Raw genomic sequence first — 57,671 nt, 5'->3', positions numbered from 1 at the left:
TTAACTTTACGTACAGCATTTTGAATTCGTGCACAACCGACGTATCATGTGATGCGCCGTCAGTTAAAACGGCAGATCTTTCATTGGGTTCCCTCACCCCATATTCCAAAAAGGTACAATATGTTTTTATCAACTACAATTACACAACAGCGCGCTACCGCTTTAATTTGGCTTTCGCTATTTCACATTCTGATTATTATTTCCAGTAATTATCTGGTGCAACTACCCGTTTCTATTTTCGGTTTTCATACCACCTGGGGAGCCTTTACTTTCCCATTTATTTTTCTTGCAACAGATTTGACGGTTCGTATCTACGGCGCACCACTGGCAAGGCGGATCATTACCACCGTTATGATCCCCGCATTGCTGATCTCTTATATAATTTCTGCCCTATTTTTCCAAGGAGAATGGCAAGAGTTTACCACGCTACTTGAATTCAATCTCTTTGTTGCCCGTATTGCCTGTGCCAGCTTTATGGCTTACTTCCTTGGGCAGATATTGGATGTATACGTCTTCAATCGTCTGCGCCGGAGACGCAATTGGTGGGTCGCTCCCGCAGCGGCGATGTTCTTCGGTAACTTACTTGATACCCTTGCCTTTTTCTCTATCGCATTCTATCGCAGTACCGATGCTTTTATGGCTGCTAACTGGATCGAGATTGGGTTAGTCGATTACTGTTTTAAACTATTAATCTGCTTACTCTTTTTCCTACCCGCTTACGGCATTTTGTTGAATCTAATTTTAAAGTACTTCTTTGCCTATCAAACTAACAATACCCACATTCAAGTTCGCTGATTTTTATACGCCAGACAAATACCAATCTCTTAATCAGATCGCCTGATTAAGAGATTGGGCAGAGCGATAGTCTTCCATTTTATTTTTCTATGCCAATGCACTTATTAACGTTAACAACTACACCTAATAATTCGATATCATATCATTGATATTACTACAATTTTCTATCTTAATTTCGCTTTTTCGGTTAATTTTACTCTTATCAATTAGCAAGATTGATTGCAATGATCGTTTTATAAGAATTTCTTTAAATTGTGCATTATCAACATTCGAATCCCATAAATCGCCATTTGCATCAATGCCGTCACAGGAAAAAATAAATAGATCGATCTCTAAATTTTTTAATTGTGCAATAAGTGATGAATTAATATAACAAGCATATTTACGATGTAAAACTCCCCCTGAACTGATTAATTGAATATTTTTTTCTTTGATAATTGATGACAAATACGAATGCTATTGGTAAAAATAGTAATATTAAATACATTATCTCGTGAAATTATTCATACATGCTTAGAAATGACTCGATTAGGATTAAATCAAGGCACTGCGGGTAATGTCAGTGTCTGTTATAATAATGGAATGTTAATTACGCCGACAGGAATCCCTTATGAACAATTGACTGAAACACATATTGTTTATGTAGATGAAAATGGTCAACCTGAGGATAATAAAATCCCCTCAAGTGAATGGCGTTTTCATCAGGCAGTCTATCATGCCAGACCCGATGCCAATGCCGTTGTCCATAATCATGCAATTCATTGCACAGCAGTTTCTATTTTAAATAAGCCAATCCCGGCCATTCATTACATGATTGCCGCAGCGGGAGGAGATTCAATTCCCTGTGTACCTTACGCAACATTTGGCACCAAACAACTCTCTGACTATGTATTTAATGGTTTTAAAAACAGAAAAGCTATTCTATTACAGCATCATGAGATGATTGTTTGCGAAGTTAATCTACAAAAAGCACTATGGCTCGTACATGAAGTTGAAGTGCTCGCTCATCTATATTTACAGACTCTAGCGATCCAAAATCCAGTTTCTATTCTGAGCCCAGAGGAAATAGCAATTGTACTTGAGAAATTTAAGACATATGGTTTAAAAATTGAAAAAATAGGATCACTTTGCCAAGCGGCCATTATATTAATGAAACAAGTTGGTTTGAACAAGGTGCAATTAATGAATTATTCCTCGCGTCAAAAGAAAAGAGTTGTCTCGTAGTCAGAACTGCTAATTAAGAGATTGGTAAAGCAATAGCCTGCCACTCTGTCCGCTTTTTACCTGTCCAACCCACTAGCTTCCCCAAACGCAGCTATGAAGAAAAAGGGCCTGTTCCAGTGCAGAGATCCGGGCATAGATCAAAAAAACACACATTTCCCACGACAAAATGGGCATAACAACTTTATTTATCCATAACCAACCATTAATTTTTATAGATGGTGTTAGTCTGTGAAGTAATTTAAGTACTTTTTTCATCCGAAAATAGTTTACCAGTCTGTCACATTTTGCTCCCTGTTTGTTAAAAAATTTATGCAGCAAACAGATACTGAGTTTCCACAAAAGGAATATTCTTATGCTGAAAATTATTCAATCCCCATCCAAATATATTCAAGGACCTGATGCTCTGCTCCATATTGGTAAATACACAAAAACCATCGCCGATCACGTTTTAGTTATCATCGGTAATTCAGCGATGAAATTAGTGGGAGATACCGTTCATAACAGTCTGGAACAGTATGAAATCACCCGCCATTTTGAAGTGTTTGGCGGCGAATGTAGTCGGAATGAGATTAGACGCCTGTCTGACATTCTTAAAAAACATGAATGCCAAGCCGTTATTGGTATCGGTGGTGGCAAAGTACAAGATACAGCAAAAGCAGTCGCTTACGAATCCAGATTACCTGTTCTGATTGCTCCCACTATCGCTTCCACTAATGCGCCAACCAGTGCTCTCTCTGTTATTTACAGCGATGATGGCAAATATGAAGACTATCTGTTTCTCCCAACAAACCCAGACATTGTCCTAATCGATACCAGCATTATCGCTAAAGCCCCAACCCGTTTTCTGATTGCCGGAATTGGCGATGCGCTGGCAACTTACTTCGAAACCCGCATTTGTGGAGCCGGCCATAAACCTCGAATGACAGATGGCGGGATATCCCGTACCGCAATAGCCCTCGCTCATCTCTGTTACGAAACTTTGTTAGAAGAAGGCTATAAAGCAAAATTGGCTGTTGAAACAGACGTCAGTACACCTGCGGTGGAAAATGTCATCGAAGCTATTACTTACTTAAGCGGCCTGGGCTTTGAAAATACGGGGGTAGCCGCCGCTCATTCCGTACACAATGGCTTTACCGTATTGGAAGAATGCCACCACATGTACCACGGCGAAAAAGTCGCCTTCGGGGTATTAGTTCAACTAATACTGGAAAATAGCCCAAATGAAGAATTAGATACTTTCCTTGATTTCTGTGTACAGATGGGACTACCGGTTACTCTGGATCAACTTGGAGTAAAAGATGGTGAAAAACTGAAAGAAAAAGTGATGGCAGTGGCGAAAGCGAGTTGTGCCGAGGATGAAACCATTCACAACATGCCTTTTGAAGTGACACCTGAAAAAGTGTACGCCGCTATTATGGCTGCTGACCGGATGGGACGCGACTGGCTGTATTAAGTTTGACAAGAGCGGGCAAATTGTCCGCTCAACTTGTTGACAAAGCACTGATTTTTTATCCAATCATTTGTTTTAATTTAATGAAGTCTCGTTCATCAAACAGAACCTGCCGCCATATTAAGAACTACGCCCCCCCAAATTTTTCTTCCTGGAAAGATCTCACTTAGTACTAGCAGGTTAACTCAAAATATAAATTTACTATTCTGATTTTTTCAATTTAATAACATCACTCCAATTATTAATAAGAAATGTGCATTCATGACACCCAATTTGGCTTCCTTTATTAAAATACTCTTTTGCCTTATTAAAATCTCGATTTACACCGATCCCATTTAAATAATTCGTTCCAATCGTGCGATAGCCTTCAAAATATCCACTTTTTCCAGCCAATTCGAAAAGTGCTCTCGCATCTGAGTATTTATTTTCATCTTCCAAAATAAACCCCAAATTAACCATAGATCTTAATTTATATTTATCATTTCTTGATATAGATAACTTATATCTTTCACTGGCTTCTTGACGATAACCTTCTGTTTGTTGTATTACAGCGAGCATCCAGTTTGCATCTACATTCCCATTATTTGCCCTCTTTATTAACTCGTAATATTCATTTTCATTTTTAGGCATTGGAATAGAAAATTCTGATAAAAAATCATCTGAATGATTGAAAACAATCGATGGGGTATCTTGTATGTTCATATCTGAACTCTGAGCAATAAAAGAAAAAAAGAACACTGAATAGAGAAAATATTTCTTATTTTTTACAAAAAATCACTCATAAAATAATCTCGCTAAAAGTATCATTTACCCCTATTATGTCAATATTTGAATTTAGTGACGCCATCTGCATGTTTTGATCCACAGTAAAAAACACATCCACTATCTTAGTCGTATTCCCATTATTCCAGAGCACTGAGCTTTCCAATCCATGAATGTTACCATTGATATCCTTAAATCCATTTTCTTTATATGTAAGATTTATAGCAGAGATTCCTGACTCACTTAATTTATACAACTCTCCGTCATCAGTTATACCATCTTTATTGGCATCAATCCATAACTCTAATGAATTCCATAGACTATCATTTTGATCAAAAATACCATCACAATTATCGTCAAGATCTGCTAATGCGACAAACCCATTTTCTGATTTGTTTCCATTTTTTAATATAAAATTATTCCCGAACAACTCATTTCCATTATTTATTTTTCCATCTCCATTTTTATCCCATACCAGAAATGCATTATTGGCTTCTATCCATCCTGAACTTTCAACAATACCATCATTATCATGATCAAAATATATAGAACCATTTTCCGCGATGGTAATAATACCATCGCCAGTTAAATCAATAATAAGTGGTGTTTCTGTATTTTTCTGATCTTCAACAACTTCTTCAAGATTATCTAATACGGCATTTGGACTCATTCCTCGTAATTCCTGAATGAAATCTATACCATTCTTATCATTATCATAATGTGAAACTCGAAGAATTGAATTTACAAAATCTATACAGTTATTGGTAAGGAGATTGTAATTCGGTTTAAAATCATAGAAATTTCCATTTTTTAAGTCAGAGATGTAACTTTTCATATTATTAACCACACTCTCTGAATATATTGGATATGTAACACTGGAAATTTTTGATTTATCGTATGCTATTGAGTCTCTAAAAGAGATGTTCTCAACTCCTCCTACTTGCTTATTATCACCTAAGCATCCGATTGATTCACCCTGAAATTCAACCCATACATGTCCAAAAGTAGATTTACTAACGTCTCCTGTCGCATTAGTATATTTAGTACCTGAAGGTGCTATTTTTACTGTTATTGTTTCTACATGCATTTCTTTAAAATTTTCGTTAAAAATTTTATCAACTAACCCATAGTCTTTACTTGGCATAGTTATTTCCTTATTGAAAATTTCCATGATTTTCTTTGACAAATTAAAGGAAATACAATTTACTGCAAATAGAAATAATTATCAATATCACTACTGAAATTTTATAAATCTATATCAAAAAATCAAATTAATAGTTTACTAATATTTTATCTTATTATTACTTCATTATTATATTCTTCGATAAGAAATTAGAACTGTTGGCATTTTGCATCGCTATTTTGGATCCTACCGTTGTCTTGAATATAGCCACAGCGATGACAATGAATTTTTCTATAATCATTAATACTACAAAGGTCATGAAAATTAAAAAGGATAATCTTGGCTAACCCAATGAATATCCACCGAAAAGCAAATAATTTCTGTTAATACTGCTTGCAGTGAAGTGAAAATCGATCAACCGAGAAAACGCACTGTTCAAAATCAGTGCGTTAGGAAACAAATTTATCGAGCCTATTCAGGCCAAAAATTTTCATCCATTATTTGCTCAAATATCCAAGGACAAGTTTCAGGAAATACACTACGCCTAATATTAGTTTCCCTCTCTGCTGCAATAATGGCATCACCATAAGCATCAGAGGAAATTTCGCTAAGTTCTGACTTTAAGCTGGGATTTTTTTTAAGACGACGGGCTATTTTTCTTCTCTGTTCTTCAATCGTAAGCTCCCAGCTCCGACCTTGCCGTTCAGATTGGAATTGCCATTTTAGGAGATGAAGAAACAGTACCTCAAGACGAGATTCCAGCTCGTTTCTTTGGCTATTTCCCATACTTTCTATTTCCTCCGAAAGGTTTTCCCTGTCCAATTGATTCAGATTGCCGGAACGAAGCAAACCTGCCTGCTCCTGCGTCCAACCATAAAAATCGCTGTCATAACGTGTCGTCATGGGTCCTCCACTGGGTATATCAGCTATACAACTGTATAAATTATGAGTCTGGCAGATTATTGGCATACCGTCAAAACAGTATGTTTATCATCAAAATCGATTAGCAGCCCATTCACCATAAATTGAGAAGATCCCTTCGTTTAGTAAGGATACATATAAAATAACAAATAGAAGATGTATGAAAACTGTGGTTTTTGTTTGATAAAGAACAAAAACGAACCAAAAACGCTCACCAACAATTAAGTAAAGCTCGTTATTGTGACAATAGTCACAATTTCATTGGTAAAGCACATTTCAAAAAGTTAACAAATCACTCAGAATTACCGCTAGGGCAAAACAACTTTAACAACTGAGTGTTGTTTCACAGACGAGGTTGAGTGATTTCGACTATCATAATTTTCGTTATGGAAAATAACCACTTACAAAACCTTTCATTTTCCCATCCGGTGGCATTAGTCAACCGGCAAGCTGTTTATAAAACCAAAAATGCCATCGGAGGCAAAATATGTTAAGTATTTTCAAGCCGGCACCTCATAGGTCCCGACTGTCAACAGAACAGATAGATCCAGTCTATCGTCGCTTACGTTGGCAAATTTTTATGGGGATCTTCTTTGGTTACGCGGCTTACTATCTGGTAAGGAAAAACTTTGCACTTGCAATGCCTTATCTGGTTGAGCAAGGTTTTTCCAAAGGTGAGCTCGGTTTCGCACTATCAGGGATCTCTATCGCATACGGCATCTCCAAATTCATCATGGGCTCCGTATCCGACCGTTCTAACCCACGATTCTTCTTACCTGCGGGTCTGATCCTCGCGGCTGTTGTTATGCTGTTTATGGGTTTCGTACCTTGGGCAACTTCCAGTATTACCATTATGTTTGTACTACTGTTCCTGTGCGGCTGGTTTCAAGGCATGGGTTGGCCTCCTTGTGGTCGTACTATGGTGCACTGGTGGTCACAGAAAGAACGTGGCGGTATCGTTTCTATCTGGAACTGCTCACATAATGTTGGCGGCGGCTTACCACCATTGCTATTCCTGTTAGGTATGGCGTGGTTCAATGACTGGAAAGCCGCACTTTATATGCCAGCTTTCGCCGCGATTCTCGTTGCATTGATTGCGTTCGCGCTGATGCGTGATACACCACAATCTTGTGGCTTGCCACCAATCGAAGAGTACAAAAACGACTATCCTTCTGATTACACAGAGAAAGATGAAAAAGAGTTAACAGCTAAACAGATTTTCATGCTGTACGTGTTACCTAACAAACTGCTGTGGATGGTTGCTATGGCTAACGTATTTGTTTATCTGCTACGTTACGGTGTTCTTGACTGGTCGCCAACCTATCTACGTGAAGCCAAGCATTTCGCACTGGATAAATCTTCATGGGCTTATTTCCTGTACGAATATGCCGGTATCCCAGGCACGCTACTCTGTGGTTGGATGTCAGACAAAGTATTTAAAGGCAACCGTGGTGCAACTGGGGTGTTCTTTATGACACTGGTTACTATCGCCACTATCGTATTCTGGTTGAACCCACCAGGTAATCCTACTGTAGATATGGCTTGCATGTTGATTATTGGCTTCCTTATCTACGGCCCAGTGATGCTGACGGGTCTACATGCCCTTGAGCTGGCGCCAAAAAAAGCCGCCGGTACAGCCGCTGGCTTCACCGGCTTATTTGGTTACTTAGGTGGCTCTGTTGCTGCAAGTGCTATCATCGGCTATACCGTTGAGTTTTTCGGTTGGGATAGCGGCTTTATGGTGATGATTGGTGGTAGTATCTTGTCCGTTATTCTATTGCTAATCGTCACGATTACCGAAAAAAAACATAAACAGGAAATAGCCCAACAATATGGCTAACCTCTGTCATTAAACTGTGATATATCGCTGATAATATTAATTAAGCCGCAGCATTATATATGCTGCGGCTTTTTTCAACCTCTAAACTAAGAGATTATGTCAGTGAGTATTATTAACACAGACAAACACACAGTTTAATGAGATAGATTTCATCTCATTGCTAAAACGGAGAAACACACATGCAAACTCCAATCAAAACAATAATAACAGGTATTATTTTAGCCTCATCGATGTCAGGCATCACACAAGCGGCAGATAAGATTGTTATCGCCCATCGAGGCGCAAGTGGATATCTGCCTGAACACACTCTACCAGCCAAAGCAATGGCTTATGCCGAAGGTGCTGATTATCTGGAACAAGATCTGGTCATGACTAAAGATGATGAACTGATAGTCTTACATGACCACTACCTTGATCGTGTCACTGACGTTGCCAATAAATTCCCTAGCCGTGCTCGCCAAGATGGACGCTACTATGCCATTGACTTTACCTTGTCCGAAATCAAGTCACTAAAATTCACGGAAAGCTTCGATATTAAAAATAATCAACAGATACAAAGCTACACCAATCGTTTCCCGATGTGGAAATCTGATTTCCGAATCCACACTTTTCAGGAAGAGATTGAATTTGTTCAAGGATTAAACAAATCTACCGGCAAAAACATCGGTATTTATCCTGAAATCAAAGCACCGTGGTTCCACCAACAAGAGGGAAAAGATATTTCTACTAAGGTACTAGCCGTGTTAAAAGCGTATGGTTACACCAAGAAAAGCGACAAAATTTATCTGCAATGTTTTGATACCAACGAACTCAAACGCATCAAAAACGAATTGGAACCTAAGTTAGGCATGGATCTGAAACTGATTCAACTTATCGCCTACACCGATTGGAATGAAACTTATGAAAAACAATCAGACGGCAAATGGACAAATTACAGCTATGACTGGATGTTCAAACCAGGTGCGATGAGAGAAGTGGCACAATACGCTGATGGCATCGGCCCTGATTATCATATGATTGTAGCGGAGTATTCCACACCAACCAATATTAAGCTAACTAGTCTGGTAAAAGAGGCTCACACCAACAATCTGGAAGTCCATCCATACACGATTCGAGTTGATCAACTGCCTAAATACGCCACCAGCGGCGATCAACTTTTCGATATCATGTATAACCAAGCGGGTGTAGACGGTGTATTCACCGATTTTCCTGACTTAGGTGTGAAATTCCTGCAAAAACAGTATCAATATAAATAAGATGCAAACAGGGCGCCTCAACCAGCGCCCTGTCACTTAATAATTACGCCTTACTTATCGAAAAGGCCATAACATCACTGAGCTTTTCAGCCCCCAAAGCCAACATCACCAAACGATCGACACCAATCGCCACACCTGCACACTCAGGCATTCCTTGTTTCAGGGCGCCAATCAGGTTTTCATCAATTGGTCGAACAGGTAAACCCAACGCTGCACGTTTACGGTTATCCCGTTCAAAACGCTGGCACTGCTCATTGCCATCAGTCAGCTCACGGAAGCCATTTGCCAATTCAACGCCTTTAAAATAGACTTCAAAACGCTCTGCAACTCGATGATCTTCTTTGCTAATTTCCGCCAAAGAAGCCTGAGAAGCCGGAAAATGGTAGATAAAAGTTGGTTTTTCAGTACCAATGTGCGGTTCAACACCAACAGCAAACAAAAGTTGTAATAAAGTATCCCGATCCTCTTCTATATCAGCAATATTACTCAGATCCAGCTTGGCGGCGATTTCACGCAGCTTTTCTTTCTCTGCTGATAGCGGATCAATACCCAGATAACGCAGGAAAGCTTGTTGATAAGAGAGTGATTCTGCACTTTCACAGTCAAGGATTTGTTGAAGTAAATCATCAACTTCATTCATCAAACGATACATATCATAGTGAGGCCGATACCATTCCAGCATGGTAAATTCAGGATTATGATAACGACCCGCCTCTTCATTACGGAAACAGCGACCGAGCTGATAAATAGGGCCACTTCCTGCTGCCAGTAAGCGTTTCATGTGATATTCCGGACTTGTCATCAGATAAAGAGTCATACCATCTGCGGCGCCTGGACCAACAAACTCCGTCTGAAAAGAAAACAATTGGATATCAGTCACTGTAAACTGACCTATCGCAGGTGTTTCAACTTCCAATACCCCACGATCTGCGAAAAAGCGCCGTATTCCTGCTAAAATAGTCGCTCGTTTCAACAAGTTGGCGATAGGTGCGCTTGGCTGCCAGTTTGCTGTTTCGCTCATGTAAATGACTCCAAAATAAAACAAAACGTGCAGTCTACCTGCATCACACATATCAGACAAATTATTACCGCCTGATCATCCCGGAACAACTTAGTTTGTCTTGTATCACAACAAAGCCAATACCAGACAAAATCACTATTTACTCTAACAGAGTTATCAATCTAAAGTGGCAAAATCCGTCCATATTGGTTTTATCAGGCTTAATATAATTAATACCTTTTATACTAAGCCTAGTCAGATATTTTCCATTATCTGCCTTTAGCGCTATCACATTATCGTCGACATCTTCTACAGTAAACGTAGAAGAAGTATCAACATCCAATGTTGCCGCTTCAATATAATTACCACCAGGCCGAGCAACCCGACTCAAATAAAGTCCATTATCTGCCATCAATGCGATAGTATGCTCTGATAATGCCATCATACCCTCCGTTTAAATATAATTAATTATAGAATACCATTTAATCCTCATATCGACTCTCTATGCCCATAGAAATAAAACTCCCTTGTTGAATATATACTACTACCGTTAAACAATAAAACGTATTATCACTTTATTATGGATGACATTACCAATTATCACTTATAATTATTAAATGACCAGAAGCAATTATCATATTTAGATTAAAAGTAAGATATTATAAAGAAACTGAAAAATAATTTAAGATGATAATTATAATATGACCAGTATAAAATTATTAACTGCAACATTACCAAAGTAAAATAAAACTTTTAAATCTCGTTGCATTTAAATAATTTCTAATATCGACAAAAAAATACCAAGCAAGCCAAATTCATATTGTATGGCCTTGATAATCAGCTCCACAAGTGATTCCCCTCTAGGTAATAACTCTGTCGGTCAATGATAAATTAAAGTCACTAATTCCTGTCTTAGATCAAGTTTTAGTGTTCAAATCCGACAAAATACCCTTTCATATCAAATTTATCTCACTTAGAACCCGTTATACTTAATTCAATACAAACAGTAATAAACAGCTTCCCTTGATCGTTAAAACACCGGATTTTACCTACAGAATGTTGCATATGAAAAATAACAACATTTAGGAAAGTTACGACGATTTTGCTTACTAATTAATTTCACTTAAACAATGGAGAAGCACAGTGCAAATCTTTAATGCCGATCTCGCGATTATCGGAGCCGGAGGCGCAGGCCTACGAGCCGCAATTGCCGCCGCTGAGGCTAATCCTCAGATGAAGATTGCTCTGATCTCAAAAGTTTACCCAATGCGTAGCCACACTGTGGCAGCGGAAGGTGGATCAGCAGCAGTCACCCAAGCTCACGACTCCTACGACTTCCATTTCAACGATACCGTATCCGGTGGTGACTGGTTATGCGAGCAAGATGTTGTTGAATATTTCGTCGAACATTGCCCGACAGAAATGATCCAACTAGAACAGTGGGGTTGTCCGTGGAGCCGTAAAGAAGATGGTTCCGTCAACGTGCGTCGTTTTGGTGGTATGAAGATAGAGCGCACCTGGTTCGCTGCGGATAAAACTGGCTTCCACATGTTACATACGCTATTCCAAACCTCCCTTAAGTATCCTCAAATTCAACGCTTTGATGAGCATTTTGTCCTCGATATTCTGGTAGATGAAGGGCAAGTGCGTGGCCTAATTGCGCTGAATATGATGGAAGGTACCAAAATTCAGATCAGGGCTAATGCCGTTATTATGGCAACCGGTGGCGCAGGCCGTGTATACCGTTACAATACCAACGGCGGTATCGTGACCGGTGATGGCATGGGTATAGCATTCCGTCACGGAGTACCACTGCGTGATATGGAATTTGTTCAGTACCATCCAACCGGCCTGCCGGGTTCCGGTATCCTAATGACAGAAGGTTGTCGTGGTGAAGGCGGAATTCTGGTCAACAAAGATGGCTACCGCTATTTACAAGATTATGGCCTCGGTCCCGAAACGCCATTAGGCAAACCTGAAAACAAATATATGGAACTGGGTCCCCGTGACAAAGTTTCTCAGGCTTTTTGGCATGAATGGCGGGCCGGTCGTACTATTTCAACTCCACGTGGCAATGTGGTTTATCTGGATCTACGCCATTTGGGGGAGAAAAAATTACTTGAACGCCTCCCCTTCATCTGTGAACTGGCAAAAGCGTATGTCGGCGTTGATCCAGTTAAAGAGCCCATTCCAGTCCGACCTACGGCACATTACACGATGGGCGGTATCGAAACTGACCAGAAATGTGAAACCCGCATTAAAGGGCTATTCGCTGTCGGTGAATGTTCTTCTGTCGGCCTGCATGGCGCAAACCGCCTTGGTTCCAATTCTCTGGCTGAATTGGTGGTCTTTGGCCGTCTGGCTAGTGAAGAAGCAGTAAAACATGTTCAACAAACCAAACCCGTTAATGACCGCACATTGGATGCCCAGGCACGTGATGTAGTCGCACGTTTGAACAACTTACTAAAACAGAAAGGGACGGAAAGTTGGTCAAAGATCCGTGATGAAATGGGGATCTCGATGGAAGAAGGCTGCGGTATCTATCGCACCCCTGAACTCATGTTAAAAACGATCGATAAGATTGCTGAACTAAAAGATCGCTTCAAACGGGTGAAAATCACCGATAACACCAATGTGTTCAACACGGATCTACTGTACACCATTGAGCTTGGCTTTGGCTTGGATGTGGCTGAATGTATGATTCACTCTGCGATAAACCGTAAAGAATCCCGTGGCGCTCATCAACGTTTGGATGAAGGTTGTACCGAACGTGATGATGAAAACTTCCTAAAACATACGCTCGCTTTCTATAACCCTGAGAGTGTTCCTCACCTAGAATACAGTGATGTGAAAATCACCAAATCCATACCCGCAAAACGTGTATATGGCGGTGAAGCCGCGGCACAAGAGAAAAAGTATAAGGAGCAGGAGAATGGTTGATATGAACACCCTGAGAATGGAGGTCATGCGCTATAATCCAGAAAGTGACCATAAACCCCATTTTATCACCTATGAAATTCCTTATGATGAGCAGACTTCTCTACTTGATGCCCTAGGTTACATTAAAGACAATCTCGCTCCCGATCTCTCTTACCGCTGGTCTTGCCGTATGGCTATCTGTGGCTCTTGCGGCATGATGGTTAACCGTGTGCCGAAACTGGCCTGTAAAACCTTCCTGCGTGATTATCCTCAAGGAATGAAAGTTGAAGCGCTGGCTAACTTTCCTATTGAACGTGACCTAGTAGTCGATATGACCCACTTCATTGAAAGCCTGGAAGCCATCAAACCATACATCATTGGGAATGACCGTAGACCTTCTGAAGGCCCAAATATTCAAACTCCAGCACAGATGGCAAAATATCATCAATTTTCCGGCTGTATCAACTGTGGCTTATGTTATGCCGCTTGCCCTCAGTTTGGTCTGAACCCTGAATTTATCGGCCCGGCTGCGATCACGCTAGCTCACCGTTACAACCTCGACAACCGCGACCACGGTAAGAAAAAGCGTATGCCTCAACTTAACAGCCAGAATGGGGTATGGAGCTGTACATTCGTTGGTTACTGTTCTGAGGTTTGTCCGAAACATGTCGATCCAGCCGCAGCTATCCAACAAGGCAAGATCGAAAGCGCGAAAGATTTCATGATCGCCATGCTAAAACCACAATAAGGGGAGGAAGAAAGTAATGACGACTAAACGTAAACCTTATATCCGCAGCATGGCTCCCAACTGGTGGCAGAAACTGGGCTTTTACCGCTTCTATATCCTGCGTGAAAGTACCGCAGTGACGACTATGTGGTTCAGTATCTTGCTGATATACGGCCTATTCGCTCTAAAAGGCGGCGCACAAAACTGGGATGCATTTGTCACATTCCTGAAAAACCCCGTCATCCTGCTGATTAATATCATCACTCTGCTAGGTGCTCTGCTGCATACTAAAACCTGGTTTGAGCTAGCGCCTAAGGCAGCTAACGTCGTGATAAAAGGTGAAAAGATAGGAGCAGGGCCAGTAATCAAACTACTATGGTCCGTCACTATTATCGTCACCACGATTATCTTAGGTATAGCCTTACTTTAACCTCAAGGAGGATCTAATGAATCAAATACCTAAACGTTCCGATGAACCGATTTTTTGGGGATTATTTGGTGCCGGTGGTATGTGGGGCGCAATTGTGGCTCCAGCCATTATTTTACTAGTAGCCATCCTTTTACCATTGGGAGTAGCACCGGAAGCGTTAAGCTACACACGAATTCTGGCTTTCTGTCAGAGTTTTATTGGTCGTACTTTCCTATTACTGATGATCGTTCTACCAGTATGGTGCGGATCACACCGTATCCACCACGGTATGCATGACCTGAAAATTCATATCCCTGCAAGTAAATGGATTTTCTACGGCCTGGCCGCGATCCTGAGTGTTGTCGCAATTATCGGGGTTTTTACTCTGTAGTCGAATAGCAACGAGCTAAGGTTATAAATACTCTTTACCCTAATCGATGTTGTCGAAAACCTACCCTCACACGTTTTTATGCTGGAAAATATCTTTAAAGGCTGGTTTATCCGGCCTTTAACTTATTCAAGCTATCATCTGAGATATATGTATTTCTCCGAAACTTTCCTGCTTTTGATTCACGAAAGGGAAAAATACACCAACGCCACATGATGCCGTTTTTAAGCAGTTTTTAAGTCATGTTGAAACAGCCAAGGATTTTCTGGAGATACATTTGTCGGCGGCATTACAGGCAGTGTGTGATCTCGATACACTCCGGCTAGAACCTGGGTCGTTTATTGAAGAGGATTTGCGAGCATACTATTCCGATATCCTCTATTCCCTGAAAACGGTGCAAGGTGACGGTTATGTGTATTGTGTAATTGAACACCAAGTTCCCCAGACAAAATGATGGCGTTCCGGCTGATGCGTTACAGTATTTCAGCAATACAGCGGCATTTAGAGCAAGGACATAAGAAATTACCGCTGGTGATCCCAATATTGTTTTACCACGGGAAAACGCGGCCATATCCCTGGAGTACCAACTGGCTCGACTGCTTTGATACTCCGACGTTGGCAGCAGAAATCTACTCCAATGCATTCCCACTGGTGGACCTCACGGTTATCCCTGATGATGAAATACTGACGCACAAACGGGTAGCCCTGCTGGAGATGGTACAAAAACATATCCGACAGCGCGACATCGCGGAGCTATTGCCAGAACTGGTGATACTGCTGGCGTACGATTACTACACGGATGAGCAGTTAAAAAACGTGCTAAACTATCTGTTACAGGCAGGCGATACGGTTTATCCGGCAACTGGCAAAGCAGGTGCCGAAGTATGAGGAGGTACTAATGACCATTGCACAGAAATTAGAACAGAAAGGGCGTCTGGAAGGTGAAAAACTAGCGGCATTGAAAATTGCCCGTTCACTGCTGGATCTTGGCATCGATCGTGAAACAGTAATGAAAACTACCGGACTAAGTCAGAATGAACTGGAGCAAATACGTCACTAATTCACGCTACCAACCCTTTTTGATAACGTAAAGATCTACGCACAAATGCACGAAACGTGCAGAAGCACTACAAAAAGTCGGTATTTCTTGATAAAGAATATCTCATATAGAAGCTGCACTGCCAAAATATGAAACCTTTGGAGTGCAGTTCACTATTAACTGGACAATTTCAGACCGATAATACCGGCGATAATCAGAGCAAAGCTTAAAATCCTGGCAAAACTTGCAGATTCACCAAACACTATAATACCAAAAATAGCGGTACCCACTGCACCAATTCCAGTCCATACCGCATAAGCTGTACCTATTGGTAAGCCTTTCATTGCATAAGCAAGCAATCCCATACTGAGCGCCACAGCACCGGCTGTAATAAGGCTCGGTATCAACCGGGTGAAACCATAAGTATATTTCAGGCCAACCGCCCAGACGACTTCAAATAAACCAGCAATAACAAGAATAAACCAGGACATATCAACGCCCCATAATAGTGTTGTGGAGTCGTCTCCAGAAAACGGCAGTATATCCAGGTCGTCCCGGATAACCATTAGAAACAGTGATAAATTATAGTTGTGTAAAATGGCAATATCAATAACACAATATTGTGAGCTCAAAAGACATAAATAGCCATGCCCTCTGTATAATCACCAATAAAGAAAACCACAGCCTGCTTCCAGAACTGCGGCTTTTATTAAATACCGTCGGTAATTATTTTACGCGAGAAACGTATTCACCAGAACGGGTATCCACTTTAATCACTTCACCAATTTGAACGAACAGAGGTACTTTAACTACAGCACCTGTGCTCAAGGTTGCTGGTTTACCACCCGTACCTGCGGTATCACCTTTTAGACCTGGATCAGTATCAGTAATTTCTAATTCAACAAAGTTTGGTGGAGTCACAGAGATAGGCTGACCATTCCACAGCGTCAGGATACACTCAGCTTGTTCTACTAACCATTTCGCATTATCGCCAACTGCTTTTTCATCAGCCGCTAACTGTTCGAAGGTTTCGTTATTCATAAAGTGCCAAAACTCACCATCGTTATATAGGTAAGTCAGGTTCATATCCATCACGTCAGCAGATTCTACAGAGTCAGTAGATTTGAAGGTCTTTTCCAGCAGTTTACCGGAAATCAGCTTACGAATACGAACACGGGCAAACGCCTGACCTTTACCCGGCTTCACGAATTCACTTTCAAGAATAGCGCACGGCTCACCATCTAACATGATTTTAAGACCTGAACGGAATTCATTGGTACTATAAGTAGCCATGGAGATCCTCTTTTAAACAAAATGGCTTAGCCAAAAAATGGCGCACATTATAACCCCAAAGATCATCATCAGAGAAGACTGGTTGAAACAACTTACAGATGTTATTACCGATCCTGATGAATTATTACAATTATTATCTTTAGATAAACACCCGACCTTGACCAAGGGGAGCAGCGCACGTCGCCTGTTTCCACTACGGGTACCCAAGGCTTTTGTTGCGCGTATGCAAGTAAGCGATCCTAATGATCCGCTGTTACTTCAGGTCATAACGACACCCGAAGAATTCACGCTCACGCCTGGTTTTTCTACCGATCCTCTGGATGAACAGCGCAGTGCTGTCCCCGGTCTATTACATAAATACCGTAATCGCGCACTGTTGCTAGTTAAAGGAGGATGTGCGGTTAACTGTCGTTATTGCTTCCGACGTCATTTCCCATACGAAGATAACAAAGGTAATAAACGCAATTGGCAACAAGCGTTAGATTATATTCAGCAACATCCTGAACTTGATGAGATTATCTTCTCCGGCGGCGATCCTTTAATGGCAAAAGATCACGAACTTGACTGGTTAATCAGCAATCTGGAAAAGATTTCTCATATTAAACGACTGCGTATTCATACTCGTCTGCCTGTGGTTATTCCTGCCCGGATCACAACAACGCTTTGCGATCGACTGGCACAATCGAGATTACAGGTGATCATGGTGACACATATCAATCATGCTAATGAGATCGACCAATCCTTACGGAACAGCATGATGTTGCTGAAACAAGCAGGTATTACGTTACTAAATCAAAGTGTGCTGTTACGCGGTATCAATAATCATTCTGATATTCTGGCTGACCTGAGCAATGCTCTGTTCGATGTAGGTATCCTACCTTACTACATTCACGTGCTGGATAAAGTACAAGGAGCCGCTCATTTTATGGTCAGTGATGAAGAAGCCAAGGCGCTTATCCGGGAATTGCTGACAAAAATTTCAGGTTATTTAGTACCACGTCTCGCAAGGGAAATCGGCGGAGAACCGAGTAAGACACCTCTTGATTTGGGATTAAAACAAAACTAACAAAAAATTCATGCCCGGATACTTTCAGCCGGGCATATCATTCAAATTCCGAATACCATTACTGGCATTTATAAACTTGACCAATCATTTTACTGTCCAGTGGCGCAAAGCTCGATAACAGACTTTCACTCGGGCTGGTGACGCCATAAATCACATTTCCCCCCATGAGTGCGGCTTTATTACGTAAATCATTGGCTGCCCCACGCATTGAGCTGCTTTCATTACTTACACCAGTCATCCAATTGCTTTGAGTACCTGTTACTTCACCTAATAACTGGCACTCGCTGCCTGGCTTAGTATCAACAAATCGAACCTGTGAACCACCAGAAGTTAATTGGTTAGTAGTTGTACACCCTGCCAATAGTAACAATACTGAAGCACTGAGCAAAATTTTAATTCGCATGTTTTTCCTCACCCATTGTTGGAAATTCGACAATTAGTCATCAATATACCTTGTTGTACATCAGTATCGCAAAAAATAATTTATAAAGTCATCCTTCAGTAAAATGTTTAGGTCAAAAATATTTTATGCCAAGGTGAATGCAGTAAGAAAATAGAGGAAAATAATCGAATAAATAACATGAATAAGTTTGATAAATGCTTTATCTTCAAAAAACATCACTCATTAATCAATACATAAATTATCTATTAAAAAAGCCTTTTATCCATGATATTGACTACCAGATAGAACACTAAAAATATTATTATATGCAATACTAAAAGTCATAATGTAAATATTTAATTCATTAACCCTCTTACAGCAAGATCTTGAATAAACTTATAATAATCATCTGACATATATTTCCTGTTGGCATATTTATGTTTATTTTTCCATCTTATAAATTCAATTCCCATGTTGCGAATGATATTAAACTTAAACCATCTCACTCAAAACACTATTAAAACATCTATACCCGTTATCTTTCAAGTTGCCTCTTTGTTGGCTGTACTCACTCACCCCGGTCACATAGTTACCTATGCTCCCGGGGATTCGCTCCCTTGCCGTCGCGATGCATCTTGAAATCCATAGGGTATATCGACAGTTTTGATTTGATAATATCTCACGACAATTTTTTATTGAGCAATTATCTGACGTTATATCCCATAAAAACTTCACATATTAATAGGATTAAGAAATTATACTTATACCCGTCATCTTTCAAGTTGCCTCTTTGTTGGCGGCACTCACTCACCCCGGTCACATAGTTATCTATGCTCCCGGGGATTCGCTCCCTTGCCGCCGCGATGCATCTTGAAATCTATAGGGTATATATGAATTTCATGTGGATTTTATTGTGTGTAAATAATGATACTTTTTTAACATGGATGCAAGAAACTGTGCCCCATTTGGATAGAAATACCTCCATTGATACCACGATAATGGGCCATCAAACATTTTCGTGGCATCATACTTTCCGACTATCACCATCCATCACCAATGTGGATACGCTCTGTCAGATAGTCCAGAAATACCCGTATCCGTGATGGGAGTTGCCTACCTTGGCCGACAAAAACTGCATATATTTCTTCCTTATCGCCAGGATTATAGTTCTCAAGTACAGGTAGCAACAAACCGTTCCGAATATCAGCATCCACATGGAAACGAGCTAATCGTGCTAAGCCAAGTCCTGCTATTGCAGCTTTACGCATGGTTTCTCCATCACCAAGTAGCAAGTTCCCTGAAGGCAATTGTTGCCCCCACTCTTCCGAATCGATGAAAGGCCAAGCTTTCATATGACGGGTAAAGCCAAAACCAAGTCGATTGTAGCGCCCCAGATCGCTAGGCATAGAGGGTATTCCCATCCTTTCAAGGTACGAAGGAGATCCTACCACAACCATTCGACTTGCCCCCAACTTGCGTACCATGAAGCATGAATCGTCCAGAGGACCGGTGCGAATCGCCACATCGCTACGATCATCAAGTAAATCCACTATCAAGTCACATAATGAGATGTCGAGTGTGATCTCTGGGTAGCGTTGCAGGAAATCCGGTAGTAAAGGCATCAAGCAATGTTTTCCAAACGCAACATGACAATTCACACGTATCCGTCCACGTAGCGCGGTTCCCTGATTTGCTTCTTGTTCTGCGGCTATGATGTCCTCCAAAATTCTGACACTACGTTCATAGAAAACAGAACCCTCAGCCGTTAACTGAAGTTTACGTGTCGTTCTATTCAACAGCCGTACACCAAGTCGCATCTCCAGTCGATTAATAAGCTTACTGACTGCTGATGGCGTCATGTCGAGCTTGCGAGCAGCGGCAGAGAGACTCTCCGACTCAATGACCTGAACGAATACCGCCATTTCTGTAGATCGATTAAATTTGTGCATAGATATTTGAATTATTTTCCAAAGTCCTATGAATAAATGAATTTTAGTCTAATAAACTCATTTTTTCTAAGTTTAAGGAAATATTTTTTTCCTTAAGAATTTCCCCTATGCCAAATCATCTTTATTACTTACGCTTTTTAAGCTAATGAAGAGAGCAATCACTTTGTAAAGCCGTAGTTTCACATGGAGCAGGAGCAGTGTTGCACAAACTTTAATCACGAGTATAGCAGCACTACAGAAGGAAACAGGAGAAGAGAACGTTTAGCAAGAGCAGTCCCTTGTATCGTTCATTGGAACATCAGCAAAAATAAAGTTGACGGGAAAGCACTTCAGCTATCCTAGTAGACTTATCACTTAGTAAACACGATGCCGTTTCATCACAATATTGGAAACAACATCACTTCAACGTACGTTTTTCATGAATATTACGGAAATACAGGCTTTCACCCCTATCTGAAATCAGACCCGGAGACCGATATCCAGACTTGAACCTCAGCCCGGATATCGGATTTTTTTAAATGCTATTTTAGCGGGGTGGGAATATTCACCACGATATTAATCGGTGACCACTATTAATCGGTGACCACTATGGACGTAACCCGCTCGGCTAGCGACCTACGCGGCTATTACATCATGCCGCCCATACCGCCCATGCCACCCATACCGCCTGCTGCACCTAAATCAGCTTTATCATCTTTAGGCAGATCAGTGATCATACATTCAGTGGTGATCATCAGACCAGCGATAGATGCTGCAAATTGCAGTGCAGAACGGGTCACTTTGGTTGGATCCAAAATACCCATTGCGATCATATCGCCATACTGTTCAGTCGTTGCGTTATAACCGTAGTTGCCTTCACCTGCTTTCACGCTGTTTGCGATAACAGATGGCTCTTCACCTGAGTTATCAACGATCTGACGTAAAGGAGCTTCCATCGCACGCATTGCAACACGGATACCTACGTTTTGATCTTCGTTATCGCCTTTCAGACCAGCAATAGCCGCTGCAACGCGAACCAGTGCAACACCACCACCAGCTACTACGCCTTCTTCTACTGCTGCGCGAGTTGCATGCAGAGCATCGTCAACGCGAGCGCGTTTTTCTTTCATTTCAACTTCTGTTGCAGCACCAACTTTGATAACAGCAACACCACCAGCCAGTTTAGCTACGCGCTCTTGCAGTTTTTCACGGTCATAATCAGAAGTGGACTCTTTGATCTGCTGATTGATCTGATTAACACGGCCTGCAATTGCAACTTCTTCACCAACGCCATCAATGATGGTGGTGGTATCTTTGTTGATAACGATACGTTTTGCCTGACCCAGATCTTCCAGAGTTGCTTTTTCCAACTCCAAGCCAATCTCTTCAGAAATAACATTACCGTTAGTCAAGACAGCGATATCTTGCAGCATAGCTTTACGGCGGTCACCGAAGCCAGGCGCTTTAACCGCAGCAACTTTGACGATGCCACGCATGGTATTAACAACCAGAGTTGCCAGTGCTTCACCTTCAACATCTTCAGCAACAATCAGCAAAGGCTTGCTTGCCTTAGCTACACCTTCCAGAACGGGTAACAGTTCACGGATGTTGGAGATTTTTTTATCTACCAGAAGAATATATGGGTTTTCTAATTCAACAGAACCGTTTTCTGGTTTGTTGATAAAATAAGGAGAGAGGTAACCACGGTCGAACTGCATACCTTCAACGACATCCAGCTCGTCTTCCAAGCCAGTACCTTCTTCAACGGTGATTACACCTTCTTTACCAACTCTATCCATCGCTTCTGCGATCAATTTACCCACAGTTTCGTCGGAATTCGCGGAGATAGTACCTACCTGAGCAATAGAGGTGGAATCTGAGCAAGGTACGGACAGCTTTTTCAGCTCTGCAACTGCTGCAACTACGGCTTTATCGATGCCACGCTTCAGATCCATTGGGTTCATGCCAGCGGCTACGGCTTTCAGACCTTCAGTAACAATAGACTGAGCCAATACAGTTGCGGTCGTTGTACCGTCGCCCGCAGCATCATTCGCTTTAGAGGCAACTTCTTTCACCATCTGAGCACCCATGTTTTCGAACTTGTCTTCCAGTTCAATTTCACGAGCGACGGTAACACCGTCTTTGGTGATTGTAGGAGCACCGAAAGATTTATCCAGCACAACGTTACGGCCTTTAGGGCCAAGGGTTACTTTTACTGCATCAGCAAGAATATTCACACCACGTAGCATCTTAACGCGAGCGTCGCTACCAAATTTTACGTCTTTAGCTGCCATTGTTTCTTTCCTTTAAATTCGTTCAGTTAAGAAGATCTAAGCGCAACAATTACGCTTCAACAATTGCCAGAATGTCGCTTTCAGACATGATCAACACTTCTTCGTTGTCGATCTTCTCTGATTTAACACCGTAACCATCGTTAAAAATAACGATATCTCCAACTTTCACACACAGTGCTTTTACATCACCGTTTTCAAGGATGCGGCCATTGCCCACAGCCAAAACTTCGCCACGAGTGGATTTACCCGCAGCAGTGCCAGTCAGCACAATACCGCCAGCAGATTTTGATTCAACTTCTTTACGCTTGACGATTACACGATCATGCAATGGACGAATATTCATTGATAGCTCTCCTATAAGAAAGTCCATATCAGGTAAGAGGATTGATACCAGTACGCTTTCATTAAACTAGTATCATAATAAATTAAATGGGGACCTACTTATGATACTTCAAGGGCAGGCAAAAAAATATTTTACTTTTTTCTTGCCCACAGAAAAAAACCGATGATTAAACCAAACATTCAGAAAATAACCGCTTATCAATGAGGCTTATGCTCGTCGTCATCGGGTTTATGGTCTTTCAACGTTCGGGAGGGGTCATCCTGCTTACGCTCGTATTCCCCCTCAAAAGTATTACTATCCCGTCTAAATCCACCACTATTATGAGGACGATAGAAATTGATATGTGGCATCAGTTTCATCACTAATGTTTTTTGAACCGGTGGCAATAACAACAACAATCCAAGAAAATCCGTAAAAAAACCGGGGAGGAGTAACAGGAAACCCGCCAGTAAAAGAGAGACGCTTTTTATCATTTCCGCAGCCGGACTCTCCCCATTAATCAGCTTCTGCTGGATCTGGATAAAATTCTTTATGCCCTGACTGCGTACCAAAGAGATACCGATACAAGAAGTAAACAACACCAGTAACAGAGTCAACAGTACACCTAGTTCAGAGGCAACACGCACAAATAAGGCTGACTCGATATAGACAAGCAAAAATATCAGGATAAATGGCAACCAACGCACTTGGTGCTCCTTCAATTGATTTGGATGAACAGGTTGTATCCTGAATAAATCATATCAACAAAATCCAAGGGACAACCAAATTAATATTTTTTCAGTTTATTAAAGACATAATTGGGGTCACAGCTATCGTTTTCAATCCGCTGAAAATCTTTCTAATTAGATACGAAATTGTGATAGATATCACATATATCAAATCAGACTAAACAAATACCACTATAAAGTGATCCAGATTCAATGCATTTATTGCTAACCAGCATATGATCACGCTGGCCATCCGGTGATAAAAAGTTCATATCATAACTATTGCAGTTGGCAACATAATGATTTAACGAACGCATAATTAGACAGTAAAAACGTCATCTAATAAGAAGGTTCTCATGTCAAACAACATTCGTATCGAAGAAGACCTGTTAGGTAAACGAGAAGTCCCTGCTGAAGCCTATTATGGTATTCACACCTTACGTGCGATTGAAAACTTCCATATCAGTAACAACACCATTAATGATGTACCCGAATTCATCCGTGGCATGGTGATGGTAAAAAAAGCCGCAGCCTTAGCTAACAAAGAGCTACAAACTATTCCTAAAAAAATTGCAGACATCATCATCAAAGCATGTGACGAAGTGCTCTATACCGGCAGATGCATGGATCAATTTCCGGTCGATGTGTTTCAAGGCGGTGCCGGTACTTCACTCAACATGAATACCAATGAGGTTCTGGCAAACATTGGTCTGGAACTGTTAGGCCATAAAAAAGGCGAATATGAGTACCTGAATCCCAATGACCATCTGAATAAAAGCCAGTCAACTAACGACGCCTACCCAACTGGCTTCCGCATCTCAGTTTATAACTCCATCCTGAAACTGATCGAGTCTATTGAACTGTTAATTGTAGGTTTCGATAAAAAAGCCAAAGAATTTAATGAGATCCTAAAAATGGGTCGTACCCAATTACAGGATGCTGTTCCCATGACACTAGGGCAGGAATTCAACGCATTCTCTATTCTGTTGAAAGAAGAAGTTAAAAACCTCAACCGAACCTCTGAATTATTGCTGGAAGTTAACCTTGGTGCTACTGCTATCGGTACCGGCTTGAATACAGCACCAGGTTATCAGAAATTGGCAGTTGAAAAACTGGCGGAAGTTTCAGGTTTACCCTGCGTACCAGCCGAAGACCTGATTGAAGCCACCTCTGACTGTGGGGCTTATGTTATGGTCCACGGTGCTCTGAAGCGCCTGGCTGTCAAACTGTCTAAAATCTGCAATGACCTGCGTTTGCTTTCTTCTGGCCCTCGTGCTGGCCTGAATGAAATCAACCTACCAGAATTACAGGCAGGCTCTTCTATTATGCCGGCAAAAGTGAACCCGGTTATTCCAGAAGTTGTGAATCAGGTTTGCTTCAAAGTTATTGGTAACGATATTTGTGTTACTATGGCATCCGAAGCAGGCCAGTTACAGCTCAATGTAATGGAACCTGCTATCGGTCAGGCCATGTTTGAATCTATCTCCCTGCTAAGCAACGCTTGCCGCAACCTGGTAGAAAAATGCGTTAATGGCATCACGGCTAACAAAGAAGTTTGCGAAAATTTCGTATTCAACTCGATCGGTATCGTGACATATCTGAACCCATTCATCGGTCACCACAATGGTGACATTGTTGGTAAAATTTGTGCTGAAACCGGTAAAAGTGTTCGTGAAGTCGTGCTGGAACGAGGTCTACTGACCGAAACTCAATTGGATGACATCTTCTCTGTAGAGAACCTAAAATGCCCATCTTACAAGGCAAAACGTTTTGACGATTAAGTTGTTGAATATAATAAAAAATAGCTCTTAGCAACAAGGCACGCAACTCCAACTGGATAGCGTGCCTTTTTACTTCCCTACATGCACAAAGTATTAACCTAAAATTTTCAAATTTTTAATTATTTCAAGGAGTCACTATTATGTTAGCCGTAGAATTGATTATCGTTCTGCTGGCCATCTTCCTGGGTGCAAGATTAGGGGGAATTGGCATTGGATTTGCCGGTGGTCTTGGCGTTCTGGTGCTGGCTATAATTGGCGTTAAACCAGGGCATATCCCATTTGATGTTATTTCCATCATTATGGCCGTTATCGCCGCTATCTCTGCAATGCAGGTTGCCGGTGGTCTGGATTATCTGGTCCAGCAGACTGAAAAACTGCTGCGTAAAAATCCAAAATACATCACGATACTCGCACCTATCGTTACCTATTTCCTGACACTGTTTGCAGGTACAGGTAACATCTCTCTGTCAGCGCTACCTGTTATTACTGAAGTTGCGAAAGAGCAAGGCATTAAGCCATGCCGTCCACTTTCCACGGCGGTTGTAGCAGCCCAAATTGGCATCACCGCCTCACCCATTTCCGCAGCAGTCGTCTATATGTCTTCTCTGATGGAAGGCCACGGCGTCAGCTATATCCATCTGTTGATGGTGCTATTACCATCCACTTTCGCCGCTATCGTTCTGATGTCTTTCATCATCGCCTGGATGTTCAATTCCAAACTATCTGATGACCCCATTTATCTGAAACGTCTGGAAGAAAACCTGGTAACTCTGCGTGGCAGCAAACAGATTGAGATCAAACCAAGGGCTAAAGCTTCTGTTCTGTTATTCCTGTCGGGTGTTATCAGTGTTGTTATTTACGCTATCGTCAACAGCCCAAGCATCGGCCTGATTGCAGAACCCCTGATGAACACTACTCACGCTATTCTGATCATTATGTTGAGTGTTGCAACTATCACCACCATGTTCTGTTCAGTTGATACTGACGCCATCCTGAACTCCAGTACCTTTAAAGCGGGTATGAGCGCATGTATCTGTATTCTGGGTGTTGCATGGCTAGGAGATACTTTTGTACAGGCAAACATGGATTGGATTAAAGGCACCGCTGGAGAGTTAATCCACTCTCAACCTTGGCTGCTAGCGATTATTTTCTTCTTCTGTTCCGCCCTACTCTATTCTCAGGCAGCTACCGCAAAAGCGTTGATGCCGATGGCTTTGGCTCTGAACGTCACTCCATTGACTGCCATTGCCTCTTTCTCCGCAGTTTCTGGATTGTTTATTCTACCTACTTATCCAACCTTAGTTGCCGCAGTTCAAATGGATGACACCGGCACGACCCGTATCGGCCGTTTTGTATTTAATCATCCATTCTTTATCCCTGGCACCATTGGGGTTGCTCTAGCTGTTGCCTTCGGTTTCCTATTCGGCAGTATGATCCTTTAATTCTCTGCCTGCCAATAACCGCTTAATATAGGGGCGTATACCGCCCCTATATACTCTCTTCTACCAAGCGATACATTTTCTCTGAAAACCTTCAATAACTGTCTTAATCTTAACCAGAACACTTTCTGGTCTGGCCGCCTTCGGTTATAGTGCTGAATCTGTTTCATTCGATTAGCGATCATTATCTTTATGATTAAACGTACTCTGATGCTATTTTTGCTGCTTTGCAGCCCCCTCCTTACCCCAACGGCAGCAAACGCGCTGTTTGAACAGCCGGGGCAAAACCCATATTTGCCAGTAGATCAGGCATTCATGTTTGATTTTCAGCAAAAAAACGACAAATTGACGTTAGACTGGCAGATCAAACCGGGTTATTACCTTTATCGCAAACAACTTCATATTGAGCCGCAACAGGCCACACTAGGTAAAATCACGTTGCCACAAGGTACAGCTCATCGAGATGAATTCTTTGGTGAAACTGAAGTTTATTTCCAACAACTCATCGTCAATGTTCCTGTTACAAAGGCGAACAACAATTCTAATATCGTTGTCACTTATCAAGGCTGTGCCGCCGCAGGATATTGCTATCCACCTGAAACCCGCCTTGTTCCATTGAGTGCAGTTATTCCATCAAAAACAACTGACGCCATACCTGCTGAACCTGTTCACAAAACGCCAGAAAGTGCATCGAATGACCAACAACATTTACCTTTCTCACCACTCTGGGCAATTTTGATTGGCATCGGTATCGCCTTTACACCTTGTGTACTACCGATGTATCCATTGATTTCCAGCATTATTCTTGGCAGCCAACGCCCTAAAAGCCTGAGACAGATATTTTGGTTAGCGCTAAGCTATGTTCAAGGCATGGCAGTCACCTATACGCTACTTGGATTGATTGTAGCGGCTGCCGGTCTACAATTTCAGGCCGCACTGCAACATCCGTATGTACTGATCGGCTTATCAGTATTGTTTATTCTGCTGGCACTGTCGATGTTCGGCCTCTATTCTCTGCAACTGCCTTCCGCTGTTCAGACGCGCTTAGTCAACTGGAGTAACCAGCAAAAAAACGGTTCACTTTTCGGTGTATTCGCTATGGGTGCGTTAGCGGGATTAATTTGCTCTCCTTGTACTACCGCGCCTTTAAGCGCGATTCTGCTCTACATTGCTCAAAGTGGTAATACCGTGGCAGGTGGCCTAACCCTTTATCTTTACGCTTTGGGAATGGGATTACCGCTCATTGCTGTCACCCTATTTGGTCACAAACTCCTGCCACGCAGTGGGCCTTGGATGCAGTATGTTAAAGAAGCTTTTGGCTTCATTATTCTTGCGCTACCCATTTTCCTGCTGGAAAGGGTTATCGGTGATGCATGGGGAATACGATTATGGAGCCTGCTAGCAGTCAGTTTCCTAGGATGGGGATTTGTTCTGACGATTAGAAGCCAAAACGGTTGGGTACGAGTCATACAACTGATATTGTTAATTTTGATGCTGATAGCTACCCGCCCATTGCAGGATTGGTTTTGGGGTACAACGGTCACACAACAGTCGCAACACAGTTTAAATTTCCGCCAGATAAATAACTGGCAGGAATTAGAACAGATAATGACACAAAACAGCCATAAAACCGTTATGCTTGATTTCTATGCTGACTGGTGTACCGCTTGTAAAGAATTTGAAAAATATACTTTCAGCGATCCACAAGTTCAGTCACAACTAGGTGATACCTTACTGTTACAGGCCAATGTCACGAACAACAGCCCGCAACAGAAGCAGCTTTTAGAAAAACTTAGCGTTCGGGGATTGCCGACTATTTTGTTTTTTGATTCTCAGGGGAAAGAGATCCCCGATTCACGGGTAAATGGTTTTATGGATGCAACCCACTTTAATGAGCATTTGCAACATCTGCCAAAATGATTCAGAAGGAGAACACCATGCAACGAGAACAAGTTCTTAGTCATGCCTTAAACTTACTGGAGCAACATGGCTTATCCATCACAACTGAGGTACTTTTTGGCTCGCTTAACATGGATATCGAATATCTCAAGCAGTTCTGGCCCGATCGGGAAGCTCTACTTTATGACTGTCTACGTTATCACGGCCAACAGATTGAAGTCTGGCAGCGACAGATATTACTGGATGAAACTCTGACACCAGAGCAGAAGCTACTGGCTCGTTACACAGCCCTTGATGAAAAAGTAAAGGAGAAACGCTACCCAGGCTGCCTATTTATCGCAGCCTGTAGCGCATTCCCTGAATCTGACCACCCTATCCATCAATTAGCTGAATTACAAAAACAGAGTTCTTCCCGTTACACCACCGAGCTATTACATCAACTGGATATTGAAGATTGCGAACTCGTTGCTAAACAGATGGAACTGATTCTGGAAGGTTGCCTGAGTAAGCTACTACTCAAACGGGATATTGGTGATATCACTACGGCAAAACTGCTGGCAGAAGATGTTTTAGCTATTGCCTTATGCCGCAAAAATGGTGCGTTAAGTTAACAAAAATCAGCCTAAGATGAACAACCACACAAATTCCGAGCAAAAAGAAAGCAATCAATCCGCTTTTATCATTTTTTATCAGAAAGGCATTGACGACTTAGGCTGAATACGGTTTAATGCGCCCCGTTGCCCGGATAGCTCAGTCGGTAGAGCAGAGGATTGAAAATCCTCGTGTCGGTGGTTCGATTCCGCCTCCGGGCACCAATTCAAGGTGCGTTGGTTAGGAGATAAAAACTCGACGGCCCACTCAATACAAGAACCCGGATGCATAACTGTAGTTGGTTTGGCTTTTCAGTACTTCGATACTGAATTGAACATAAGGGTTACCAAGCTAGGATACCTAAAAATTTAGGCGTCAATTTTTTTCTTTGGCGAAATACTTGCAAGTTCTATTGCACCTGTCAATCCATCCAAACTAAAATCAATGAATTCATTAACACGATATTGTTTATTATTGGTTGCTCAGCTTTCTTATTATTAATCAGAATAGGGTTAGTTATAAAAGATTGCCTCAGTTCAAAAAGATTCCCCATCTTGTAACAAGGAATTTATGTAGAAAAGACAGGTTCAGCCAGCAGCGAGAATATTCTGTTTTATCCTATTAACATTCTTCTCTCTGTGGCTCAACATCGATGTACAGCATCAACTCACACTCCAGCAAATGCGCAATCTTACTATTCCAAGTAACACCTTTCAGCCCGACCTGATGCAACACATATCCACGCAATGCTAGTACCTGCTGGCGGATCACTTAAGCAGGCCGATTGTTCACACCTGAAAACATCAGGAATGTATTCACCACCTTGCAATAACTTGACCGTAAGCCTTCGATGGGTTTGATCATGATCTGCTTCTACTACAGGAGGAATGATTCGACCGGAGCCCGGAGACAGGAAGGGCTTTGCGCCCCTCCTGTGGTTTCTCCTGCTAACTCAAGACAGCGGTGGCACCAGCGCCGCCTGCGTAGCCTGACGGTTTTGCGGCAGGTGCTCGCGGGCACCGCCGATATCAGGGAACGAGGCCATCGCCCCGCTCAGCTTCGCTAGGCTCGGCCCCTCCGTGTCCGGGACAGCAGCAACGGAATGAATCGCATGAGGCATGATGACGGGTTGTCTACTGGCCCAAGACAGCTCTACCAGCCCCCCTTTGGTGTAACTCCTCTGAGTAAAGTTCTTGACCAGATGGTCCACTCCCATCACCAGCGAAGAACCTTCCAGTTCGATTTGCAAATGCTGGTGCGTCACCGCCTGGCTACCGAACACCTTGCGCATCACCAAGGTCGTGCCATTGGTCGAGTCAGTCAGCATCAAGTTATCCTCATGGCGGCTCACGAGGATTTTTTCCGCATCAACCACCGGAATGATCAAGCGGTCCAGGGCCTGGCCCGGGTCATCGTTGTCAATGATAACCGTGCGGTAATACGACCACATCTCTTGGCTGAGGCGGTAGGTATCGTTATCGGCACCGCCATGCAACACCACACTGTCAACACCGGCGATCAGCGGTGGGGTCAAGTCGTCCCGGCGACCATCCGCGCCCCCGCTCCGAATCAACAACGACGAACCAATACGCTCGACACTAGTGTAATGATTCAGCTTCTGCACACCATCGTCCTTGACCCGGTATAGCGCCTGGTTCGTTGGGCTGTACACATATGCGCCCTTCTTCCCGGTAGCAATTCCGATGAAACGCAGATTGTCTTTAGCCTGGATGCTACCGCAGGAGAACACTTGACCGCTGCCGACATCGAACCAGCCTTGTGTGTCATCGCCTTGCAAGGTCAGCACGCCTTTGGCTCGCCACTGACCAGCGATCTTAGCAAGTGCCTGTGGCAGACGAGCGAAGTTGTCCTGTTGCCAGCCTTTGTCGACGGCGACCAACTGCAATTTACCGTCATTGGTTCGCAATAGGATCTCGCCTTTGACGGTGGTCAGGCGTAGCCCGGCATCGACTTGCTCCGCCGCCTTGAGGTGCAGTCCAGACGCCAGCTCACTGGCGGCGGGAAGCTGTGGCGAAACCTCAAGCACCTCGTCGGTACCGAACGCGGCAGCCAGCGCATCGGCAGTCATAGGCGGCTGACGATACAACTTGCCGCTGGCGGGTTCGAACAGTCGCGCACCGGAGCCATCCGCTTCAAAACCCAAGAACTGCAAACGCTTATCTTGCAGGGGGGCCGAAGCCACGACTACCTGACCGTTGTGGTACCACACTGGCAGCAGGCTCTTGCCGTCGGTACCCTTGACCCCGAACACTGCCAGAGTAGCTCTGCCGTCGGCGACGCTAGCCAGGTCCTGCCACCAGTGGGTACGTCCCTTGAGCCAATGCTCGTTGACCGCTTCGTAGCTAAGCTGCCCCAGTGCATCGAGCCGGGCCACACGCCCATCCTCAGTGATGACAAGCAAGCTGCCGTTCAGATTGACTAGGTTGGCTAACGCTGGAGTACTGATGCGTAATGCTGTGGGATGGCTGGCGTCGAGAACAGCCTGCCCGGGACCTTCCTGTCGGAACAGGGCCTTTTGCTCTTTACTGTAGAAGAAAAACACTTCCTTGTCGCCGGGCTGCGACATGCTCCCCGCTAACACCAGGTCGGCCGGGATCGGCCAGGCACTGCGGGTTTGTTCGTACTCTTTAAAGTGCGGGGACTGATCTGCCAGTGGCGCCAGATTCGGCTTGATCAGTGTCCCGTCGCCGGGACGTATCCAGTAGCGGTGCGCCACGCCAGCCGCATCCACGCCGAACACCGTGACTAGCGCCGCACTGGTCGGCTGGATCAACCGTGCGCCCAATATATACGTCGGAGTCTCACGCTGTATACTTTTGCTCTCGTAGTAGCCCTTGAGTATAGTCTTGAGCTCATCACTATGCCGGCTGGTACGTGCTAAAAGCTGGAGCAGCGCATCATCACCCACCGCACTGACCAACTCCATTCGATCATCGAGTATCCGATAGCACAGCTCAGCTTCCTTCTCTAGTTCAGCCTCCTTCTCTTTTAGTCGATAACGGCGTGCCAGGTAGACCGCATCTCCCTCCTGCCATAGCCGACTGATCTTACCCGCATTTTGATTAAACCATGGCTCAAACTGCACATCGACCTGTCCGGTGGCGATGTCTACCCGCCACGTCGCCGCATTGTCGGCGTCGTAGAAATAGGCATGGTCACCCATCACCGCACCCAATTGGGCATGTCTGGTCTGTTCGTGGGTGGCGTTGGTGAACAACATCCGCTCCTTGCCTACATCGTAAAACGCTCGACCAACATCTCGCCCGTTGTGGCTGTAGTTCTCCACCACTACGTACTGCCCGTGCAACTGATGCGCTTTGGCCAGATCACTCAGGTGCTGCTCAATTTGCTGGCCGGGCACCTGCCACTTACTCGCATCTTCGCTTACCACCTGAGTTGTCAGGCCGGCAAAGTCAACTTCGCGCACCTCTCCCTTGCCGTTGACCACCAATACCTGCCCGTTCTGGGTCGGATCGCGTTCGACTACCACCCCGCCGACCACCAGTTGGTTCTTCGACACGCTGATGCTGTCACTGGCGAGCTGACTGCTATCGATGATCCAGCGCGATAATGCACTCGCACTATCGCTCGTGAGCTTAACTTGGGTGCCTTCGTTGAGGCCGATCAGGTACTCGCCACCCGCTCCCTTGATCTCGTAGCGCAAAAAGCCGTGTAGCTCTTTGGGTAGCTCGGGCACCACCAGTTGCCGGTTGCGCTGATCGAGTATCACCTCGATTGGGGTGTCGACGTACTCATGATGAATCCTGCGGATTGTCTCCTCACCCGGAAAGATATAAAAGTCGTAGTCAAACCGCTTGTCTTCCTCTAGCCTGCGTATCACGTCGAAACCAGCATCATGGCGTGTGGTGGTGCCAGGGAGCAGCATGTATTCGTAACTGATGTAAGACTTAGGTGTGCCCGGCAGGATCACGACATTGCTGTCGCCGTGTTCAAGAGGCCGGGAGATATCCTTGTAACCAATACCGCTACGCACTTCGATAGCCTGACCACGATCATGGACCATTCGCGGAAAGTCACCGACCCAGAAGAAGTAATTGATTTTCCCCGAACCGGTAGAGCCCGAATGGGTACGGTAGATGTACTGGCTGTCGAAGCTGATCTGGTTCCTGCGCAAGTCAAGGCTCTTGATCACCGCCCCGGCAAGAGGCACCAGCACCTTTTTCTCGTTGTCATATCGATAGCCGTTACCTTTGTACGCCTTGTCGACCGTATCAAAGTAACGGCCTACCGCCTTGGCATCCTCGGCGACCGCACCAAAGGCTTGAGCCAATGCCGTAAAGCCCACCGCGAGTCCGCCAAGGATCACGCTGGCTCCACCGAGTACCGCCCCGGCCGTCGAAGCACCGACCAAACCAGCCCCCACCCCGGCGGTACCAGTGACAAAGCTCGCCGAGTCGAACGCTAACTGGGTACCGAACACCGCCTTCTGCACATCGTTCTCAGCGTAGGCCAATTCATAAGCATCCAGACCGACCATAGCTCCGCCAAACAACACACCGGCACCTTCGTTGACGGTGTGGCCTAGGTTCGAAGCAAAGTCCTTTAACGAGGTTTCGGCGGCCACCACTTCACCGCGCAGCGCCGTACGCACCAACGCGGTGACCTTGGCTATATCCTGTACACCACCGTGAGCCATCTGGACCAAGTTGAGGTAGCTGTGGACCTTGAGCGCGGTGGCCAGATCAGGCGAAGTCACCCCGCTTGCCGCATCGTGGCGGTTATTGTCGGCAAACCACTGGATTAGCGTCTGAACCGCAAATCCGGCGTTCAGCCCATCCACCGGAGCGGCCTCGCCAACTCCGCCGCGAGGCCGTATCCGGCCGTGCTCCAGGGTAAAGTGCTCGTTCAGTACACCCATGTGCTCATCGACGAAGCGCCGGAATTCAACAAAGGTGCTATCATTGGTGATCAACCAGCGGGTCTGCTCGGGTTGGTCACGGTTAATGAACTGGACCCGGTAGCGACCTTCCCCCTGGTCTTCCGTCGTAGCGATAATCGGTAGCCAGAGGCTGTCCAGTTGGTGCTCTCGCGCCAGCCGGGTGCTGGCGACTTCGAACCGGGCGCCCCATTGCTCGGCATCAAAGGTCTTCAGTGCAGGGCTCAGTCGCAAGTCTTCCATGACCCGCTCTTGTACACTCACCACCTGCTCGACCTGGTGCCGTTGCCCGATGACACTGGACAGTTCCTCGAATCGGGTCAGGTCAGACACGTTTAGGCCATTACCCACTGGTACCTCAGCCATCTTGCCGGTATCGATCTCAATCAGGTTGAAGACTGGCACCGATTTGCTGCCGAACGAGCCATAGTGCGCGGCCAGCCCGCGCACCACCAAGTGCTGCTCCATAGCCCTGGACAGACTCTTGGTGTTGTTGAAGGCAAAGATCCCAACATTCGGGTCATAGAAGTAGTAGCGACGGCCTTCGGCCGTGACAGTGCTCCCTACCATCATCGAGTGATTCTGGGTATTGAGTGCAAACATCGAGGTGCTGGTTGTTGCGGCCAGTCGCAACACCACCTCGGACAAATTGAACTGGCCCAGCTCCGTGGAAGCCTGAACGGCCTCAACATTGTAGTGCAGACTGATCAGGCTATTCTTGAGCAGCGTGGAGCTGCCCGCCTGCGGGTCAGCGGAGGCGAAGAACAGCTTTTGTACCAAGCTATTGATGCCAGCCTCTCCACCACCCGCCAATGCCACAGCCATGGTCCTGACCAAAGGGTAGCAACGGCCACCGGTTCGGTCACCGACCAGCGACAGATAAAAGTCCTGTGGTACTAAGCGGTCGAAGACACTGCCGGCGTCATGGAAGTCCTCACTGAACATTGCGGTCTGTCGCAGTACCTTGTCGATGTACTCGGCTTGGCTGATTTCGGTGATGCGACCGCTCAAGGCCCCCCGTTGCTCATGGGTAAGTTTTCCTTCAAGAAACAGGCGTTTCATCTCCAGAACCGACATTTTGTCATCCACTCCGGGGATCTTGATCTCCCGGAAGTTACGCAAACCATCATTGAACCCGCTATCCTGTGCCCCGCGCTGATAGGCCTCGGAGGCCGCGTAACGTTCTCCCACGCTGCTAGTGCGCTCCTCGCCTTGAATGGCCGTATCGTCAATCCGTACCACCGCAACGCTGCCGTCCTTAGCTTTGATCTGTTGCCAGAGCCAAGTCTTTTCGACAGAACTGGCTTCACGCAATACTGGATCGTACTGCGCTCTGTAGTAGTCCTGTGTAAGATTGAGTTGCTTGATCTGCTGGTCGATCAAGGCCGTATCACTTGAGGTACGTCGTGCTTCCTGGAGCTGGTAGCGTTTGTCCGCCACTTGGTCAATGTTAGCTTTGACCTTGGCCTGAACCGCTTCGCGCAACCGGGTCCATGCGGCAATCGCCGGATGCTCAGGAGAAAATGCCCCCTCTGTGTAGACGCCGTCGGTAACTCCTTCGACCGACACCCCAAACTGCGTCGCCACCGTCTTCAGTTGTTGGTGAACCTGCTCGCGGTAAGTGGCGAATTCGGCCTGGTTGCGCTCCACCACCTGACTGCCGGCAACCTGAATCGAGAGTGGCTCCACACCACCGCGCAACTTCGGCCAGACCATCTGTCCATCTCGTTGATATTCCTGGCTCTGGAACACCAGTTGCCACTCGCCATTGACGTACTGCATGTACGCCGCAGCAAGGCCCTCAGTGGTACCGGATATCTGGTAATCCTTGTAGTCGACCGCCATCACCACATTGTCATACAGAAGCGAGCTGTTGAATCGGCCATCGTGGTAAACCCGGTAGGTATTGTCGTCGATGCTGGTCACCACTAGCGAGCCGCCCGATAGTGTCCCGGTGAACAGAAAGCTCCCTGCAGCCACATGCTTGGGAATGTCCACATAGGCGGGTACCGCATTGGCCTGGTTCGGGCCATTGTAGCCGAGGAAGTACGCCGACACGCTACTTGAAGATATGCTATTAGCATTTTGTTTAGTGTACTCAAGCTCGTATAAGCCTGACCTGACCTTCACCAACTGGGCACTCCCCTCTGCCGGGAGGTGCCCTGACCTGACCAGCACCTCAGCACTGATGGTGCGGGTTTTGGCGAACAGTGCAGGATCAGTGGCAAACTGACGGATGTCAGCACTGCCTTGTCGGGGCTCAAATCCATCACCTACAGACACCAGCCCGACCTTGAGTTCGAGATCCTTCACCGCCTGCCCCAGCAGCGCCGGTCTTGGACCCATGTAGGTAAAACGCGGTGGATGGAATTCGTCAGCCGCTGGCAAGCCCTGATTAATGATTGGCAAGACCCGCGCCATCACTCCATCATACAGTTCACCCTGCAACTCTCTCTTGCTGCCTTCGGCGCGGTACTTGTCGAACATCTGCAACATATCCTTGCCGATACTGTCCGCACCCTCCGGTTCGTAACGCGCAGCGACATAGAGGGTTTCGAAGAACGAGTGATAGCCGTTACGGATCATGAATGCCGCATTGGCCATCTGGAATTGCCAATACTGCTTGACGCTCAACGCACCACCGAACAATTCCGGCAAGGCATTACTGACGGTCTGGGTGGTCCCGGAAATCCCCCCCACGAACGGGGTGTCCAGGTCATTCATGTAGCGTGTGGCGTCATTCTTCGGGTCCGGACGGAACTGGTTGTAGCTGCGGTATTTATCGTCCTTGATCAGGTACGAATCCTCGTGATACGTTTGCTCCTCAGGGCTGGTATTGAGGATCAGATACGGATCGGGCTGATTCAACCGGTTATTGATCATGACCTTGCCGTCACCCAGCGCAGCGTGAGGATTGACCGGGACCGCAGCCTTAGAAAAGCTATCGGCTACCGGACGCAAAGCATGGAACAAGACCTGTTTGCGCAAGCTCCTGCCCTCATTGCTCAACAGCGCCGCCTCAACCGCCGGGCGCAGTTGCGCATCGGCGTTCTCAAGGCCCTGGGGACCGGTCAGTAACAGGGTGAGCAGTTTGTCGTCCAGCGAGTGCTCAACCGCAGTTTGATCGAAAACATGTACTTTCGGATTGCTTGGATGCTGTGCCGCATTGGCGCTAGCAACCCACTGGATTTCCGCTTCGATGGCTCGAATGCGCCATTGTTCGTACAACGGTGCCAATAGCCCCCTAGCCTGGGCAATATCACTTTGCACATAGCCATTTTGCAAGACCTTAACCATAGCCGGGTTCTTCACCAGTCTCGTCGCCAGCCCGAACAGCAGCGGGTCATTATCGCTGCTTCGCCAGACCGAAGCGGCAAACGCCTGTTCCCACAGCGCTTTGTTTAGGTTATTACCCTTGATATCGCGCATGTTGTTACGGAAGTACTCCGGCGCCAACACCCCTGCGGGGGTGATGTGGTTACGCTCGAGCAAACGTACCAGCTGCTGCTCGAACGCCTTGCGATCTTCGCTGCCTTTAAACAGACGACTGGCCTTCGTACCGCCTTCACGCAGTTGCTCCAGCTTCTCGAAAAATGCGGCGTTGTATTGATACAGTATGTCGGTCTGCGCCTTGCTCAAGTGACTGCTGCTGACCTTGTTGTCGTCAACGCTCATCACCCCAAAGGGCGTCGCGGATAGGTAACCGTTGCCCTGGGGCATTTCCAACAAGTACTGACGACTGGCAAAACCGACCGAACGTTCCAGCTCATGGATATTAACGAAAAGCCCGTCACGGTCCGGGTGATAACCGTTCTGGCGAAACCCCTCCAGGCCGATAGTCTGGAAGCTAGCGATATCAGCATTCTGGTTGATCAGGTCACTCAAGGCGCTTGCCAATGGTACCTCACGGGTGATGGTGGTATTCGAAACCTGGCCGGACACCTGAATCCCGACCTGGTTCGGCACCTTGCGGTCAACGCTGGTCAGTAGCATTTTGCGACCATTACCCAGCAACTGCGCCTTGAAGCCTTCACGCAAGGTGCTTTCCGAAACTAGGTAGTTGGCGAAGTACTTCTCGACGAATTCGGTTTTGACCAGCACCGAGCGAATTGGTGCATAGGTCGGCGAGCGAAAGGATGGCGGCTCACTCTTGAGCCGGTATTGTTGTTGCCAGGCTAGGGAGCGGGCTGCGGTACCGAAGGAGAAGTTGAATACCCTGTCCGCCGACACAACTAATCTGCCGTTCTCCAGGAAGAAATCTTTGAAGCGGCCATCGGTGCTGGCATTAACTAGTGCGACGTTCATGCGGATGTAGCCAGGGCGCTCCTCCATCATCAGCAACGAAATATTTACCGGCAGATCATCGGAGGCCGGAGGCACCGTGGTCAGCCCGCCGAAAGCTGCGGCCTCTTCCGTAGAGGATGCTTTGAGTAAGGCGTTGTAGCGTGCATTGACCTCCTTGTAGGCCTGTAATTTGGAAAACAGCGTCACGTATTTTGGGCTGAACGTGGAGGCAGCCACCTGTATAGTCAGTTGTTGTTCCAGACGTTTGATCTCGGTATCCAGCTTAGCCTGCTTGTCCGCCGCGTCCTCCCTCAGGGTCGTCGTCTTCAAGGTCTTAGAGCCGCCGGGATTGAGCATGGTCAAAGCTTTACGCCAAGTGCTGTCAAAGTGCGTTATGGCCATCTGCTGTCGGCTGTATAGCAGGATGTCGCGGTCCAGTTGCTGCTTATAGGCGTTGATCGCCGGTGTGCCGGGCACATCGTTCATCTGCTGCCGTCTTTGCTGCAATGTCTGCAACTGGTCGCCAACAGAAACGGGGTTGTCCTGCATCTGAAAATACTGGGCAGCCAGCACACTCAGCGTACTCTGCTGCATTTCCTGTAACCGCTCGTCTACCTGCCTGATGTAGCCGGCACGCTCATCAGGCCCCATGTTAAACCATTCGGTCTGACGACTTGCTGCCTTAATCTGTCCATCGATCAAGGTATTGAGCAGGTTCGTGAAGTCTTTGGATATATAAGCCATTGCAATGATCCTTGCCTGTTTTTAAGCGAAACCCTTCGCGCTGCGAAAAGCTGTTTGTCGTTTGTCGATACAGATTTGACATTCTCCCCGACCTAAAGACCATAACTGTAGGTACGAACGTATTCAGTTACCGCGGGGGTTCCCACACATACGATCGAGTCAAAGGCAGATGTCATTTTGCATTCCTTTATTTAGGTGATAGTTACATATTATTGTTATTTATATTAGTGAATATTAGATAGTCAACATTTATTTGCTCTGTAGTTGTAGTCATAATTATCTCCTTTATTTTTCGTTTATATTTCAGATCACATGAATGATAACATTGCAATATAATTAATTTTTTATATATTTAAATATATATTATTTGTAATTTTAATTATTTATCTAATGAAATTATTTACATGTGAAAGTATTTTTTAATTATATTGTTGCGTTTTTTATAAGACGTTGAATAAATAATAACGAATCTTAGGAAGGTTATTTATTAGTGAATTGTTGTATCTGATTTTTGAGTTAGAGCGCGATATTTAAAAGTTCTACTGCAACTGTCAAGCGACCCCAATTAATATAATGTTTTACTATTGTTCGATTAGGTATACCCGCTTAACTTGAAGATGCAGAATTCAGAACCTAGAAGTTGTCATTAATACGGTACGACAGGTTCCCGGCAAGTTCCGGTAATATTTCCGTAAAAAAACGATGTATTGCTTGCCTGAACAGGGTCGTCGAGGCGAAGTCATGCTTATTTCTGACCTTTTCATTCATCACCTTCCACAACCTTTCTATCAGGTTCAGATTCAGACTGTATGGCGGTAAGTAATGAAGGTCGATATTCATCACATAAGCCCACTCTTTCACCAACTCACTCCGAGGGTAACTGGCTCCGTCAAGGATAATATGAACCTTCTGACTGGATAGGTTCCACGGATGGCAAAAAGAACTCTACGATGCGATAACTGTTAAAGGAAGCCAGAGAAGCCCGCAAGATGACACAAGCAAGATTAGCTGAACTGCTCAACGTTGATCGCCGGGTTTATAACCGCTGGGAGCGCGGTGCTTCTGTTCCTCAACTGGATGCTGTGGTCAGGATCGCTCAGGTATTACAAAGTAGTCTGGATTCACTTGTCGGATTGGAACCCATGACACCGCCACAGATACATAACCCGCGTTTACAGGCGCTTGTGATGCAGATGGATTCATTATCAGATGAAGATCAGCAGGCGCTGATTGTGTTGATGGACAGTTTGCTTAAACGTTCGAAGATGACGCAGTTACTGACATCGTAGAAAGGATTTGCTACAGGAAAGACGATTTTTATTTAGTGCAGCATTACCAGACGGCCATCCGGTAACGCTGCTAACCGTAGGCAACTAACAGGAGTAGTTACCATGGCTAACCGCGATTGTAATGCAGATTTGAAGATTTCAAAAGCCCGACGCAACTATAAGGTGGGCTATACCAGCACCCGCCACGAAGACCGCAACACGGGGATGACCCGTTATTACAGCCAGCATCCCAGCCTGCACCTTAAAGGCAACTGGCTGGAAGAGGCCGGATTTGCCACCGGGCAGGCGGTGAACATCACCGTTGAACGCGGGCAGTTGATTATCCGGCTAGCTGAGAATGGCTGACGGCTAAAAGGAAGATCCCAGCGCTTGGGCTGGGATCTTAATGTTAACAAGGTAGTTGTTCTAAATAAGAATTCATAATGATGCTACACCGATTTTATTCATTCCTGGTTTTTGCTGTGCTGAAATCGACGCCAAGAAAGCATCAACATAACTTAGCAATCGCCACATAGATTGGCCGCTGTGGTTCCGGGTGACTGTCTCATGCAACGATTGCCAGAGCCGTTCTATTTTATTCAATCAGGGGGAATAACTCGGTAAAAATAAGAGGTTAAATTTCGGATGCTGGGCCAACCAATGTTTGACTTTCTGACTGCTATGGATGCAGTAATTATCTAAGATTAATGTGATCGTTTTCGCATCAGGATAGTGGGTATTAAGCTCATCTAACATCTTGATAAATAAATTAGAGTCCTTCTTTGTCCCTTTAACATAAGTCACTTTCCCTGTTTGGGCATTGAGGCAGCCGGCAAGATAATGTTTTTCATTTTTTCCTGGCGTGACAACGCGTTTTTGCTGCCCTTTAAAACACCAGTCCGCCCCGATTTTCGGATTCAAATTAATATCGACCTCATCTTCATAAAACACCGGATGTTGTGCTGAGGTATGGGTCAGGGCTTCTGTGATTTTTGCTATTTTTTCATGATATTCAGGATCAGGTCGTTTTAGGGTGGGGGCGGCCCTGCGCCAGACAATACCGACCTGTTGGCAGTAGCGATATAACGTACTTTGTGTGAGAGATAACTTGAGCAATTGATTGATAGTCTGAGTGATGAGCTCCAGGCTCCAGCGTGAGCGAAGATAGCTAAAATCTTGAGGCAAGTGCTGCAATAAGAAAGACAAGAGCGGATAGAGCGGGGCTAAATTCCAAACAATGGGCCTGCCGGCGGGTAAACTTTTCAGCCCTTCCAGGCCATACAAGGTAAACCAGTGAATCCAGCGATTAACCGAAGAACGTGCAGCATGCAGGGTTTTGGCGACATGAGTCACCGTATGACCTTCATGTAGCATTAATAATACCATTAATCGGCGGGCATAATCCTTATCACGGGTTTTATGGATAAGTTTTTTCATCTGCTGTCGTTCATTTCGGGGGATGGGTGCTATGATGGGCATCGCTCAGTCCGTTTTGGGGTTTGTGATTTTTAGCGATTGATCAGATCGCAAAAATCGGACTGAGTTCCCTTCCAAGTGATCTATTATTTCGAAAGCTTATTTAGATTGCCCTGAACAACCTTTTTATTTACCTGCATCAACACAGGCTTTCTGTCATGGACTAAAAAAAACAATAAAACAAACAGAATTGCGAAAAGTTATAAAAACACCTTTTCACATAAATTCACCACAATTTTGTACCCTTGTAATACAACAATTCAAGGAAATAATAGAACACTAGGGAATTTCTTATGAAGAAGAAATATAATCAGATTATTGAAACTATAAAACAAAAAGTCGAACGTAACGAAACTATTATTGGAGCAAGTGCAAGCACTGGTCTTTCGGCGCGTTGCGAAGAAGCAGGAGGGGCAGACCTCATTATCGTATATAATTCTGGGCGCTTCAGAATGGCTGGCAGAGGATCTCTGGCCGGATTTTAATGCCATACGGTAATGCAAATGAAATTGTCAGAGAAATGGGTAATGAAATATTGCCGATAGTTAAGGAAACACCTGTATTGGCGGGTGTCTGTGGTACTGATCCATTCTGTAATTTATCTCTTTTCCTGGATGAACTGAAGGCACAAGGTTTTGCTGGTATTCAGAACTTCCCAACAGTAGGGCTTATTGATGGAAAGTTCAGAAAAAACCTGGAAGAAACAGGCATGGGATATGCACTGGAGGTGAAGCTAATCCGCCTGGCACATGAAAAGGGAATGATTACCACTCCTTATGTTTTCAATGTAAAAGAAACTGAGGCTATGGCACAAGCAGGTGCTGATATCATCGTCGTACATCTGGGGCTAACCACTGGCGGCGATATTAGCGCTAATACCTCATATGATCTGAAATCTTGTATACCAATCATTAATGCTTGCGCTTCGACAGCTAAAACTGTCCGAAATGACATTATTATTTTGTGCCATGGTGGCCCAATTTCGGAACCGGAAGATGTCGCCTATATTTTGGCTCATTGCCCCGATTGTCATGGGTTCTATGGAGCTAGTGCAATGGAGCGTTTGCCAACAGAACAAGCCATCAAGCACACTATCCAGAAATTTAAAGAAATTAATCGAGGTTAGTGAGAATTATACTTAAGCTATGTGGAAACTGAGTACTACAACCGTAATATCTGTTACGTTATGATGACGCATTGTTTTCTTTTCCTCAAAATACGGGAAGATACCCAATATGCCATCCCCTGCCAACACATGTCTGTCTGGCTCCCTTATTTCATCCTGTCGGTCCGCAACAACTCCGTCTCGCTTGTCTCCGGGGCTTACTCAACGATGTTAACGAAAAAATGGCCGGCAATTGGCTGGACAGAAGCCCCACACACCACAATACTTTCTTTAGCATGCTGATGCCTCGGTGATGACCTCCTGGTGCCGGTTCAGGCCCCGGGAAGGGAAAAAATCGGCCCTGATGAGTACCAACAATATCGAACACCCTGTCGGCGATAGTTTATGCCTTTAAACCGGAAAACCATCCAAAAATTCCCCTGTTTCATTTAACAAGGCTATTTTATCTCGTCTTCCAAAGTTCTACGATGATATTCATCACTCGCTTTTTCATGCATGGTAAACAGCATCGGTAATAGAGAACTCAGCGCCGATAGGCTATGCCCGAGCTGACACAAACTCTCGGAAGTATCTAGGATACTACTGTGCATAATATTGCTTCTCAATTGGTTTAGAAAAAATTAAAACCAAAGAAAAGTCTGCAAGCAAGGTGTGTACTTCGGTTTCTACATTAAATTGCGCGTTAAATGTATAACGCTTTGAGTATGAGGATATGTTACTATTCATATTAGCCATAGCATTCGTAGTAGTCATACTACAGCCCACTAATAATCCACGCACCATTTGCAAATTCCGGTCAGGTGCTTTCATTAGTCCATTCTCATAACTTAGAGCAAAGAGCTTAAATAAGGGCATCTACTATGCTATCACTCTATACCCAATGGATTTCAAGATGCATCGAGACGGCAAGGGAGTGAATCCCCGGGAGCATAGCAAACTATGTGACCGGGGTGAACGAGTGCAGCCAACAAAGAGGCAACTTGAAAGATAACGGGTATATAACTTGCACCAGAGGGTTCTCACACACAGAGCCTACATTTATTTTTCTTGTAACAAAATAAAGACCATTGCCCACAACTTCACAAATGATTTGGATATTGCTATACCATTTTTGAAAATGCGAGCATGGTCATGTTCTAGTGGTGTTGTAGTCAAATAATTTCGGCTAGTTTCATAGATCTTTATTGCAATTTTCCATATTCAACCAACAACGGATAATTATCGTCTTCTCAGCCGATGAATCTAATATCTAATCCGGAGCCAACATCCGCAGTGGATTCAGTAAAGAGATATCTCGGATGTGTTCTTCACTAAGGCCAGCGGTTTTAAACCAGCGTTCACTATCGCTCAACCATTGCTCAACATCCGGCTGGACTGGCTGTCCAAGATCGGAGCTATAGACAACATTATTCACCTCCGATAACACTTCAAAAAAATCCTCAGTTGTCTGATAACCAAGATAAACAGTTAATGCCGTTTGCTCCACATAAAGCCAATCATGTTCACCCAACGCCTTAAGATCTTTCGCTTTTAATCCTGTCATAGGACTGGCAGGTTGGTTCAGCATGAACTTACAACCACCCGCAGCGGTAATCGCATCAATAAGTTGCATAACTTCATAACGTGAAGCATGGCCGGATGACAATACAACATTATGCTGCTGCGCAAAACTAATTAACTCATGGATCTCGTTATGCAATCGCCCATTGCTATCGACAACAGACAAAGGTTGCTGTGCTAAAGTTTGCGCGAAAGCATTTGCCCAAGCACGTTTCATTATACTTTTATGGCTTGTCGGGACAATAGTCGGCAGATGAACCAACAGCCGCGGAGCTTTACAGAACTGGTACTGACTCAGTGACTGGATAACAGAGTTAATTGCCAGCCCTCCAGCAGTTGCGTTCAATACTATCGAACCAAAAACCGGAAGTCCTGCTTCTTGAGCCAGTGACGACAAAGCAGTAACACTCCCCAGATGGTTTTTAAGTACAACCCCACCACCATGTCGGACGTATTCCCTTCCTGCTTCAAGTACATTGTACCGCCGAATGTAACTATCGGGACGGGCATGATAATGTACATCCAGAAAACGAAGTTTTCTCTCCCAGTATTCTATAAACAGCTGACTCATTGCGCAGCTTTCCAAGGTACGGCATATCCCAGTTTTTCGCGGGCGTTAACTAGATCTTCTCCGTTAGTTATCGCCTCAATAATAGCTTGTTCAGTTTTGTCAACATTTTCTGCACGCTCAATAACGGTAAGCAAATGCTGCTGCGGGATGACTAGCGCACCATTATCATCAGCAAAAACCCAATCTCCTGGAGATATTGCTACACCGCCAATATCCAGAGTGCATTGTTTTGCAGCAACCTTGGCTCGATTCTTTCCAGATACCATATAAACCCCTGTCGTGAATAAGGGATATTCCAATCTGCGAACCTCAGACAAGTCTCTGGCTGACCCATAAATCACAGAACCTGCGATTCCTTTTTGTACAGCCTTAAAAGTTAAAATATTACCCCAACTGGTACAATCCGTACGCCCCTGATTATCAACCACTATTACATATCCAGCAGGTACTTCATCAATGTAGTTTCCAGCATTAAGAAATTTACCCTGTTCCGGAATGATAGGTTCATAGCGCACAGTAAAAGCTGGTCCAGCCATTTTAATCCCGACATTACTACGTGGCACAATTCCAGCTAGTCCAGCAGGAATATGCAGACTATCCATTGCATCCGATATGGCCGCACTGTCAAGCTTCATTAAACGCTTTTTGATTTGATCAATTTGTATAGTTTGCATTACATTTCCCCTTTGGGTTCACGTGCGCGCAGGACACTCCAGGCGGCATATTCTGGTATAGATTGTTGCAGTAGCAATTTATTACATGGAAAATCCACTGAATATTGTCGTCCTTCATCATCTATGGTCGTCAAGGTCATCTGTCCAAGCATTTCTTCACCAGACAAAAATGAACTTATAGAAGGAGACACTGTAATATTCACCGAAAGAAATTTTGAAGGATTATTTACTGCATATGTTGTGTGTAGATATGTATTTAATTCATCATCATCTGTGAACCAGTTAATGCGGTATTGTTCACTGAGTTTTTCCATAGCAGTCATCTGGCAATCACTAACCAATTTGTTTTCAAACATGACGCTAAAGTTAGCCAATTGCTGTACGGAAAGAGGGACATCAGCAGGCGTAATAACTTGTACTACGACATAAGGCGCTTTCCACAGATAGTGAATATCACACTCAACACCATCAAAGAATGCATTCACCATCGTACCTACTTTACTTTCACTAACCCCGATTAGTGTCCAATGGTAGTTTCTCTCTCTCATGCCGACTACTGGGCCGATAGAATGTTCTTCTGACAACATTAACCGCATTTGGGACGGAGGCCCTGGCAACACAACTATTTTACTACCATCAACATTAAGACTGAAACCAGGTGCTGTACCTGTAACATTGGGAATAACCTTTGCTCCGAATGGAAACATGGCTTGGAATCGATTCGAGAGATCACAATATACTCCCAGTTTTTCCAATTGTTGCTGTATTTCCACCCAGACATTATCACGTATTTCCAGAGGGCTTCCTGCCGCTTTTGCTATCGCCTCACGAGTTTTATCATCCGGTGTCGGGCCAAGACCGCCACACACAATAATGAGAGTATCCTGCCCCAGCCTGCGAACCACTGCGGTAGCAATCTGGTTAATATCATCAGCACAAACCTGATGTTGCTTCACTTTATATCCCTGCTCCGTGAGATATTCACTAATATCCTGAAGATTAGTATTAGGATATTTACCACTCAGGAGTTCATCACCAACAGTAATAACCGATGCAGAATAGCTAGTGTATTTTTTACTTAGAGTACTAATAATAGCCTGCGCCATTTGTTGGGTTGTTGCGCTACCACCCAGATCATAAGTAACAGTTCGTCCTTCACGTATCACATTATCTACTGCACAGTTAATTTGCTGTGCTGCATCAGAAAAGCCAAGATGTTCCAGTAGTAATGCGATTGTGTAAAACATCGCTGCCGGATTGGCTTTATTTTTACCTGCCATACCAGGCGCACTACCGTGTACAGGTTCAAAGTATGCAATATCACTACCAATATTAGCGCTAGGCGCTAAACCAAGCCCTCCCATTACTCCCGCTGCCAAATCAGACAAAATATCACCGAACATATTCTCAGCGACAATGACACCAAATTCATGCGGTTTTTTTACCATCCATAAAGCTACCGCATCTACATTGTGGATATCCGCTTTTATTTCAGGGTAACGTGCCGCAACAGTATCGAAAATACCTTTTGCAAAGTGCCCACTTTCCCGCATTACATTTGGTTTATCCGCAAAGGTTACACGGGAGTAGTTATTTTCCTTTGCATACTCAAATGCAGTAATAAACAAACGTTCTAAACCAAAACGGGTTTGTAGACGGACTGTCCATGCTGCTTCTTCAGGGCCATATTTATCTATATTTGGATGCCGTAACCAAGTTGTCGCAGTAGCGGGAATTCCTTTAAAATCGAACCCTGCATATAGTCCTTCGGTATTTTCCCTGATAACACAACAGCGAAATGGTTTACGGTCCCCTTCTACATAACGCACTGGTCGGATATTTGCATATAATCCCAAACGCTGGCGTAATTGGATAACGGGTGACACATAATTTCTCATTTTCCCACGCAGAGGCGGCGGCAACGCTTGTTGTGCTTCTTCTTTACCTTTACTAGTAATAGCGCCGAGTAACACCGCATCTACTGAAGCTATTTTTTCCCAAGTACTGGCAGGTACTGGATTACCTTCTCTTTCCCAACAAGTCCAACCAATATCCCCAGTTTCCAATGTCACAGGAAGATTTAGGGCCTGAAAAACGGGAAGAGCGGCATCGCATACTTCCTGACCAATACCATCCCCAGGTAAAATAAGAATTTTTTTATTCATAAGGTTTTGAGCCAATCGTTAATTACGTTGTTAATAAATGACGGCTTGTCTTCCCAAGGCCGCATTCCTGCCCCATCCACGACAACAAAACAGTGCGTAGTATTAGTGCTGACCACCTGATTACATTCTGTGGCTAATTGTGAACGTCCACCAACTATGCTCAGAAATTTTCCTTTGTAATTGCACAATATTGTTCTGGCATCCAATTGTAGCAGCAGTGAAAATCCCACTATCATGCGTTCCCGAGCAGTATTTCTTAAATTGTCAGGTATCGCAGGCATGTTAGGAAGTGGAGTCCCACCTTCAGGAATAACAAAGTTATGTAACACAGAAATCGCTTCATCTAGCTGATTTCTATTCAGTAATGCTATTAATTGTTCCAGCCTATTGGTCAGTAACGAATCAGCATATCCAGGACCACTCACTGAGATTACTCCCGTGAGATTTTTCAGGCGCGACGCAAGCAATTGTGCCAGAGTACCAGACATCGCAAAACCGATAAGCAAATAAGGCTGGGAAAAACGTTGATTGAGTTCAGATTCAATAATATTAATAGCGTAGTCGGGATCAGATAAATTAATTAAGGATAATGTATCAATAATAGACACCTGATATCCCACTTTCTGTAATAATATACGCAATGGAGTGCAAAAATCACCATGATCCCAAAGCGGCATCACAGGTGAAAGAATTACCGCTTCGAGACTGAAACATCCGGCATGGTTATTATGCCGTGTCATGCCGTTGCTCCTCGCAAAGATTTAACAACCTGAAACGCATAATTAATACCATTTCGTAACCCTTCTTCGAGAGCTGTTTTATTTTCCACACTCAAATTGTACATACCCATCATTATATCGATAAGATCGCGCTGGGCGGCGGCAAAAAAATGATGGGATTGCAGTTCATTGAGTTGATTAAATACTCGTTCAAGGTCATATTGTTTGCTATTTTGGCTCAGATTGAGAAATGATAGCCAGCTTTCCAAATTGAGATTTCCGGCACCTTTTCCCATCCCTGATAGAGAACTATCAATAAAATTAGCTCCAGCTCTCATAGCTTCAATACTATTCGCTGTGGCAAGACCCAAATTATCATGAGGGTGGAATCCCAATTGCAATTGCGTGGCAGACTTTAACTTATAAAACATCTGCGCTACCTGTTCAGGGAACAAACTACCATTTGAATCCGCCAGGTAAATAATATCAGCACCAGCTTGTTCACACTGTTTGGCAACTTCAATAATTTTACTGATAGAGAGCTGACTCACTCGTGTAAAATTAATACCCACAGCCATTCCAGTAGCTCGAGCAATCTTGCATAACTCTAAGCATGGCTGGGGGTTATCAGCTTTAATACATAACCGAAGCAAGCTAACGCCATTCGCCTTCATTGCATAGATATCATCAACATTAATATTGTGAGGATGGGCAATGACGACCAATTTTGCCTCAGGTACCGATTGATGAATATCTCGGATATAACTATCCGGCGACATACCTGTTAGGCCAATATTAGAAATAGGTTTGAAAGAACCATTGCGATAACCAATTTCAAACCATTCCACACCACTTTTAGTCAACGCTTCAACATGTTTTATAGCGTATTCTGTTGTAAAATTAAAATTATTCAGGTATCCACCATCACGTAATGTGACATCTATATTATTAACCATTTTTCATTCCTATTTTAGTTTCTATTGTTTGTTTTTTACTTATTTCTTTATTACCTCTATTACCAGTTATATAAATAATGCTACCGACTAAGGAAACAACTGTGATGATAGATGCCACTTTAATAGGTTCATGGTGAGATATATAACCAATAAGCAATGATGCCAGTCCTGCACTACCTAATTGCAATGTTCCCATCACGCCGGAAGCTGTCCCTGCCGCTTGAGAATGAGTGGCAATTGCCGATGCAGTACCAAGTGGCAGCAAAAAACCATTACCGAAAGTCAATACTGATATTGTTAGTACAGAAGTTATCAATGGGTAGGAACTAAAAAACATTTGTATCGTGAAAGCAATACCTCCAACAGCAAAGATGAGATAACCATGAGAAATCGTCTTTCTCATGCCCTGCTGGCGACTTAATTTCTTAGCAGTAAGATTGCCTAACACATAACTCAAAGAGAGCATTATATAGGTGTAACCAACATATTTTTCTGGTAATCCCATAGCTGTAAGAATAAATGGAGATTCAATCAAATAAGAAAAATATGCCGTATAAGCGAAGCAAGGTATTGCTGCATAGAAAAGAAACTCTTTATTTATTATCACTTGGTAAGTACTAACCAATACATTTTTAACACTCAATTTTTGGCGCTTTTTCACTGGTAGTGATTCTTTCAGAACTAGCAAGCACAGTATAAGCGTGGCTGTTATAAATAAAGTAAGAAATAGAAAACAGGCTTTCCAGCCATAATACTCACTTAACACACCGCCGATCATTGGTGCGACAGCGGGTGACATTCCCACAAAAGGGAAAATAATCAGATATAAATTAGCTGCCTCTTCTTTCCCCATCAAATCATTAATAATGGCACGACTTAATGTAATACCAGCACAAGCGCCTACTCCCTGGAATAAACGCAATAATAGCAACTCACTAATATGCGTACTGTAAAAAATACCAATTGTTGAAATCAGCCATATAATCATTCCAGAAATAAGAATCGTTTTTCTTCCTAAACAATCACTTAATGGCCCATAAATAAGTTGAGAAAAGGCTATACCAAATAGAAATATAGCTATTGCACTTTGTATACTAGATTCGCTAACGTGATAATAGTTTCCCATTTTATTCAAGGCGGGTAGGAATATATCCGATGAAACCAGCCCCCCCATAGAAAGAAAAGCCATTAAAACGATAAATAATAAAGATGAAGATTTATTGTTCATGGACCATTAACCAATCAATATAATAAACATTATCCAAGAATAAATTCCGTGTAAAATAAAAAAAACACGCACCAGTTAAATTTACATTAAATGCACACAATCACTTATTTAATGAATAAATCAATATACCCGTTATCTTTCAAGTTGCCTCTTTGTTGGCTGCACTCGCTCACCCCGGTCACATAGTTTGCTATGCTCCCGGGGATTCACTCCCTTGCCGTCGCGATGCATCTTGAAATCCATTGGGTATAACATTAAAACAATTTTAATTTCACGCCAGCATAGTTATTAAATCAGCAGTTAACATTTAATTCAAAGAAAAATATCTGCCTACTTTAGGTAATAAAACCTCAGCTCAGTTTGATAAACAATTAATTATAGATATGCTTATAAAGATACCATACTAAACAATTAACATCTTGCATATAAAATAATAAATTACTTTGCATATCACCTTGTGCTGCAAGAATTAATAACTCTTCATAACAATATAAAAATTAAATCCCACCCATTCTTTAGATTAAAAACCTTTCACTCTATAAATAACTCCTCCAAATAGTGAAATACTTTTACATAACTTCTATAATAATTAACCTTTATAAAAATAATCTAACGTAAATATCAACTGAAAACATAATAACATCAACATCATTTTTTAGTAAACAAAAAAACATAAAATTTAAATTCAAAAACAAATAAAAAAAACACATAACACAACATATAATACTAAAAACAAAGTCATTATTATAATAAATATAATAACAAATGTTATTATATTAACAATGATATATTTTTTAAAAACTTACAGACTAGTAATACCAGATCACATTTCCCTACCATTGTTAAGACCCGAAAACTAAGGAGGTACACATGCTAATTCCCGGTAGTTGTCACTGTAAGAATATTGAATTTATGTTTAATTGGGAGCCCGAACCTCTGGAGATTCCGGCACGAACATGTACTTGCTCCTTTTGTACCAAGCACAGTGCCGTCTGGACATCATACCCAACGGGGCAGCTTCGACTAAGTATCAGAGACCAAAAACTTCTACATAAATACTCTTTTGAAACAGGTACAGCCCAGTTTTACATCTGTAGCAAGTGCGGAATAGTACCTATTGTCATCAGTCAGATTAACGGTCGCGATTATGCCGTAGTTAACGTCAATACCTTTGAAGACGTTGATCCCGCGCTGCTCAAATATGTTGCTGCTAAGTTCACTGATGAAAGCGAGCAAGCTCGATTGACACGCCGTCAACAACACTGGATTGCTAATGTTGAATATATATAGGCTATATCAGAGGAGACGTAGATTTAGAAACCAAATCGGCTGAATGAAAGGCGTTTTACAACTATCATAGACCACATGCATCACAGGCCATATGGGAGCTTGAAAGGTAAAACGCCTTATGAGATTTTTGTTGAAAAAATGAGAGCTTAAATAAAATCGTGAGTAGAACCTTTTATGCCTGCTACATAAACAGGATCTTTAGCGCCAACCGGTTATTTTAGATAGAAAAAAGGCTTTATTTATGATCTGATAATTGTCGCCAAACAAAATACCGAGATCAGAGAATAAAGCCGATGACAATTATCTCCACAAAACTTCAGTTAATGCAATTCTTCAGTAACACTTTTCTTGAAAAAACCGCACGCCGATGTGGCTTTATGGAACGACTCAGAAATATTGGGCCACAGTCTCTGGTTCTCAGTCTGATAGCCGCACTGAGCAAAGGAAACTGTCCCTCCATCGCTGACCTGCACCGGCAATTTAACGGCATGTGTCTGAGTGAAAAACACACTGTCGCCTATAAGCCCTTCCATAATCAGTTGCGTAAAAGCGCTTTCGCCGAGTTTATAAAGACGCTGGTGACGTTTGCCATGGCTCAGTTGATTGAAAAAGCTTTGCCCCCCTTACCCAAAAAATTCAGCCAGTTTGACGATATCCTCTTGCAGGATGGCAGCTCATTCAACGTTCATCCCGAGTTAGCCGGGGTTTTTCCCTGTCGTTTCAGTCCCCTGAAGGCGGCGGTTGAGTGCCATATGACCCTATCTTTGTTCAGCCAATCGCCCATCGCCATGACGGTGACCGCAGACACGGCCTCTGAGCGGGCTTATCTGCCTGCCCCTCACACCCTACGCAATAAATTGCTGCTGGCGGATGCCGGTTACGTGGATTTCGGGTACTTCGAGCAACTTTCCCTGTCCGGGAGTTCATTTATCGTTCGGGGAAGCCAGTCGCTTAATCCCCTGATTGTCAGCGCCCGAAATGGACAGGGGCGACAATTACCGACACTGGCGGGCAAAAAACTCCGGGAGATTAGCCGCAAAAACAACCGTGCTGAAGTGCTGGATTTCACCTGTCGGCGTGGCCGATTCGAATTTCGGATCATCCGGCGTTGTGGTTTGCGCAGGAAAAACGCCTTTGTTTTTGGCTCACCAATCTGCCGCCATCCCACTTTACCGCAGATGACATCATGGCAGTCTATCGCTGTCGCTGGCAGGTCGAACTGCTGTTTAAGGAACTAAAATCCCACACCAACTGGACAGGTTTTGTGACCGGTCAGAAAGCGATAGCGGAGGGGCTCATCTGGGCAAGTCTGCTGGCGTTGATAGTCCGGCGCAGTCTGGCGAGGCGGTTTTTGCCTTCAGTTTCCTTTCTCAAGGCAGCCAAAAATGTTGATGTCTGGTTATTGCCGATATTGAGCGCGATTATTCATCATGCCGGGTCGGAAATAGAACACCATCTGGATTGGGCCCTGAAATATTTCGCCAAAAATGCGTTGAAGTTGCCCCAGGGAAAATCCAATAAAAATAATGGGTTGGAGGGTATTTTCGAGAGGCTTAATACTTAAGGTTCAGTGTATGAGCGCTGCCTGAACAGGGATTGGATTAAAGACGGATTTTTTTCGCTATTAACATACCAACTCTCATTGATATCGCGTTTTGATATTAGCATGTTAAAGGACAATCTCTATTGAATCATCAACATTACTCGCTTGAATACTCCCTGCATAAAAGCATCGCGTAAGTAAACAGGTTATGCCTCTCATCTTCACCACAAAATACGCATTTAATCGATCTTTGCGATCTCGTCCCTACTTTATCTGTAGCGCCGGAGGGGCGATGATAGAAACGCTTAAAGCTTATGTCCAAAGTCAAGCGACGCCGGATTAATCTTTAAAGTCCTTCGGACTTGCGTCTTAATCTCCATCCGCACTAGACAAGGATTTACAGCAACGTATTCCATTGCGAAGTTAGTCAGCGAACACCGATCTTCCCTGTATACTCAGTCAGTTATAACCGGATTTTTCCGCTGCTTCTTCACCGTCCGACCCAAAACCCCCTGACGCACTTTTCGCCCCCGAACGCCCGTTTTGCCCGATGAATGCTTTTCAGTGTAGCGCCTTTTTCGGCAACGGGCGAACGTCGCCCAGCTAGCTTGCCTGGGCGGCAAAGAGCCCGCAAGCGGCGCCCCTGCGACGCTCTCAGGCACCGCAGTTTCAGATTGTACGCCGTTTTGTTGCCTGCGCAGGTCCGCCCCGCTCTCCAGCATTTGGGTTGCCATCGCGTGCTGGAACAGGTGACAGCTCCCCTTTTTCTCAATGCCAGCGGCCCGGATATAACCGCTCACGGCATTCGTGATACCGTTCGGCTGCAACCCGTCGAGACCGTTCATTGCCACGAACAGCGCCTGAATGTCCGGCGTGACCAGCAGTTGCGGGCGAACCTGTTGCTGATAGAACTGGAGCCAGCTTAAGGCCCGTTCGCCGAGGGGCAATACCCGGTCTTATTGCCCTTACCCTGCCGGATAGTCACGGTTTTGCGTGACCCGTCAATGCTGTAGATATCGAGCCGCGCCACTTCACTGCGCCGTATCCCCGTTGACCAGAGCAGCTCCATCAGGGCCCGGTCGTGCGCGCCCTGCAACGTATGCAGGTCAGGCTGCGACAGGATATGCTCTATTTCATCAATGCTCAGGATATACCGCGGCAACTCGATGTCCGCCGCCGGGTAAAGCGCACTTCGTTTGGCTGGCAGTGCTGGCGCTGCGCGATGTGGCCGACCATCTCCTGTATCAGCAACAGCAACTTGCGGGTCTGCGGCAGCATTTCATCCAGTGTGCGCCCCAGCACCTCATGCGCCAGCCGGTTGGCCAGAGCAATGTCCGCTTTCAGAAGACGGGTACAGATATCCGTCCTGCCTGAGATGGCAAGATTACTTTGCGTATCACTGGAAGCGTTATTCGGAGAAGAAGCGATCGACATGGTTCCCCGCAAGCGGGGGCCCGCTTCACGGCTTGAGCAACAGATACAGATTATCAGCCAGTTACCCCGTGCCAAACAGAAGCTGGTTTCAGAGATGCTTGAGGCGGTGATTGCACAGGCACAGCAATAAAAAGACAGGCTACTATAGGGAAAGGATTTTTTAACGCGGATGAAGCAGGCGGCAACCTGCAACAACCGCTCACCATAACCAACTATGTGAGGTAGTTCATCATGGCTAACCGCGATTGTAATGTAAATTCAGGCAGTTCGAAAGCGCAACGCCGCTATAAAATCGGCTATATCAGCCGATGTCACCCTGACCGCAGTACTGGCATGACCCGCTATTACAGCCAGCATCCCAGCCTGCACCTTAAAGGCAACTGGCTGGAAAAAGCCGGGTTTACCACTGGGGAAGCGGTAAAAATTATTGTTCAGCGAGGGCTGCTAATCATTCAATTAGCTGACGAATAAGAGGACGATCCCAGCTTGTTAGGGCTGGGATCGTTTTTACGTTCTCAACAGGATACAGTGTTAAGCGTAACGCTCTGTCAGTGCTTTCATATGCCTTTCTACCGTTTCTTTACTGTCAGGAAAAGCATTGATATAAGCATCAGATATATACCGCATCAGCATCACAAATTGATTTGGCGTAATTTCTGAACTTTCAAATTCTCCAACATAAAAAGTCACTAAATCAAAATCTTCTGGATAATCCAGGTCTTGATCTAACACATATTCTAACCCTTCATGTACTACACACCCAATACCCTTTGAAGCATCCAAGAGAAATTTTATGAAGCTCATTTTCTCTTCACTCAACATGGTAAATATGAGGTAGTATAAATCTTCACCATCATTATTAGTTAAATACTCTTTTGTCTCGTCTAACCACTTCGTTTTATCACTCATGGAATATTCCTTGATGGCATTGTGATGAATGCGTTACTAATTTCCCCGCTTTTAGCATCTTTCGTTACCCTGAACCAATATCCATCGACTTTAGTTGAGTACTCCCTTTTATCTGGATTGGATATAAAATAATCCTTTGATTGTTTAGCAGCTTGAGTAGACATATTAAGCCGACATTCCGCACCCAATTCAGGAATAAAAAGACTCGTATGGTGGCCCCAATATTTTCAGCAGGGCATTTTGGTACGGTTGCGTTCCCGTCACCATCCGGTGTTCTTCAAATTCAAAGGTATTAATACCTTCGAAAGTTAAAAATACCCAACGAGCGGTGGGCGATTGCGTCTGCCGCTGCTTCATATCCGGGTAGAATGCCTTGCTTTGTTTCAGACCCGTGCGAATTTTATGTTCCAGCGCCGCATACACCATTAAGCTACACGTCATCACCATCAATAAGGCTTCGATGCGTTCCGGTTTTTTCAGGTACATGGATGAGGTTAAGAACTCGGGACTTTTTAGGAATCGAAAACCTCGCTCAACTTTCTGCTGGGCTTTGTCATTCACGAGCAACGCGGCCATATCCAGCGCCTTATCGTCCGTTTTATTGGTCGCCAAAATAAACATCCCCACCTTGAGTCGGGCATACACGACTTTATCCAGTTGACTGTAAGCCCGGCCTGAGAGCCGGTAATGAATCTGAGAGGGTTTATCTTTAGCCGGACGTCCACGCCCTTGATATGTCATGATTTCTTCCACTTGTGGGGCGTCAATACCGATAAACTGGCATTCGGAGCCAAAATCACGCAGGGCGCATAACGTATCTCACAGAGCGCCTCCCGGGCTTTGCGGCCGCCCCGTTGCCTGACCTGAACCTGTCTTTCTCCTGCAGACTGCAAAGTATCGCTGAAGGCATAAAGAGTCTCTTCACTCTCTGCTATCCGCCGGCTTTGCATTGAACGAACAACAAAACGCTGCTGATTCATGACCTTATAGGCCAGGTATTCAATCACATCAGATTCCCGATCACAGACACTGATCTCCTTTGTCATCTCCGGCCCCAAACGTGCCGCCATCGCCCGCGAAGCGGCTTCCCACTTCGCGCTTTCTTTTTCTTGATACGGGCGGGTCTCACGCTGTTTTTTCTTGCCATAGTCATTGATGTTTCTCACCCCGCGTTTTTGTTCAATCAACCCGACAACCTGTTGTTGATTGGGGGCAAAAAGCAGTACTGAA

The 57,671-nt window shown here is 44.4% G+C and carries 43 protein-coding genes, 1 tRNA gene and 12 pseudogenes; 25 read left to right on the top strand and 31 right to left on the bottom strand.

Going from position 1 to position 57,671, the window contains the following annotated elements; genetic code table 11:
- The first annotated feature begins 120 nt into the window (after positions 1–120).
- Positions 121–795, top strand: a complete 675-nt coding sequence (locus tag AACQ83_RS14050; protein ID WP_112878260.1) for a 7-cyano-7-deazaguanine/7-aminomethyl-7-deazaguanine transporter — start codon at positions 121–123, stop codon at positions 793–795.
- A 123-nt stretch (positions 796–918) separates the two neighbouring features.
- Here AACQ83_RS14050 and AACQ83_RS14045 read toward each other — a convergent pair.
- Positions 919–1,274 (bottom strand): annotated as a pseudogene (locus AACQ83_RS14045) (L-fucose operon activator); the annotation flags it as partial.
- Here AACQ83_RS14045 and AACQ83_RS14040 point away from each other — a divergent pair.
- Positions 1,249–1,911 (top strand): annotated as a pseudogene (locus tag AACQ83_RS14040) (L-fuculose-phosphate aldolase); the annotation flags it as partial. The pseudogenes AACQ83_RS14045 and AACQ83_RS14040 overlap by 26 nt on opposite strands.
- Before the next feature lie 460 nt (positions 1,912–2,371).
- Positions 2,372–3,472: a glycerol dehydrogenase gene (locus AACQ83_RS14035; RefSeq protein ID WP_112878258.1), complete on the top strand. Its 1,101-nt coding sequence runs from the start codon at positions 2,372–2,374 to the stop codon at positions 3,470–3,472.
- A gap of 198 nt (positions 3,473–3,670) precedes the next feature.
- Here the strand turns inward: AACQ83_RS14035 and AACQ83_RS14030 are convergent, their stop codons facing one another.
- The 3 genes from AACQ83_RS14030 to AACQ83_RS14020 all read right to left on the bottom strand — a co-directional run bounded on the left by AACQ83_RS14030 (position 3,671) and on the right by AACQ83_RS14020 (position 6,257).
- Complete coding sequence (locus AACQ83_RS14030; RefSeq protein ID WP_240000802.1) at positions 3,671–4,171, bottom strand: tetratricopeptide repeat protein; 501 nt, start codon at positions 4,169–4,171, stop codon at positions 3,671–3,673.
- Between the two features lie 76 nt (positions 4,172–4,247).
- A complete protein-coding gene (locus tag AACQ83_RS14025) occupies positions 4,248–5,375 on the bottom strand; it encodes a hypothetical protein (protein WP_240000801.1) in 1,128 nt (375 codons plus the stop codon).
- 450 nt (positions 5,376–5,825) lie between these two features.
- Positions 5,826–6,257, bottom strand: coding sequence for a DUF29 domain-containing protein (locus AACQ83_RS14020; RefSeq protein WP_112878255.1), 432 nt, complete (start codon positions 6,255–6,257; stop codon positions 5,826–5,828).
- 505 nt (positions 6,258–6,762) lie between these two features.
- Between AACQ83_RS14020 and glpT the strand changes: the two genes are divergently transcribed.
- Both glpT and glpQ read left to right on the top strand, forming a co-directional pair.
- A complete protein-coding gene (gene glpT / locus AACQ83_RS14015; protein WP_112878254.1) occupies positions 6,763–8,115 on the top strand; it encodes a glycerol-3-phosphate transporter in 1,353 nt (450 codons plus the stop codon).
- Between the two features lie 179 nt (positions 8,116–8,294).
- Positions 8,295–9,371, top strand: a complete 1,077-nt coding sequence (glpQ, locus tag AACQ83_RS14010; protein WP_112878253.1) for a glycerophosphodiester phosphodiesterase — start codon at positions 8,295–8,297, stop codon at positions 9,369–9,371.
- A 43-nt stretch (positions 9,372–9,414) separates the two neighbouring features.
- Here the strand turns inward: glpQ and epmA are convergent, their stop codons facing one another.
- Positions 9,415–10,392, bottom strand: coding sequence for an elongation factor P--(R)-beta-lysine ligase (gene epmA, locus AACQ83_RS14005; RefSeq protein WP_112878252.1), 978 nt, complete (start codon positions 10,390–10,392; stop codon positions 9,415–9,417).
- A gap of 139 nt (positions 10,393–10,531) precedes the next feature.
- Positions 10,532–10,813, bottom strand: a complete 282-nt coding sequence (locus tag AACQ83_RS14000; RefSeq protein WP_192881032.1) for a fascin domain-containing protein — start codon at positions 10,811–10,813, stop codon at positions 10,532–10,534.
- A 701-nt stretch (positions 10,814–11,514) separates the two neighbouring features.
- Between AACQ83_RS14000 and frdA the strand changes: the two genes are divergently transcribed.
- The 5 genes and pseudogenes from frdA to AACQ83_RS13975 all read left to right on the top strand — a co-directional run.
- Positions 11,515–13,311: a fumarate reductase (quinol) flavoprotein subunit gene (frdA, locus tag AACQ83_RS13995; protein ID WP_112878251.1), complete on the top strand. Its 1,797-nt coding sequence runs from the start codon at positions 11,515–11,517 to the stop codon at positions 13,309–13,311.
- Complete coding sequence (locus tag AACQ83_RS13990; RefSeq protein ID WP_112878250.1) at positions 13,304–14,038, top strand: succinate dehydrogenase/fumarate reductase iron-sulfur subunit; 735 nt, start codon at positions 13,304–13,306, stop codon at positions 14,036–14,038. Before frdA ends, AACQ83_RS13990 begins: the two co-directional genes overlap by 8 nt.
- Before the next feature lie 16 nt (positions 14,039–14,054).
- On the top strand, positions 14,055–14,447 hold the full coding sequence (frdC, locus tag AACQ83_RS13985) for a fumarate reductase subunit FrdC (RefSeq protein ID WP_112878249.1): 393 nt from the start codon (positions 14,055–14,057) through the stop codon (positions 14,445–14,447).
- A 16-nt stretch (positions 14,448–14,463) separates the two neighbouring features.
- The gene (frdD, locus tag AACQ83_RS13980) at positions 14,464–14,817 is read left to right on the top strand and encodes a fumarate reductase subunit FrdD (RefSeq protein WP_112878248.1); all 354 of its coding nucleotides are present in this window, start codon (positions 14,464–14,466) and stop codon (positions 14,815–14,817) included.
- 184 nt (positions 14,818–15,001) lie between these two features.
- Positions 15,002–15,874 (top strand): annotated as a pseudogene (locus AACQ83_RS13975) (Rpn family recombination-promoting nuclease/putative transposase); the annotation flags it as partial.
- A gap of 155 nt (positions 15,875–16,029) precedes the next feature.
- On the opposite strand, the gene sugE reads toward AACQ83_RS13975, so the two are convergent.
- Entirely contained in the window at positions 16,030–16,344 is a 315-nt protein-coding gene (gene sugE / locus AACQ83_RS13970; RefSeq protein WP_112878247.1) for a quaternary ammonium compound efflux SMR transporter SugE, read from the bottom strand.
- A gap of 235 nt (positions 16,345–16,579) precedes the next feature.
- Positions 16,580–17,146, bottom strand: coding sequence for an elongation factor P (efp, locus tag AACQ83_RS13965; protein ID WP_036776062.1), 567 nt, complete (start codon positions 17,144–17,146; stop codon positions 16,580–16,582).
- Between the two features lie 37 nt (positions 17,147–17,183).
- Between efp and epmB the strand changes: the two genes are divergently transcribed.
- Positions 17,184–18,212, top strand: coding sequence for an EF-P beta-lysylation protein EpmB (gene epmB, locus AACQ83_RS13960; protein ID WP_112878246.1), 1,029 nt, complete (start codon positions 17,184–17,186; stop codon positions 18,210–18,212).
- 58 nt (positions 18,213–18,270) lie between these two features.
- On the opposite strand, the gene AACQ83_RS13955 is transcribed toward epmB, so the two are convergent.
- The 5 genes from AACQ83_RS13955 to AACQ83_RS13935 form a co-directional block, all read right to left on the bottom strand.
- Complete coding sequence (locus tag AACQ83_RS13955) at positions 18,271–18,615, bottom strand: DUF4156 domain-containing protein (protein ID WP_158537780.1); 345 nt, start codon at positions 18,613–18,615, stop codon at positions 18,271–18,273.
- A gap of 1,019 nt (positions 18,616–19,634) precedes the next feature.
- Positions 19,635–20,543 (bottom strand): LysR family transcriptional regulator, encoded by a 909-nt coding sequence (locus tag AACQ83_RS13950; RefSeq protein WP_112878244.1) that lies wholly within the window; start codon positions 20,541–20,543, stop codon positions 19,635–19,637.
- A gap of 626 nt (positions 20,544–21,169) precedes the next feature.
- Complete coding sequence (gene groL / locus AACQ83_RS13945; protein WP_112878243.1) at positions 21,170–22,816, bottom strand: chaperonin GroEL; 1,647 nt, start codon at positions 22,814–22,816, stop codon at positions 21,170–21,172.
- 49 nt (positions 22,817–22,865) lie between these two features.
- Entirely contained in the window at positions 22,866–23,159 is a 294-nt protein-coding gene (locus tag AACQ83_RS13940) for a co-chaperone GroES (protein WP_036809429.1), read from the bottom strand.
- Between the two features lie 197 nt (positions 23,160–23,356).
- Positions 23,357–23,845, bottom strand: a complete 489-nt coding sequence (locus tag AACQ83_RS13935) for an FxsA family protein (protein WP_011148252.1) — start codon at positions 23,843–23,845, stop codon at positions 23,357–23,359.
- A gap of 377 nt (positions 23,846–24,222) precedes the next feature.
- On the opposite strand from AACQ83_RS13935, the gene aspA reads away from it, so the two are divergent.
- From aspA to AACQ83_RS13910, 5 genes are all read left to right on the top strand, one after another.
- Positions 24,223–25,647 (top strand): aspartate ammonia-lyase, encoded by a 1,425-nt coding sequence (aspA, locus tag AACQ83_RS13930; RefSeq protein ID WP_112878242.1) that lies wholly within the window; start codon positions 24,223–24,225, stop codon positions 25,645–25,647.
- Positions 25,648–25,787: 140 nt separating this feature from the next.
- On the top strand, positions 25,788–27,089 hold the full coding sequence (locus AACQ83_RS13925) for an anaerobic C4-dicarboxylate transporter (RefSeq protein WP_112878241.1): 1,302 nt from the start codon (positions 25,788–25,790) through the stop codon (positions 27,087–27,089).
- 189 nt (positions 27,090–27,278) lie between these two features.
- Positions 27,279–29,006 (top strand): protein-disulfide reductase DsbD, encoded by a 1,728-nt coding sequence (locus AACQ83_RS13920; protein WP_112878240.1) that lies wholly within the window; start codon positions 27,279–27,281, stop codon positions 29,004–29,006.
- Between the two features lie 17 nt (positions 29,007–29,023).
- On the top strand, positions 29,024–29,596 hold the full coding sequence (gene dicD / locus AACQ83_RS13915; protein WP_112878239.1) for a division control transcriptional repressor DicD: 573 nt from the start codon (positions 29,024–29,026) through the stop codon (positions 29,594–29,596).
- A 128-nt stretch (positions 29,597–29,724) separates the two neighbouring features.
- A tRNA-Phe gene (locus AACQ83_RS13910) sits at positions 29,725–29,800 on the top strand.
- A gap of 397 nt (positions 29,801–30,197) precedes the next feature.
- Here AACQ83_RS13910 and AACQ83_RS13905 read toward each other — a convergent pair.
- From AACQ83_RS13905 to AACQ83_RS13895, 3 genes and pseudogenes are all read right to left on the bottom strand, one after another.
- Positions 30,198–30,347 (bottom strand): hypothetical protein, encoded by a 150-nt coding sequence (locus AACQ83_RS13905; RefSeq protein ID WP_238399278.1) that lies wholly within the window; start codon positions 30,345–30,347, stop codon positions 30,198–30,200.
- Between the two features lie 181 nt (positions 30,348–30,528).
- The gene (gene mcf / locus AACQ83_RS13900) at positions 30,529–39,522 is read right to left on the bottom strand and encodes an insecticidal toxin MCF (protein ID WP_112878238.1); all 8,994 of its coding nucleotides are present in this window, start codon (positions 39,520–39,522) and stop codon (positions 30,529–30,531) included.
- A 633-nt stretch (positions 39,523–40,155) separates the two neighbouring features.
- A pseudogene (locus AACQ83_RS13895) lies at positions 40,156–40,437 on the bottom strand (transposase); the annotation flags it as partial.
- Positions 40,438–40,511: 74 nt separating this feature from the next.
- Here AACQ83_RS13895 and AACQ83_RS13890 point away from each other — a divergent pair.
- Entirely contained in the window at positions 40,512–40,811 is a 300-nt protein-coding gene (locus AACQ83_RS13890) for a helix-turn-helix transcriptional regulator (protein ID WP_112878237.1), read from the top strand.
- Between the two features lie 102 nt (positions 40,812–40,913).
- Entirely contained in the window at positions 40,914–41,156 is a 243-nt protein-coding gene (locus AACQ83_RS13885) for a SymE family type I addiction module toxin (protein WP_112878236.1), read from the top strand.
- Positions 41,157–41,228: 72 nt separating this feature from the next.
- On the opposite strand, the pseudogene AACQ83_RS13880 reads toward AACQ83_RS13885, so the two are convergent.
- Positions 41,229–42,269 (bottom strand): annotated as a pseudogene (locus tag AACQ83_RS13880) (IS630 family transposase).
- Positions 42,270–42,351: 82 nt separating this feature from the next.
- On the opposite strand from AACQ83_RS13880, the gene AACQ83_RS13875 reads away from it, so the two are divergent.
- Both AACQ83_RS13875 and AACQ83_RS13870 read left to right on the top strand, forming a co-directional pair.
- Entirely contained in the window at positions 42,352–42,549 is a 198-nt protein-coding gene (locus AACQ83_RS13875) for a Tm-1-like ATP-binding domain-containing protein (protein ID WP_339366770.1), read from the top strand.
- 10 nt (positions 42,550–42,559) lie between these two features.
- Positions 42,560–43,392: pseudogene (locus AACQ83_RS13870) on the top strand (phosphoenolpyruvate hydrolase family protein).
- A 437-nt stretch (positions 43,393–43,829) separates the two neighbouring features.
- Here AACQ83_RS13870 and AACQ83_RS13865 read toward each other — a convergent pair.
- The 8 genes from AACQ83_RS13865 to AACQ83_RS13830 all read right to left on the bottom strand — a co-directional run bounded on the left by AACQ83_RS13865 (position 43,830) and on the right by AACQ83_RS13830 (position 51,265).
- Positions 43,830–43,982, bottom strand: a complete 153-nt coding sequence (locus AACQ83_RS13865; RefSeq protein WP_158537779.1) for a hypothetical protein — start codon at positions 43,980–43,982, stop codon at positions 43,830–43,832.
- Complete coding sequence (locus AACQ83_RS13860; RefSeq protein ID WP_112878235.1) at positions 43,972–44,202, bottom strand: hypothetical protein; 231 nt, start codon at positions 44,200–44,202, stop codon at positions 43,972–43,974. The genes AACQ83_RS13865 and AACQ83_RS13860 overlap by 11 nt, the downstream gene beginning before the upstream one ends.
- A 439-nt stretch (positions 44,203–44,641) precedes the next feature.
- Positions 44,642–45,523: a DUF6282 family protein gene (locus tag AACQ83_RS13855; protein WP_112878234.1), complete on the bottom strand. Its 882-nt coding sequence runs from the start codon at positions 45,521–45,523 to the stop codon at positions 44,642–44,644.
- Positions 45,520–46,197 (bottom strand): RraA family protein, encoded by a 678-nt coding sequence (locus tag AACQ83_RS13850; protein ID WP_112878233.1) that lies wholly within the window; start codon positions 46,195–46,197, stop codon positions 45,520–45,522. The genes AACQ83_RS13855 and AACQ83_RS13850 overlap by 4 nt, the downstream gene beginning before the upstream one ends.
- Complete coding sequence (locus tag AACQ83_RS13845) at positions 46,197–48,362, bottom strand: isocitrate/isopropylmalate dehydrogenase family protein (protein ID WP_112878232.1); 2,166 nt, start codon at positions 48,360–48,362, stop codon at positions 46,197–46,199. Before AACQ83_RS13845 ends, AACQ83_RS13850 begins: the two co-directional genes overlap by 1 nt.
- Positions 48,359–49,102 (bottom strand): alpha/beta hydrolase, encoded by a 744-nt coding sequence (locus AACQ83_RS13840; RefSeq protein ID WP_112878231.1) that lies wholly within the window; start codon positions 49,100–49,102, stop codon positions 48,359–48,361. Before AACQ83_RS13840 ends, AACQ83_RS13845 begins: the two co-directional genes overlap by 4 nt.
- A complete protein-coding gene (locus AACQ83_RS13835) occupies positions 49,099–50,037 on the bottom strand; it encodes a 3-hydroxy-3-methylglutaryl-CoA lyase (protein ID WP_112878230.1) in 939 nt (312 codons plus the stop codon). Before AACQ83_RS13835 ends, AACQ83_RS13840 begins: the two co-directional genes overlap by 4 nt.
- Complete coding sequence (locus AACQ83_RS13830; RefSeq protein WP_112878229.1) at positions 50,030–51,265, bottom strand: multidrug effflux MFS transporter; 1,236 nt, start codon at positions 51,263–51,265, stop codon at positions 50,030–50,032. Before AACQ83_RS13830 ends, AACQ83_RS13835 begins: the two co-directional genes overlap by 8 nt.
- A gap of 870 nt (positions 51,266–52,135) precedes the next feature.
- On the opposite strand from AACQ83_RS13830, the gene AACQ83_RS13825 reads away from it, so the two are divergent.
- The 3 genes and pseudogenes from AACQ83_RS13825 to AACQ83_RS13815 form a co-directional block, all read left to right on the top strand.
- Positions 52,136–52,555: a GFA family protein gene (locus AACQ83_RS13825; protein WP_192881031.1), complete on the top strand. Its 420-nt coding sequence runs from the start codon at positions 52,136–52,138 to the stop codon at positions 52,553–52,555.
- 293 nt (positions 52,556–52,848) lie between these two features.
- Positions 52,849–54,119 (top strand): annotated as a pseudogene (locus AACQ83_RS13820) (IS4 family transposase).
- A 229-nt stretch (positions 54,120–54,348) separates the two neighbouring features.
- Positions 54,349–54,441, top strand: a pseudogene (locus AACQ83_RS13815) (IS200/IS605 family transposase); the annotation flags it as partial.
- Between the two features lie 352 nt (positions 54,442–54,793).
- Here the strand turns inward: AACQ83_RS13815 and AACQ83_RS13810 are convergent.
- Both AACQ83_RS13810 and AACQ83_RS24645 read right to left on the bottom strand, forming a co-directional pair.
- A pseudogene (locus AACQ83_RS13810) lies at positions 54,794–55,278 on the bottom strand (tyrosine-type recombinase/integrase); the annotation flags it as partial.
- Positions 55,272–55,433: pseudogene (locus AACQ83_RS24645) on the bottom strand (DNA primase); the annotation flags it as partial. The pseudogenes AACQ83_RS24645 and AACQ83_RS13810, both read right to left, overlap by 7 nt.
- Here AACQ83_RS24645 and AACQ83_RS13805 point away from each other — a divergent pair.
- Positions 55,357–55,662, top strand: a complete 306-nt coding sequence (locus AACQ83_RS13805) for a transcriptional regulator (protein WP_370446089.1) — start codon at positions 55,357–55,359, stop codon at positions 55,660–55,662. The pseudogene AACQ83_RS24645 and the gene AACQ83_RS13805 sit on opposite strands and share 77 nt — an antisense overlap.
- Positions 55,663–55,763: 101 nt before the next feature.
- Positions 55,764–56,003, top strand: coding sequence for a SymE family type I addiction module toxin (locus AACQ83_RS13800; protein ID WP_112879794.1), 240 nt, complete (start codon positions 55,764–55,766; stop codon positions 56,001–56,003).
- Between the two features lie 60 nt (positions 56,004–56,063).
- Here the strand turns inward: AACQ83_RS13800 and AACQ83_RS13795 are convergent, their stop codons facing one another.
- From AACQ83_RS13795 to AACQ83_RS13780, 4 genes and pseudogenes are all read right to left on the bottom strand, one after another.
- Positions 56,064–56,441 carry a hypothetical protein gene (locus tag AACQ83_RS13795; protein WP_112879793.1) on the bottom strand — a complete coding sequence of 126 codons (378 nt, stop codon included), beginning with the start codon at positions 56,439–56,441 and terminating at the stop codon, positions 56,064–56,066.
- The gene (locus AACQ83_RS13790; RefSeq protein ID WP_158539351.1) at positions 56,438–56,605 is read right to left on the bottom strand and encodes a hypothetical protein; all 168 of its coding nucleotides are present in this window, start codon (positions 56,603–56,605) and stop codon (positions 56,438–56,440) included. Before AACQ83_RS13790 ends, AACQ83_RS13795 begins: the two co-directional genes overlap by 4 nt.
- Positions 56,606–56,630: 25 nt before the next feature.
- Positions 56,631–57,260, bottom strand: a pseudogene (locus tag AACQ83_RS13785) (IS1634 family transposase); the annotation flags it as partial.
- Positions 57,227–57,671, bottom strand: a pseudogene (locus AACQ83_RS13780) (IS4 family transposase); the annotation flags it as partial. The pseudogenes AACQ83_RS13785 and AACQ83_RS13780, both read right to left, overlap by 34 nt.

The organism is Photorhabdus sp. S10-54 (assembly GCF_963878145.1).
Lineage (GTDB): Bacteria > Pseudomonadota > Gammaproteobacteria > Enterobacterales > Enterobacteriaceae > Photorhabdus > Photorhabdus kayaii.
The sequence above is the reverse complement of the archived record's forward strand: the minus strand, read 5'-3'. Positions and strand labels throughout refer to the sequence as shown.

Bases quoted from the DNA above. Each gene is read 5' to 3' on its own strand.
- AACQ83_RS14050 (WP_112878260.1), top strand. From the start codon at position 121: ATGTTTTTATCAACTACAATTACACAACAGCGCGCTACCGCTTTAATT.
- AACQ83_RS14035 (WP_112878258.1), top strand. From the start codon at position 2,372: ATGCTGAAAATTATTCAATCCCCATCCAAATATATTCAAGGACCTGAT.
- AACQ83_RS14030 (WP_240000802.1), bottom strand. From the start codon at position 4,171: ATGAACATACAAGATACCCCATCGATTGTTTTCAATCATTCAGATGAT.
- AACQ83_RS14025 (WP_240000801.1), bottom strand. From the start codon at position 5,375: ATGCCAAGTAAAGACTATGGGTTAGTTGATAAAATTTTTAACGAAAAT.
- AACQ83_RS14020 (WP_112878255.1), bottom strand. From the start codon at position 6,257: ATGACGACACGTTATGACAGCGATTTTTATGGTTGGACGCAGGAGCAG.
- glpT (WP_112878254.1), top strand. From the start codon at position 6,763: ATGTTAAGTATTTTCAAGCCGGCACCTCATAGGTCCCGACTGTCAACA.
- glpQ (WP_112878253.1), top strand. From the start codon at position 8,295: ATGCAAACTCCAATCAAAACAATAATAACAGGTATTATTTTAGCCTCA.
- epmA (WP_112878252.1), bottom strand. From the start codon at position 10,392: ATGAGCGAAACAGCAAACTGGCAGCCAAGCGCACCTATCGCCAACTTG.
- AACQ83_RS14000 (WP_192881032.1), bottom strand. From the start codon at position 10,813: ATGGCATTATCAGAGCATACTATCGCATTGATGGCAGATAATGGACTT.
- AACQ83_RS13990 (WP_112878250.1), top strand. From the start codon at position 13,304: ATGGTTGATATGAACACCCTGAGAATGGAGGTCATGCGCTATAATCCA.
- frdC (WP_112878249.1), top strand. From the start codon at position 14,055: ATGACGACTAAACGTAAACCTTATATCCGCAGCATGGCTCCCAACTGG.
- frdD (WP_112878248.1), top strand. From the start codon at position 14,464: ATGAATCAAATACCTAAACGTTCCGATGAACCGATTTTTTGGGGATTA.
- sugE (WP_112878247.1), bottom strand. From the start codon at position 16,344: ATGTCCTGGTTTATTCTTGTTATTGCTGGTTTATTTGAAGTCGTCTGG.
- efp (WP_036776062.1), bottom strand. From the start codon at position 17,146: ATGGCTACTTATAGTACCAATGAATTCCGTTCAGGTCTTAAAATCATG.
- epmB (WP_112878246.1), top strand. From the start codon at position 17,184: ATGGCGCACATTATAACCCCAAAGATCATCATCAGAGAAGACTGGTTG.
- AACQ83_RS13955 (WP_158537780.1), bottom strand. From the start codon at position 18,615: ATGCGAATTAAAATTTTGCTCAGTGCTTCAGTATTGTTACTATTGGCA.
- AACQ83_RS13950 (WP_112878244.1), bottom strand. From the start codon at position 20,543: ATGCACAAATTTAATCGATCTACAGAAATGGCGGTATTCGTTCAGGTC.
- groL (WP_112878243.1), bottom strand. From the start codon at position 22,816: ATGGCAGCTAAAGACGTAAAATTTGGTAGCGACGCTCGCGTTAAGATG.
- AACQ83_RS13940 (WP_036809429.1), bottom strand. From the start codon at position 23,159: ATGAATATTCGTCCATTGCATGATCGTGTAATCGTCAAGCGTAAAGAA.
- aspA (WP_112878242.1), top strand. From the start codon at position 24,223: ATGTCAAACAACATTCGTATCGAAGAAGACCTGTTAGGTAAACGAGAA.
- AACQ83_RS13925 (WP_112878241.1), top strand. From the start codon at position 25,788: ATGTTAGCCGTAGAATTGATTATCGTTCTGCTGGCCATCTTCCTGGGT.
- AACQ83_RS13920 (WP_112878240.1), top strand. From the start codon at position 27,279: ATGATTAAACGTACTCTGATGCTATTTTTGCTGCTTTGCAGCCCCCTC.
- dicD (WP_112878239.1), top strand. From the start codon at position 29,024: ATGCAACGAGAACAAGTTCTTAGTCATGCCTTAAACTTACTGGAGCAA.
- mcf (WP_112878238.1), bottom strand. From the start codon at position 39,522: ATGGCTTATATATCCAAAGACTTCACGAACCTGCTCAATACCTTGATC.
- AACQ83_RS13890 (WP_112878237.1), top strand. From the start codon at position 40,512: ATGACACAAGCAAGATTAGCTGAACTGCTCAACGTTGATCGCCGGGTT.
- AACQ83_RS13885 (WP_112878236.1), top strand. From the start codon at position 40,914: ATGGCTAACCGCGATTGTAATGCAGATTTGAAGATTTCAAAAGCCCGA.
- AACQ83_RS13865 (WP_158537779.1), bottom strand. From the start codon at position 43,982: ATGCACAGTAGTATCCTAGATACTTCCGAGAGTTTGTGTCAGCTCGGG.
- AACQ83_RS13860 (WP_112878235.1), bottom strand. From the start codon at position 44,202: ATGAAAGCACCTGACCGGAATTTGCAAATGGTGCGTGGATTATTAGTG.
- AACQ83_RS13855 (WP_112878234.1), bottom strand. From the start codon at position 45,523: ATGAGTCAGCTGTTTATAGAATACTGGGAGAGAAAACTTCGTTTTCTG.
- AACQ83_RS13850 (WP_112878233.1), bottom strand. From the start codon at position 46,197: ATGCAAACTATACAAATTGATCAAATCAAAAAGCGTTTAATGAAGCTT.
- AACQ83_RS13845 (WP_112878232.1), bottom strand. From the start codon at position 48,362: ATGAATAAAAAAATTCTTATTTTACCTGGGGATGGTATTGGTCAGGAA.
- AACQ83_RS13840 (WP_112878231.1), bottom strand. From the start codon at position 49,102: ATGACACGGCATAATAACCATGCCGGATGTTTCAGTCTCGAAGCGGTA.
- AACQ83_RS13835 (WP_112878230.1), bottom strand. From the start codon at position 50,037: ATGGTTAATAATATAGATGTCACATTACGTGATGGTGGATACCTGAAT.
- AACQ83_RS13830 (WP_112878229.1), bottom strand. From the start codon at position 51,265: ATGAACAATAAATCTTCATCTTTATTATTTATCGTTTTAATGGCTTTT.
- AACQ83_RS13825 (WP_192881031.1), top strand. From the start codon at position 52,136: ATGCTAATTCCCGGTAGTTGTCACTGTAAGAATATTGAATTTATGTTT.
- AACQ83_RS13800 (WP_112879794.1), top strand. From the start codon at position 55,764: ATGGCTAACCGCGATTGTAATGTAAATTCAGGCAGTTCGAAAGCGCAA.
- AACQ83_RS13795 (WP_112879793.1), bottom strand. From the start codon at position 56,441: ATGAGTGATAAAACGAAGTGGTTAGACGAGACAAAAGAGTATTTAACT.
- AACQ83_RS13790 (WP_158539351.1), bottom strand. From the start codon at position 56,605: ATGTCTACTCAAGCTGCTAAACAATCAAAGGATTATTTTATATCCAAT.